Here is a 48,277-nt window from a genome sequence, read left to right on the forward strand (position 1 = left end):
TCGGCAGCTATGCCGGCGATCAGCTGTGGTACTTCCTGGGCCGCAAGCACGGGCGCAAGTTGCTGGCGCGCAAACCGCGCTGGCAAATGTTGGGTGACCGCGCACTGGAGCACATCCGCAAACACCCGGACATCTGGGTCCTGAGTTTCCGCTTCGTTTACGGCCTGCGCACGGTGATGCCGGTGGCCATCGGCCTGTCAGGCTATCCGCCCGGACGCTATCTGCTGCTGAACGGCATCGGTGCGGCGATCTGGGCCGCGGCCCTGGCCGCAGCCGCGTACCACTTCGGTGCGGTGCTCGAAGGCATGCTGGGCAGCATCAAGAAATATGAACTGTGGGTACTCGGTGCGCTGCTGGTGCTGGGGGGCGGCCTCTGGTTGCGCCGCCGGTTCAAGAATGCCCGGCTGGCGAAAAAGGTCTACGAAGCAGAACAGGCCGAGCAACTGGCCAGGGCCGAACGGCACAAAGCCGAACAGGCCAAGGCGGCCGAGCCTAAGACACCCACCGAGTAACCCGCCGGCGACAGCAATACAGCCCGATGCCGCTGAGCAGGCTGTAACCGAGCAGGCCGGCCCAGATTTCGGGGCTGGCCGGCCACAACCCGACCTGCGGCGCCAGCCACACCAGCGGCAGGTTCGCCGCCAGTCGCAACAGCTCCAGCTTCAGCGCCCACGGGCGATTCTCCAGGGCCACGCCCAGCACAAACAGACCCGACGCCATCGCGCCCCAGCCCAGCACCAGGGCACCGGTCGGCAGACTGCGCTCCAGACTCATCAGATAACTGCCCAGCGCCACATACACGCCGAATTGCAGCAGCACGTACCACTCCTGTCGGGCGCCCAACGGCACTTCGAATTTGCTGAACCGGCTCAGATCCGGCTTGCTCAGCGGATATTTCGCTGCCACGTCCGCCGGGCGCCATCCGGTGCGCATGAACCAGATTCGCAGTTTGTCCCATGTGCTCCCGGCGCGCCGCGCATCATTCCAGAGCTGCACGTAAAACTGCAGGTTCGCCCATAACGGATTCCAGCTCGCCAACGGTGTGGTCACGCCGAAAATCACCGGCTCGTTGTCGTCCTCTTCCTGGAACGAGCCAAACAGGCGATCCCAAATAATGAACACCCCGCCGTAGTTGCGATCCATGTAGAGAGCGTTCTGTGCATGGTGGGCCCGATGATTGGACGGCGTGACGAAAAACCATTCGAACCAGCCGAGCTTGGGAATGTGCTTTGTATGCACCCAGAACTGATACAGCAGATTCAGCGCGGCAACACTGACGAACACCGGCAACGGCACGCCCAGCACGGCCATCGGCAGGTAAAAGATCCAGCCCAGCAGAAACCCGGTGCTGGTCTGGCGCAAGGCCGTGGAAAGGTTGTAGTCCTCGCTCTGGTGATGCACCGAGTGAGCGGCCCAGAGGATGTTCCGTTCATGGCCCATCCGGTGCAGCCAGTAGTAACAGAAATCGTAGAGGACAAAGGCGAAGACCCACACCCCAACACTGTCCGCCGGCAACCTGAACAGCGCCAGATGCTCCAGGGCAAACCCGTAAGTCACCAGCCCCACGCCCTTGGTCAGCAGGCCGGTGGTGGTCGACAGCACCCCGGTGCTGATGCTGCTCACCGCATCGGCCAGGCGATAGTTGCTCACCCCGCGCCGACGGTCGGCGATCAGCTCGACCGCGATCAATACAAAGAACAACGGCACCGCATACAGAATGAAGTTCATGACGTGCCCTGATGAGATCCGTGTGCACTGATCCTAGGTGTAGCGACGGCTTGCCCCTATGGCAACGAGCGACAAATTAGTGGACATTTAGCGCCATGAATCTGGAGAGAACCCCATGAGCAAAAAAGTTGCAGTGATCCTGTCCGGTTGCGGCGTGTACGACGGCGCCGAGATCCACGAGAGCGTCATCACCCTGCTGCGCCTGGATCAGCGTGGCGCCCAGGTGCAGTGCTTCGCCCCGGACGTCGCGCAATTGCATGTGATCAACCACCTCACCGGCAAAGAGATGCCCGAGTCGCGCAACGTGCTGGTGGAGTCGGCGCGCATCGCCCGGGGCAACATCAAGGATGTCCGTGAAGCCGATGTCGATGACTTCGATGCGCTGATCGTGCCCGGCGGTTTCGGCGCAGCGAAGAACCTGTCGAACTTCGCCGCCGATGGCGCCGGCTGCTGCGTTCAGCCGGACGTACTGGCGCTGGCCGAGGCCTTTGCCGAAGCGGGCAAACCGGTGGGCCTGATGTGCATTTCGCCGGCACTGGCCGCCAAGATCTACGGCCCGGGCGTGACCTGCACCATCGGCAACGATGCCGACACCGCCACGGCCATCGGCAAGATGGGCGCCACCCACGAAGACTGCGCCGTGACCGACATCATCGAAGACAAGGCGCGCAAACTGGTGACCACCCCGGCCTACATGCTGGCGCAGTCGATCAGTGAGGCGGCTTCGGGGATCAACAAGCTGGTCGATCGCGTGCTTGAGCTGACCCACGAAAACGACGCCTGATCTCTTGGTCGAACACAAACCAATGTGGGAGCGGGCTTGCTCGCGAAGACGTCAGGTCAGACAACTATTCGTTGAATGACACACCGCCTTCGCAAGCAAGCCCGCTCCCACAAGGGATTTGTGTAATGTTCAGGGTTTGCGGGTGAGCCTGGTGAGGATCCGGTCCAGGGCATTGGCGAACGCCTGCTTCTCCCGGTCGCCTAACGGCGCCGGGCCGCCGCTGACCTGGCCCTGTTCACGCAGGTCGGTGAACAGGTTGCGCGTCGCCAGTCGTTCACCCATGTTCTGCGCGTCGAACTCCTTGCCTCGCGGGTCCAGCGCTGCAACGCCCTTCTTCACTAGCCGGTCGGCCAGCGGGATGTCGCTGCAGATCACCAGTTCGCCCGGCACCGCGTGCTCCACCAGATAATCATCCGCCGCATCGGGGCCGCTCGGCACCACGATCAGTTTGACGATCGCCAGCGCCGGTTTGCTCTGCGGCTGCCCCGCCACCAGCACCACCTCGAAGCGGCGCTTGAGGGCGAACTTCACCACCAGCTCTTTAGCCATCTTCGGGCAGGCGTCGGCATCGATCCATACGCGCATCATTTCAGGCCGCCACACGGCGCTTTTCCGCCACCCGGCTGCGACCGTAGAGCACGATGATCGCCGCAATCGCCACCGCCTGCGCCGCCAGCGAATAGGCATCGGCGTGAATCCCCAGCCATTCGAAATCGAAGAACGCCACCGGCCGGGTGCCGAAGATCCCGGCTTCCTGCAACGCTTTCACGCCGTGGCCGGCGAACACCACCGACAGTGCGCACAGCAGCGCCGCGTTGATGCTGAAAAACAGCGCCAGCGGCAACTTTGCCGAGCCGCGCAGAATGATCCAGGCCAGACCGAACAACAGCACCAGCGCCGTAGCGCCGCCCGCCAATACTGCGTTGTGCCCGGCAGGACCGGCCTGCAGCCACAGGGTTTCGTAGAACAGAATCACCTCGAACAGCTCGCGATACACCGAGAAGAACGCCAGCACCGCAAAACCGAACCGCCCACCGCCACCGACCAGGCTCTGTTTGATGTAATCCTGCCAGGCCGCCGCGTGCCGACGGTCGTGCATCCACACCCCGAGCCACAGCACCATGACGCTGGCGAACAGCGCCGTGGCGCCTTCCAGCAGTTCCCGCTGGGAGCCGCTGACATCGATCACATACGCCGCCAGCGCCCAGGTACCGAGACCGGCCAGCAACGCCAGGCCCCACCCGACGTTGACGCTGCGCACCGCCGATTGCTGGCCGGTATTACGCAGAAACGCGAGGATCGCCGCCAGCACCAGAATCGCCTCTAGGCCTTCGCGCAGCAGAATCAGCAGCCCGGAAATGTAGCTCAGCGACCAGCTCAGACCGTCGCTGCCCAGCAAATCGGCAGACGCCTTGAGTTTGCCCTTGGCCGCGTCAAGGCGCTGCTCGGCCTGCTCCACCGGCAAGCCGTCCTGCAGCGATTGCCGGTAGGCCATCAAGGATTTCTCAGTGTCCTTGCGCACGTTGGCGTCGACGTTGTCCAGCGAGCTTTCAACCAGCTCGAAGCCTTCCAGATAGGCAGCAACGGACAAGTCATACGCCTGATCACGATCGCCGGCACGGTACGCGGCCAGGCTCTTGTCCAGGGTCGCGGCGGTGTAGTCGAGCAACTGCGCCGGGCCGCGCTTGACCTGCGGCGGCTGCGCCCGTTGCGCGCGGAAGGTCGCGGCGGCTTCGGCGCCTTCGGCGGCCTGCACTTCGGCCGGTGTCTGACGGGCGAGGTCGGCGATGTTGTAGGTCTTGTCGGATTTGGTCGTGGCCGGGTCGGCACTGAACTGCGCGATGTAGGTCGCCAGATCCCAGCGCTGACGGTCGTCCAGTTGATCGGCGAAGGCCGGCATGTCGGTGCCTTCGACGCCTTGGCCGAGGGTGTTGAAGATTGCGTAGAGACTCAGATGATCCAGACGCGTGGCATCACGCAGGTTGGCCGGCGCGGGCTCCATGCCGACACTCGCAGGGCCATCCCCGGCCCCGTTGGCGCCATGACACACCGAACAGTGCTGGGCGTAGAGCGGCGCACCACGGGCCGGGTCCGGAGTGATGATCGGCGCCTGGCTGACTTCATAGGCCACCGCCAGTTTTGCCCCCAGTTGCCGGGCCTGACGGGCGACGTCCGCGCCGTCCTGCTTCGCGGTGATGGCGGCGAGCAGAGCATCGATGCCCTGCTCCAGACCGGCCTTCTCCGGTTTGGCCGGCATTGCGGCAATCAACCCTTGCAACGCCCGGGTGAATTCCAGTTGTTCGCGGTATTCGGCATCGTCGACAATCTTGCCCGCCTCTACCGTTGGCGGGTAGTCGGCGCTGATGTAATCGAGCAGGTGCAGCGCCCGGGGCGCGCCTTCCACGGTATCGGCCAACAGATTGAAACTGCTCAGGGCAAACAGCGGGAACACCAGCCAGGCCAGGAATCGGGACGAGGCAGTCATGAAAGGATCTCAATTGGAAATGCGAAGTAACACATTGTTCACGTCAAGCAGGCCTGACTCAAGCTTTCTCGCCAACCGGGACGGATAACGTGCATTGTCATGCAGCACATAGCCATCACTCGCCCCTATACTGCGTCGCCTCCCGCTTCTCTCGATTAAGGAAAATCTCGTGGTCATGCGCCATTGCCTGCTGTTTCCCTTGCTGTTGAGTGCGCTCGTGCAACTGAGCGGTTGCGGGGCCTACCGCAATTACGATCTGGAACTGCAACAAACCACCGATCAATTGAAAGCAGGCAACACCGACGGTGCGCTGGCTCTGATCGAGGCACATAACCCGGATGAAGAAAAAGACCTGCTGTATTACTTCGAGAAAGGTGCGGTGCTCAGCGCTGCCGGCGAGTTCTCACAAAGCCAGGTGGCCTGGCGCAGCGCCGAACAGAGGGTGATCCAGCGCCAGGACACCATTGAAACCACTGGCGACAAGCTGCTGTCCGCCCTGGGCAATGAATGGGGCAGCATCATCAACGACAAGCTTCGTCGTTACGATGGCTATGACTATGAAAAGGTCATGCTGACTACGCAAATGGCCCTGAACCAGTTGGCCGTGAATGACTTCGACGGCGCCCGTGCGGACATCAAGAAGACCCACGAGCGCGAAACACTGATCGCCCGGCAACGAGAGCTCGAATACGAGCGTGTCGAAAACGCCGCCAAGGACCAGGGCGCCCGTGTGCATTACAAGGACCTGCAGGGTTATCCGGTGATCATGCTCGAGTCGCCAGCGGTCATTGCCCTGAAAAACGGCTATCAAAGTGCGTTCAGCCACTATCTGGCCGGTTTCACGTATGAAGCGCTGGGTGAAAAGGACCTGGCTGCACCGGGTTATCGCCAGGCGATCGAACTGCGTCCTGACATACCATTCTTCCAACAGGCGCTGCGCGACCTCGACAGTCCCGGGCTCAAGGCGGGCGAAAGCGATGTGCTGATCATTGTGCAAAGCGGGCTGGCCCCTGCCCGCAGCTCGGTGCGCGTGCCTTACCCGGTGAAGCTCGACGACGGACAGGTGATCGTCGCCAATATCTCGTTTCCGGTGATGGTGCCCGATACCTCCACTCAATCTTTCAACCAGATAACGCTCGACGGTCGTCAAAGGAAGCTGATCACCGTCAACAACATCACCGACATGTCCTTGCGCACCCTGCGTGACGACATGCCCGGGATCATTCAGCGCACCACTTATCGAGCATTCCTGGCGGCGGACGTTCAAGGCACCGATAACCGCCGCAATCCCGCCAAGGCTTCTTACGTGACCCAGCATGACGGTTTCGAGCACGCCGATACCCGCACCTGGCGCACCCTGCCCGACCTCACCCAGGTACTGCGCCTGCGTCTGAAGAAAGGCGAGCACTCGATCAGCCTGCCTACGGCGCCAAGTGCTGCACCTCTGAAAATCCGCATTGATCAGGATCGCCAGGTCATCGGCTTGCGTGCACTTGGCGATCGGATCTACGCCAACGGGAGTGCCTTCCGGGACATCATCACAGGCGACACGCGAACGGTATCCAGCATGAAGCAAGTGATGGCATTCGACTAAGCAGTGCGATTAAAAAGCTATTACATAGCCAGCACCGCCCGCCTATAATGCCGCGCCCTCGTTATCGCAACGAGGCATTAAAGCTCCTCTGTTTATGAGGAATTGGCAGGAGGCCAACGCCACTGTCGATCGGTCCCAGCAGCCCGACCCGCACCCGAGGCTGTCGCTACTCATGGAAGAAGTACCCCATGGCATTTCGCGCTCCCACTCTGATCGCGCTTGGCGCCGTCACTCTGCTGTCCGGCTGTTCGGCGTTTCGCAATTACGATTCCGAACTGGCCCAGACCAACCAGCAACTGGCCACCGGCAACGTCGACGCCGCCCTGACCCTGCTGGAAAAGAACAACACCGGCCCGGACAAGGACCTGCTGTATTACTTCGAGAAAGGTGAACTGCTGCGCGCCAAGGGCGATCTGTCCGGCAGCCAGAACGCCTGGACCAGCGCCGACCAGGTGGTGGGCAAATGGGAAGACTCGGTCAAGCTCGACACCGACAAGTACCTGGCCCAGTTCGGCAGTTTCCTGGTCAATGACAAGGTCCGTCGCTACGAAGGCTATGACTACGAAAAAGTCATGCTGACCACGCAGATGGCCCTGAACCTGCTGGCGGTCAACGACTTCGACGGCGCCCGCACCGCGATCAAGAAGACTCACGAACGCGAAGCGGTAATCGCCGATCTGCGTGACAAGGAATACCTCAAGAGCGAAGAGGAAGCCGAGAAGCAAGGCATCAAGACCGAGTACAAGGACCTGCAAGGCTACCCGGTCGCCAGTCTCGACGCCCCGGAAGTGATCGGCCTGAAAAACAGCTATCAGAGCGCGTTCAGCCATTACCTGGCCGGTTTCGTCTACGAAGCCCTGGGTGAGAAGGACCTTGCTGCACCGGGCTATCGCAAGGCCGCCGAACTGCGTCCGAAAACGCCGCTGCTGGAGCAGGCGCTGATCAATCTCGACAAGCCGGCCAAGAGCGATGACAGCGACGTCCTGATCGTGGTGCAGAGCGGTCTGGCGCCGGCCCGCGATTCGATCCGCGTACCGCTGCCGCTGCCGATTTCCGACAACGTGGTCATTACCCCGCTGTCGTTCCCGATCATCAAGCCTGACACCTCGACCGCAACGTTCGCGCAGATCGGTGTCGACGGTCAGCAACTGGACCTGACCGCCCTGAACAGCACCACTGCCATGTCGCGCCGTGCCCTGCGCGATGACATGCCGGGGATCATCCTGCGCACCACCGTGCGCGCGATCACCAAAGGCGTGGCGCAGAAGAAAATCAACGAAACCAATCCGCTGGCGGGTCTGGCCGTGGGGATCTCTTCAGCGGTGCTCGAAGGTGCCGATACCCGTACGTGGCGCACCTTGCCGGACACCACCCAGGTGGTGCGCCTGCGCCTGAAAAAGGGCGAACACCAGGTCACCCTGCCGAGCGCCGTGGGCGGTTCGGTGGTCAAGGTCAACGTCGATCAGCGTTATCAGGTCGTCACCCTGCGCGCCGTCGGCAATCAGGTCTTCGCCGCCGGCCTCGCCGCTCACGTGACCCCAAGCACCGCCGGCACTGCCGTGGCCAGCCTCAAACAACCTTAAGAACGGAGTCTTTGCATGCGCTTCAAACTCTTCGCCGTCGCCGCCCTCGCCGTCCTGGCCAGCGGCTGCGCCACCCCGCCGCCCCCGGAGCCGGGCAGCGCCGCGAGCAAGGTCGTGGCCATGGGCCCGCAAAAACACATCGCCGTCGGCGCCATGCGCGTCGCCCGCGAGAACGGCTTCATGACCGTCAATGTGCAGTTGACCAACACCCTCAACAGCAACAAGACGTTCTATTACCGCTTCGCCTGGCTGGGGCCGGAAGGTTTCCCGATTGCCGAAGAAGAAGTCTGGAAGAGCCAGATGATGTACGGCGCCCAGACCAGCTTCATCCAGGGCATTGCCCCGACGCCCAAAGCCGTGGACTTCCGTCTGGAACTCAAGACCCCTTAAGCCCGCCCCTCTATTCCCGATTCAGAGAGCATTCCCATGTTTGCACGCTTTTCCTTCATCGCCGTCCTCGCCCTGCTGGCCGCCGGCTGCGCCAACACGTCGCCGACCCTGGGCAGCAAGAACATCAGCTACGGCGATACCAAGGCCGTTGAAACCGTGACCAACGAATTCGGTTCCACCGACCTGCAGATGATTGCCGAATCGATGACCCGCTCCCTGGCCCAGTCCGGCGTTCTGCAGGGCCGCCCGGTGGTGCAGGTCTATGACGTGAAGAACAAGACCAGCGAATACATCGACACCCGCGAGATCACCACCACCATCAAGACCCAGCTGATGAAGTCCGGCACCGCCCGCTTCGCCAGCGACAACACCGCGATGCAGAGCCAGGTCGACCAACTCAAGCTGCAAAACCAGAGCGGTCTGTACAAGAAGAGCACCGTGGCCAAGACCGGCAACATGATCGCCGCCAAATACCGCCTTGAAGGTTCGATCAGCTCGATCGTCAAGCGCAGCAGCGATTACAAGGACGTCTTCTACAAATTCAGCCTGCAACTGATCGACGTTGAAAGCGGTCTGGCCGAGTGGATGGACGAGAAAGAGATCCGCAAGACCACGGAGCGTTAATCGATGCGCACATGGATTGGCATGATGGCCCTGGCTTGCGCGCTCGGCGCGCAAGCGGCCCCGAAAGTCGCGGTGACGGACCTGGCGTATCAGGAACGCGTGGAGCAATACATCCACATCGTTTCGGCGCAGAACAACTACCGCGAGGGTTACTACAGCGCCAGCGGCTCTTCGAGCTACAACGAGCTCGAAGCGTCCACCAGCTACATCGAACAAGGCGAGCTGCGCAAATTCACCGGCGACATCAAGGGTGAAATCCTGCGCACAGGGATGTTCCAGCTGGTGCAGGGCACCCCGTACACGGCATCGTCCAAGGGCGACGTCTACGACGTGATCAAGCGGATCAAGGCCGGCAACTTCAAGGGCGCCGACTACGTGCTGTTCGGCACGGTGTCCGACATCGACTTCACCCAGGACATGAACGAGCTGGCCAATACCGACAGCTATTCAGCCGTACTGGGCCTGACACTGGTGGCGGACTTCAGCCTGATCAACACCAAAACCTACGAAATCACCTCGGCCTTCACGGCGATGGGCGAAGCGCAGGACACCAAACTGGTGAACCACCGCGACATCAAGATCTCGCTCAACCGCCCACGGGTGGTGCGCGAGGTCTCGAAGGCGCTGGGTGAAGACGTGGCCGGACAGCTGAGCCAGCAGCTCGGCGGTGGTGGCTACGAGCAACCGCGTGAACCGCAGCAGCGCAATAATCTGCCGCGTGATACAGCGCCAGTGATTCTGCGCTGACCGGCAACCGGAAACGAAAAAGGCGACCTGAAAAGGTCGCCTTTTTTATGCCTGCCCGCTCTACGCGGCGGCTTTGCGCAACGTTGCCATGAACGCCGCCGCACCGATGAACAGCCCGGCAAACGTGCGGTTCATGCGTTTCTGCTGGGTCGGTGTGCGCAACAGGCGCAGTACCTTCGACGCCAGCCCGGTATAGCCGGCCATGACGATCAGGTCGACGCAGATCATGGTCACGCCGATCACCACGTACTGGATCAGCAGCGGCGCGTGAGGATTGATGAACTGCGGCAGCACCGCCAGCATGAACACCAGCGCCTTCGGGTTGCTGATATTCACCAGAAAGCCACGGAACACCAGCGCCATCGGCCGACCGATCGGGCGTACCGCCGCCTCATCACTCATGTCCATCGGTAGTGCGCGCCACTGCCTGATCGCCAGGTAAACCAGGTAGGCGACACCGAACCATTTGATCGCATGGAACGCGGTGGCCGAAGCGGTGAGGATTGCGCCGACACCTGCGCCAACGATAGCGATCTGCAGCGCCAGGCCCAGTTGCAGGCCCAGGGCGTTCCAGTAACCGCGCCAGAAACCGTATTGCAGACCGCTGGACATCGACGCAATCGCACCGGCGCCCGGAGAAAGGCTGATTACCCAACACGCGGCAAAAAACGCCAGCCATGTTTGAAGCTCCATCGCACACCTCGACTCAGACTCGTGACAAATGTCCAAGCTAATGGGATTCAGGCTGGATGACTACCGATTTTTTTCAGGATGTTGCGGTTGCCGACCGGCGTGGCCGACGCCCGATCACTTTTCGAAACCGCTGGAAGGAAACACATCCGACCCGCGCCAGCGCCTTACCGAACGCTGGAAGAACAGGCTGTTGGGCACCTGCACCATCGCGCTGTCGGTACCCGTTTCTTCAGCCTCGATCAGCGTGGTGTAAAGCAGATTGATCGCCACCACCCGGCCTTTGACGCCGGGCTTGTCGATGGTGTCCACCAGCTCGACCACATCCCCGAGACGAAACGGGCCGACGGTAAAGATCAGAATCGCGCAGAGCAGGTTCGACAGCACGCTCCACATGGCGAAGAACGCCACCGCCGCGACGGCGACGAAACCGGACAACGCGGTCCATAGCACGGTGGCAGAAACACCGAGGCGCTCCAGCACGAAGATCAGCGCGCTGCCCATGATCAGCCAGCGCAGACCACCACGCAGCGGCATCAGCAACTGCGGCGGCAGCGGATACTTTTCTCCCAGACGGGTCAGGAAACGGGCGACAACGCGCTGAGCGAAGTAGCCTGCCAGCAGGATCAAGAGAATCTGCACGCCAAGCCAGACCGGTTCGATCCACTCTGCCGGCAACGGCAGCTTGAGCGCCTCCATCAGGACAGCGCCTCCAGCTCCGCCTGCATGCTTTCCAGGGTTTCCAGCGCCTGCATCCACGCCTCTTCAAGTTCGCCTTCACGGACTTTCAGTCTGGCCTGTTCGGCCAGCAGGTCGCGCAATTCGTTCTTGCGCGCCGGCTCGTAGAGATCGCTGTCGCCGAGGCTGGCGTCGACCTTGGCCAGTTTCTCGTGCAGCTTGCCCAGTTCGGCCTCGAGTTTGTCGGCTTCGCGCTTGTGCGGCGCCAATTGCTGACGCAACGCAGCGGCGGCCTGGCGCTGGGCTTTCTTGTCGGTCTTGTCCGGATTGACCGGCGTGTTGCTGACCGGGGCGTTGCGCTGACGATACTCGACCAGCCAACGTGCGTAGTCCTCGAGGTCGCCGTCGAACTCCTCGACCTTGCCGTCCGCGACCAGGAAGAAGTTGTCGGTGGTGCTCTTGAGCAGATGCCGATCGTGGGAAACCACCAGCACCGCGCCACTGAACTCCTGCAATGCCATGGTCAACGCCAGGCGCATTTCCAGATCGAGGTGGTTGGTCGGTTCGTCGAGCAGCAACAGGTTCGGCCGTTCCCAGGCGATCAACGCCAGGGCCAGACGGGCCTTTTCGCCACCGGAGAAATTCAGCACCGGTTCGTCGATCCGCCCGCCCCGGAAGTCGAAACCGCCGAGGAAGTCGCGCAGGGTCTGCTCGCGTTCGGTCGGCGCCAGGCGCTGCAAATGCAGCAACGGGCTGGCCTTGGCATCCAGCGAATCGAGCTGATGCTGGGCGAAATAGCCGACCACGGTGTTCTCGCCACGGGTCAGGCGCCCGGCCAGCGGTGACAGCTCGCCGGCAAGGTTCTTGATCAGGGTCGATTTACCGGCACCGTTGGGACCGAGCAAACCGATCCGCGCGCCGGGGGTCAGTTGCAGCCGGACCTTCTCCAGGATGGTTTTTTCGCCGTAACCCAGGCGCGCATCGGACAGATCGATCAGCGGGCTGGAGATCTTGGTCGACTCGCGGAACACGAAATCGAAAGGCGAATCGACATGGGCCGCCGACAGCTCTTCCATGCGCTCCAGCGCCTTGATCCGGCTCTGGGCCTGACGGGCCTTGGTAGCCTGGGCCTTGAACCGGGCGATGTAGCTTTCCATGTGCGCACGTTGCGCCTGCTGCTTCTCGTAGGCCTGTTGCTGCTGGGCCAGGCGCTCGGCACGGGCGCGCTCGAACGCGGTGTAGCCGCCACGGTAGAGCACCAGCTTGCGCTGATCGACGTGGGCCACGTGATCGACCACTTCATCGAGGAAGTCCCGGTCGTGGGAAATCAGCAGCAAGGTGCCGGGGTAACTTTTCAGCCACTCTTCGAGCCAGATGATGGCGTCGAGGTCCAGGTGGTTGGTCGGTTCGTCGAGCAGCAGCAGGTCTGACGGACACATCAATGCCTGCGCAAGGTTCAGACGCATCCGCCAGCCACCGGAGAAATCTCCTACCTGACGATCCATCTGCTCATTGGTGAATCCGAGACCGGCCAGCAGCTTGCGCGCACGGGCATCGGCGGTGTAGCCATCGGCGCTGTCGAGTTCGGCGTGCAGACGTGCCAGGGCAGCCCCGTCGTGAGCCTCTTCGGCGGCAGCCAGGTCACGCTGGACTTCGCGCAGGCGCAGGTCGCCGTCGAGCACGTAGTCGACCGCCAGACGTTCGAGGGTGTCGACCTCCTGGCGCATGTGGGCGATACGCCAGTCGGCCGGCAGCAGGCAGTCGCCCGAGTCCGGGTGCAACTCACCACGGAGCAAGGCGAACAGGCTGGATTTGCCGGCGCCGTTGGCACCGATGAGGCCGGCTTTATGGCCGGCGTGCAGGGTCAGCTCGGCGTCTTCTAGCAGACGTTGCGGGCCACGCTGTAAAGTCAGGTTCTGAAGTCGGATCATAATGGCGGCGGAGTCTACCAGCTTCGTCCGCAACTGGCGCGAGTAGCACGATGTCCTCTGACCTGTGGAGCTTTGCCCTTGCCGTCTACGCCCGTCCCGGCGTGGAAGAGGCCTGCCTGCACCTGCAATCGACGGGAGCCAATGTGTGCCTGATGCTGTGTGGTTTATGGCTGGAACAGCGCGATGCGACGAGCGACGAGGTGCGTGCCCGGCAGCTTCTGGAACTGACAGAGCCTTGGGACCGGGAAGTGGTGCAACCGTTACGCACATTACGCATGCAGTGGAAAACCCTGGCCGAGACCGATCCGGTGCTCAAGGGCATGCGCGAGCAGATCAAGGGATTGGAGCTGGAAGCGGAGCGTGCACTTCTGTCGCGACTTGAAGGCGCCGCGCAAGGCTGGAAGCGTAATTCGAAGGAATCGAGTGACTGGCTGGAGGTGCTCGCCGGCCCGGCGGCCAACCTGAACCGCGACGCGCTGCAAGTGCTGCGCGTCGCGGCGAGCGGCGCTTAGGAAGCGCTGCTCGGGTTGCTGGCGACGCTCGACGCCGGGGATGGCGTGGTGGCGGTGGTCGAGGCAGTGGCGGTGGATGCCGGTGCTGCGGTCGGAGCCGGGGTTACCGTTGCGGCAGGTTTGGCAGCAGGCGTCGTGGCTGGTTTTGCTGCAGCTGGATTTGCTGCTGGCTTGGCGGCAGCTGGCTTGGCGGCTGGCTTGGCAGCGGCAGGTTTTTTCACCGCAGGTTTTGCAGCAGGTTTTGCAGCAGGTTTCGCTGCTGGCTTGGCGGCCGGTTTGGCAGCGGCCGCTGGCTTGGCTGCGGTCGTTGCAGGCTTCGCGGCGGCAGCCGGTTTGGCCGCTGGTTTCGCTGCCGCTTTGGCAGCAACCGGTTTGGCAGCAGCTTTTGCCGCAGGCTTGGCTGCAGCAGTTTTGGCGGCTGGTTTGGCAGCGGCTTTAACGGTCGGTTTTGCTGCCGGTTTGGCAGCTACTTTGGTGGCTGGCTTGGCAGCGGCAGTTCTCGCCGGAGCCGCTTTTGCAGCAGCGGTTTTCGCCGCAGGTTTGGCAGCGGGTTTGGCCGCTGTGGTTTTAGCTGCAGGTTTGGCAGCGCTGGCTGCTGCGGGTTTACTCGCAGCTGGTTTTGCAGCGGCTTTCACTGGCGTTTTGGCCGGTGCTTTTGCAGCAGGTTTGGCAGCCGCTTTTTTCGCAGGTGCCGCTGCCGGCTTGGCCGAACGCAGAGACAGCGCCTTGCCGGCGGCTTCCTGTACACGACCGACACCCTGGGCCAGTTTCAGGCTTTCCTGGGCATCGCGCTTGAGCTGCAGAATGTAGCTGCGGGTCTCGGCCTGACGGACCTTCAGCGCATCGAGCAGATCTTCCAGCTCCTTCATGGCAGCCTTGGCCTTGGTCTGCGCCTTGGCTTTGCCGGCTGCTGCTGCGTCCTGCAATTTGGTGCGGGATTTGTGCAGTTTCTCTTGCGCCTTGCCGCGTTGCTTTTCCAGTTTGGCGAGCAGTTTTTCAGCATCAGCCAGAGCTTGGGAGCAAGCGTTTTCCAGATGCTCGAGCAGGCTGCCCGAGAGTTGTTGGAGTAAATGCAACGGAGTGTTTACAGGCTTCTTGGTGGCCGACATGGTTTACCTCCTGGCTGACGTGAGTGCGGCTCATACTAGACCTCTGCTGCTACCGCCGCTAGGGCATGTTGACCGTAATGGAAGCACTCGGTTGCAGGCTCGCGAAAAACTTCTGCGCATTGGCAAAAGCAGTTCACCGTTGCAGACGTTCGCGCTGGCATAATCCACCGCAATTCAGGACGGAGAGTGCCCATGTCGCGCTACCTTTTTTTATCCCTCTGCATGATGTTTTGCGTGGCTCAGGCTGACGAGAAAACCACGGCGAACGATGCCCACGATCTGGCTTACAGCCTCGGCGCCAGTCTCGGTGAGCGACTGCGCCAGGAAGTGCCGCAGCTACAACTCCAGGCATTGATCGAAGGCCTGCAGCAGGCTTATCAAGGCAAGCCTCTGGCACTGAGTGAAGCACGCATCGAGCAGATCCTGGCCGATCACGAATCGCAGACGGCCGAGCAGGCGACCATGCCTTCGACCGACGCCGCGATGGAGAACGAGCGACGCTTTCTCTCGGCGGAAAAAGCCAGGCCCGGTGTTAAAGAATTGGCTGATGGCATCCTGCTGACCGAACTGGCACCCGGCAATGGCGCGAAGGCGGGTCCCGACGGAAAGGTGCAGGTGTTGTATATCGGTCGTCTGCCGGACGGCACCGTGTTCGACCAGAATACTCAACCACAGTGGTTCAACCTCGACAGTGTGATCGCCGGATGGCGCACCGCCTTGCAAAACATGCCGGTGGGTGCGAAGTGGCGTCTGGTGATTCCATCGAATCAGGCTTACGGCGCCGACGGTGCCGGCGACCTGATCGCACCGTTCACACCGCTGGTGTTCGAAGTCGAGTTGCGCGGCGCGACCAGTTGAACACGCAATAAAAAACGGTGCGCTGTTGGCGCACCGTTCTGGTGTCTTGCAGGGTCGGCTCAGGCCTGAACCGGATCTTCTTCCTTGTGGGCCGTATGCAGCACTTCGATCAGGCAGTCTTCCAGTTCGAAACGTTCCCGCAACTGCCCTCCAAGTTTTTGCAGCGCTTCGGCAAAACGCTCAGGATCATTGCACTCGCCTTTGTGACAGTGGTCGTTGAATGACAACGCATAGTCCTTGATCTCGTCCAGGCGAGGCCCGACCTTGTCTGCCAGTTCCAGTCCGCGCACATCGTCGAACGCCCTGGCTTCGTTGACCAATTGCTCGCACACCTCGAAGTGCCAGGCGGACAGGTAATCAACCAGGATCTGACAGAATCGACCGTTCTTCGACTTGTCTGCAAACGCAGGCCGGGCTTCACGCAACTCGCGAAACGCCTTCACCAAGTCCTCACGCTCCTGGAGCCAGCGGTCGATCAGCAGATGAACTCCACCCCAACGTTCCTGAGCATTCTGACAACTTTCGAGCATGGCGATCTCTCTTCCCTTGTGGGTCATGCTGCCCTGCACCCGCGCCTCGTTTCCGGGTTTTTGCTTTGAGAGGCGGACAGGCAGGGCGTCATCGAGCAACACGAATCCAATGACACGTGCGGGCCAGATTATGCCCGCACGTCTATGGCTTCAAGTTACGCAGAAGAGAAAGTTCATACAAGTGTTTAATCCCTGACCAGCACCCGATGCGACGGTTCGTCGCTGAGCGGTCGTTGCAGAGCGTTCCAGGCCAGCCGCAGCAATTGATAAATCGCCAGGATCGACATGGCGACGAAAAACAGCAGGCTCCACTCCGGAATGCTCAGATCGAACAATGTCCAGGACAATTGCGCGCAGTCCTCATTGTCATTGAACATCCGTCGCAGAGCGCACAGCCAGGGCAGATGGCCGAACGACTCTTGCATGCCGGGCGAACACTGCGCCATGTGATGCAACGAATCACTCTGCAGCAGTACCTGACGCCACGCAGCCATCGTGCCGCCTAGGCTGGCCGACAGTGCACCGGACCAGTAGAGCGATAGACCAAAACGCCTGGGTCCGTGCACAGCGGCCACTGCGCAGCAGGCGATGAGGACACTCAGGAAAAGTCGCTGCACCAGACACAGGCTGCACGGCATGAGGCCGACTGTGTATTCAAGGTAGTAGGAAGCTCCCAGCGCCAGGATTCCCGCCGTGAAAACCATAAAAAACAGGGAGCGTGAGCAGGTCGCCGACATGGCTAATCCGTAACAATAAAGACAGGCAGTTACGGTAGAGTAAAGGGCCTCGGCCTTTCAAGGCGGACCACTGACGACACTTCACCAGAAGTGTAGGGAAATCCCGACAGGCATGAGAGGAATGGGTGTAGTCCTCTGTAGGACTTTGCCGAGGAAGGGGGAAAAGCGATCACTATACAGGCGAAAGTGCGAGCGAGGGAGCGTGCTCCCTCGCTGATTCAGGCATGCGCCTGGGCCGGCAACGGCGCGGCCAGCAAACGCTCATCCAGCAGACCGAGACCTTCCTGAAACAACTGATTGCTGCGTTCGGTATCGCCGAGTCGAGCCAACAATCGCGCCAGTTCGGCACAGGCTTCGGGATTGCGCTCGGTGCGCAGGCTGCTTTCCAGATAATCCCTCGCCTTGCCCCAAAGACTGGCTTGCAGACACAGTCGACCGAGGGTCAGCAACAGGCTCGGGTCCGCGGGGTGATCCTTGAGCCAGCCTTCGGCGGTCTGCAATTGACGCGCCGGATCGTTGCCACGCACCAGGCCATAAAGCCGCGCAAGATGACTGTCATACTTGCGCTTGAGGGCGCTGCGCAGCACTTCCTCGGCTTCGACCTGAGCACCCAGTTGACGCAGCTGCTCGGCGTAGGCCAGAACCAGCGGCGGCTCCTGACGCTGCGACGAGCTCAGTTGTTGCCAGGCGCGATTGAGCGACTGCAGACCAGCCACGCCATCTTCTTCGCGATGCGCTGCCAGCGACAGATTCTTGCCCCAGGCGCGACGCTCCAGCTCGGCCAGTTCGGCGGGGGGCAGGACCTTGTCCTTGCGCAGCTCGGGCAACAGCCTGATGACGGCCGACCAATCACCTCGCTGTTGATGCAGACGCTGCAATTGACGCAGGGTCTGGACATTGTGCGGGTGACGCTCGCGCATGGCCTGCAGGGTCACCAGCGCGCCTTCCGTATCGCCGCGATCGGTCTGCAGTTGCGCGTGACTCAAGGCAATGGCCAGCTCGGCCTGTGGCTGACGCTCAAGGGCGCGTTCCAGCAACCGATCGCTTTCTTCGTAGTTGCCTTGTTCATTGGCGGCACGGGCGGCACCCAGGTAATACAGCAACGGCTGGCGCTCGGCCTCGGCGGCCCGGTAGAGATGACGCTGGGCGCTGGCCCAGCGACCTTCGACTAGGTCCAGCTGGCCGTGCTCGATCGCCACTTGCACGCGGCGACTGCGGTTGCGGCGCGACCAGGGATTGACCACGCCACCGGAAGTCAGCACCAGTTCGACCAGTGCCTTGATACCCCAGATCAGCAGCCACAACACCGCGACCAGGGCCAGGGTCGCCCACAGGCTCGACTCATAGCGGAAGCTCTTGTAAGCCACCAGCACGTAACCGGAATGCTCGGCGATCGCCAGTCCGAGGGCTGCTGTCGCTGCGATGACCAGAAACACGATGACATACAGGCGTTTCATGGTGTGGCCTCCTGCGCGGTGGCAGCAGGTCTGGCGAAGGGTTTCACCGAGTCTTCAGCGTTGACGTTGCGACGCTCCAGATAGGCCTGCACCGCACTGAGGGTGCCCGCCAGATCCGGAGTGACAACCGTGACGGGTTGCTTGCTCAGCTCCGCCACCTGTTCGAGCATGATTTTGCTCTGCGGATTGTCCGGGTTGAAGTTGCCTTTGAGCACATCCCGCGCTTCAGTCAGGGCCTGGGTGTAGACCGCTGCCTGACCGTTGAGCGCCGCCCATTGCGCCTGCTCCAGCGACAGGCTGAGGGCCAGGCGCACCTGGCTCAGGCTTTGCCCGGCGAGCAGTGGCCGTACGTTCTTGTCGGCGTTGAAATCGATGCGGATGTAACGCGAGATCTGGTCCCACCACTGCGCCCAGCGACTGGCACCGTCACCATCGGCGGTCAGACCCAGCAGCGAATCGCCACGATCCTTGTATTCGGGCGCCAGCTCGGTGAGTCCGATGACCTGATCGCGCAGCGCGCCCAGTTTCAGGAACAGACCGGTACGATCGGGCTGCTCGGTACTGCGCAACGCCACCAGGGTTTTCGCCACTTGCTCACGCGCGGCAAACGAACCCGGATCGTTTTGCTCCTTCAGAATATCGTCGGCACCCTGCACCAGTGCCTGAGCGCTGCTGATGTCCTGCAAGGCAGAGAGGCGCAGGCTCGCCAGACGCAGCAAATGCTCGGCCTCGGCCAGACGCCAGTCCTTGCGGCTTGCCCCGAGGACGGTTTCCAAACGCTGATTGAGGCGCTGCTGATCGCCCTGGAGCTGCGTCACCAGACGCTGGCGATCGGCGAGTTCGTCGGCGCCGGGCAATTGTGCCAGACGCTCGGTCAGACGCTGCTCGTTGAGTTTCAGGCTCTGGGCCTGATCATTCAACGCCTGCACCTGACTCAATTGCTCCTGGGTATTGGCCTGCAGGTGCTTCACCTGCCAGACACCCCAGCCACCCACCGCAACACCGGCGGCGCCCAGCAGCAGTGCGACAATGGCCAATCCGTTGCCTCGGCGCGGCTCGGCGACCGGTGGCGGTGCATCAACCGGTGCATCGATCACAGGTTGAACGTCATCTTTAGGCAAGGCTGTTTCGCTCACGTATCCATCCTTTGCATTAGAGAACGGGCACGGGGTACCCCCGTAACGCCGTCAGCAAAGCCGCGGCACTGGCGCCGCGACAATCCACAACTGTTCGGGCCCCGGCGGCACGTGCCTGCTCGGCGACCCTTGGGCTTGGAACAAACAACGGCATCTGCGCAAGCGCCGGCCAGGTATCGCCGGCCAATTGGCGCAGGTGCTCAAAACCCTGTCCACTGCTGACCACCAGCCCGTTCAGGCGTTCCGCCGTAATCCGTCGGGGCAGTTCCTGCGGCGGATAGTCCGGCAGGTCACGGCGGTACAACTCCAGATACTCGACACTAGCACCAAGCGCGCGCAGGCGCTCGGCCAGCAGCTCGCGACCGCCCTCCCCGCGCAGGATCAATATCTGTGCGCCAGGCCGTGCAACGGCCTCGAGCAAACGGGGCAATTGCAGCAAGGCTTCGCTGTCATCGCCCTTGTCCGGGCAATGTGCATCGAGGTTCCGATCCCGGAGTATCTGCGCTGTCGCCGCGCCGACACTGAACCAGGGCAGCGTCGGCAGCGACGCCCCATCGACGTCAAGCAGTTGCACGGCGAGGCGCGCAGCCGGTTTGCTGACAACGATCACCGCGCTGTAACACGACAATCCGGAAAATGTCCGGCGCATTGTGTCAGAGACCGGCAGAGGGGCGATTTCCAAAAGCGGCAGGCAACTGCTGAAAATCCCCTGACCGGCCAGCACTTCGGCCAGCGCCTGGCAATCGTCGGCGGGGCGGGTCAGCAGCAGGCGCCAGCTGGTCACTCGTGGCCTGCCTCGCCATAGACTGCCTTGAGAATATCGTCGGCCCCCTGGCGAAGCAGAGCTTCGGCAACCTGCACACCCAGCGCTTCAGCCTCAGAGCGCGGCGCCCGGGCTTCCGCGCCCAGCAGCCTGCCGCCGCTCGGCTCTCCGACCAGGCCACGCAGCCATAGTTGCTCGCCTTCGAGCACGGCGTAGCAGGCGATCGGCACCTGGCAACCGCCATTCAAGTGCTTGTTGAGGGCACGCTCGGCGCTCACGCGGTCAGCCGTATCGGCGTGGTGCAACGGTGCGAGCAAGGCATGGATTTCAGTATCGGCACTGCGACATTCGATACCGACGGCGCCCTGGCCACCGGCCGGCAGGCTGTCGTCGACACTGATCGCCGAGGTGATGCGGTCTTCGAACCCCAGCCGGATCAGGCCGGCCGCTGCGAGGATGATCGCGTCGTACTCGCCGGCATCGAGCTTGGCCAGGCGGGTATTGACGTTGCCGCGCAGAAAGCGGATTTCCAGATCGGGACGGCGCGTCAGCAATTGCGCCTGACGACGCAGGCTCGAAGTGCCGACGATACTGCCGGCGGGCAATGCATCCAGGCTTGAAAAGGTATTGGAAACAAAGGCGTCACGCGGGTCTTCGCGCTCGCAGATGCAGAACAGGCCGAGGCCTTCGGGGAAGTCCATCGGCACGTCCTTCATCGAATGGACGGCGATGTCGGCTTCATTTTCCAGCAGCGCGGTTTCCAGCTCCTTGACGAACAGACCCTTGCCACCGATTTTCGACAGAGGGGAATCGAGCAGCTTGTCGCCGCGACTGACCATCGGCACCAGCGTCACCAGCAGTCCCGGATGGGCTGCTTCCAGACGGGCTTTGACGTATTCGGCCTGCCAGAGGGCCAGTGCACTTTTGCGGGTGGCGATGCGGATTTCGCGAGAGGACATGGATCAATCCGTACTGAATAGATACGGCGGATGATAACAGCTCAGCCAAATCCACTTTGACTTGAATCAGAAACGGCGTGGCCTCCCTGGCCGGCAATGCCTGGTGAAAAGCACGAAGAACCACCCGCAGCCTGCGGATTAAAGCCCTTGCATCATTTTGCGCACGCCCGCCACATGGCGGCGACTGACGATCAGCGCGTCACCGTTCAGGCCCTTGAGGAACAACTGGAAGTGGCCCAGGGGTGTGCGTTGCAGCCGTTCTATCCGATCGCGGGCGACCAGTGCATTGCGGTGAATCCGCACGAAGCGCTCGCCGAACTCGTCCTCCAGCGCCTTGAGCGGCTCGTCCAGCAGGACTTCACCGCTTTCATGGCGCAAGGTCACGTATTTGTGGTCGGCAATGAAATACACCACCTGATCCAGCGGGATCAGTTCGATGCCCTTGCGAGTGCGGGCGCTGATATGACTGCGTGGGCCATTGCCGCTTTCCGCAGCAGGGCGGGTCAGGGCAGACAGCTGAGCCCGATTCGGACGTTCGGCCTTTTTCAGGGCTTCCTGCAGATGTTCGGTTCGCACGGGTTTCACCACATGGCCCACGGCGCTGGCCTGCAGGGCCTCCAAGGGAAATTCATCGATACCGGAGCAGAACACCACGGCGGGTGGCGTTTCGCGTTCGCACAGGCGGGCAGCGACCTGCAGGCCATCGAGGCCCGGCATGCGGATATCGAGCAGCACGATATCCGGCTTGTGGCTGTCGATCAGTGCCAACGCCTCTTCGCCATTGGTGGCGCTGGGCTCCAGGACTGTGTAGCCCTCGAGCTCGCTCACCATTCGGGCGAGGCGCTCGCGGGCCAGTGGTTCGTCATCAACGATCAGGACATTCATATTGCGCTGGATTCCTGCGTGAGTCTCGCACAAGGATAGCGTAGACAAGTGGAGTGACGTCCGTCACCGCGATCCACGCTAAGACTAGCGCGAGCGCCAAAAAGTGCCGTACGTCGCCCGGCAATATTTGTCGATACCCGGGACGCGCCACTCAAGGCTCGCTGCTGTCTGCGTTTTACGCAGGGTATGCCGATGGTCAAAACACCCACCCCTCTCTTCTTGATAGTCGGCGGCTGAACCTTTGCACGTTCCACAGTCGCGCCGACCCTTAGTCCAACTGTAGACGCTCGCCGGGCGGATATTGCTCAATCGGAAAATATCCTTACGCAAATCCCCCCGGAACCGGCGGAGACTATGAACGCAGAGATGAGAAAAAAACGTATCGACCAGTGTCAGCGACAGGATTGGCAACCCTGTTATTATCCGCGCCAGCGTTTCACGCCTTCTTTCTTCAAGCCGATACGAGCGAATTCATGAGCACTGACAAGACCAATCAGTCCTGGGGCGGCCGCTTCAGTGAACCCGTCGACGCCTTCGTCGCCCGCTTCACCGCCTCCGTCACTTTCGACCAGCGCCTGTATCGCCACGACATCATGGGTTCGATCGCCCATGCCACCATGCTGGCCAAAGTCGGCGTGCTGACAGATGCCGAGCGCGACAGCATCATCGATGGCCTGAAGACCATCCAGGGCGAAATCGAAGCCGGCCAGTTCGACTGGCGCGTGGACCTCGAAGACGTGCACATGAACATCGAGGCACGCCTGACCGACCGCATCGGCATCACCGGCAAGAAGCTGCACACCGGCCGCAGCCGCAACGACCAGGTCGCCACCGACATCCGCCTGTGGCTGCGTGACGAGATCGACCTGATCCTGGCCGAGATCACCCGCCTGCAAAAAGGCCTGCTGGAACAGGCCGAGCGTGAAGCCGCGAGCATCATGCCGGGCTTCACTCACCTGCAGACCGCCCAGCCCGTGACCTTCGGGCATCACATGCTGGCCTGGTTCGAAATGCTCAGCCGCGACTACGAACGTCTGGTCGATTGCCGCAAGCGCACCAACCGCATGCCGCTGGGCAGCGCCGCACTGGCCGGCACCACCTACCCGATCGACCGGGAATACACCGCACAACTGCTGGGCTTCGACGCCGTCGGCGGCAACTCGCTGGACAACGTCTCCGATCGTGATTTCGCCATCGAATTCTGCTCGGCCGCCAGCATCGCGATGATGCACCTGTCGCGCTTTTCCGAAGAGCTGGTGCTGTGGACCAGCGCGCAGTTCCAGTTCATCGATCTGCCGGACCGTTTCTGCACCGGCAGCTCGATCATGCCGCAAAAGAAAAACCCCGACGTGCCGGAACTGGTACGCGGCAAGACCGGCCGGGTGTTCGGCGCACTGACGGGCCTGCTGACCCTGATGAAAGGCCAGCCACTGGCCTACAACAAGGACAACCAGGAAGACAAGGAGCCACTGTTCGACGCCGCCGATACCCTGCGCGACTCGCTGCGTGCCTTTGCCGACATGATCCCGGCGATCAAGCCGAAACACGCGATCATGCGTGAAGCGGCGCTGCGCGGTTTCTCCACTGCCACTGACCTTGCCGACTACCTGGTTCGCCGTGGCCTGCCGTTCCGTGACTGCCACGAGATCGTCGGCCACGCGGTGAAGTACGGCGTCGATACCGGCAAGGATCTGGCGGAAATGAGCCTGGAAGAACTGCGTCAGTTCAGCGACCAGATCGAACAGGACGTGTTTGCCGTACTGACCCTGGAAGGCTCGGTGAATGCCCGTGACCACATCGGCGGCACTGCGCCGGCGCAGGTCAAGGCGGCTGTTGCTCGCGGTCAGGCGTTGATCGCCAGCCGCTGAAAGCATCGCGGGCAAGTCGAATCATCGACTTGCCCGCGCACTGGCTCCAAAATAAAACGTCTACTTCCTGGCCGCGATCATCGCCAAAAACGCAGGCATCGCCGCTTCCTTGTCCGCTGCAATCTTCTGCACATGCGGATTCTGCTCAAGTCGCTCCAGCAACGCCTTGGCCTTCGGCATGTCCGCCAGCAGATCCAGACCGAACAGCTTGTGTCCCACCGCGACCGCCAGCGGCACGCTGTAGAGGAAGTACAGATCCGCGATGCTCAGGCTGTCGCCCGCCACATACGGGGCGAACTTGCCATGACGGCCCAACGCTGCGAACCCCAGCAACAATTCAGCCTTGGTTTTTTCCTTGATCGCCTCCGGCAGCACCGCGCCGAAGAACGCTTCGCCATAACAGGCACGGGCCGGCAATTCGATGTACAGCTCGATTTCCTTGGCTACCGCCAGCACCTGCGCCCGGGCGAACGGTTCGGTCGGCAGCAGCGGAACACCCTTCTGGGTGGTTTCGAGGTATTCGAGCATCACCATCGTTTCATTGATGTAGCCCCCTTCGGCTCCCAGCACCGGCACCTTGCCACGCGGGCTGATGGCCAGAGACTCCGGCGTGGGCGTCGGGTAGAAGGTGACTTCCTCGAACGGCAGCCCCTTTTCCATAAGCGCCAGTTTGACCATGTTGTAGTAATTGCTGACTGAGAATCCGTAAAGCTTGAACATCACATAGCCTCCAGGCCGTGCGGGGTGGGCAGTGCCTGTTTATAGATCGCTCCGGGGAATCCCGCCAGCAGCATCACGCCGCTGAATGCGGGTAAACTGACGCCTTTCCTTGAGGAGCCTGCCATGAGCGAGCCGACAGACATCGATAACGACGACGAAGCGTTCACCGAGAGCACTTTGATCGAAGCCATCGAAAACCAGATCGAAAGCGACAACCCGCCCGCGGCCAAGGCGACGTTCAACAAGCTGACCCTGGTCGGTTATGAGCGTGAAGACATCCTGAACATGATGGCCCACGTGTTGGCGTACGAAATCGACGCCATGCTTGACGAAGACCGCGCGTTCAATACCGAATGGTACGAAGCGGCCCTTCGCGCCCTGCCTGAATTGCCGCCGGAAAAGCCGTAACCGGATACCCCGCTGTGGGAGCCGTCCCCGCTCCCACACAATTTGTCACCCTTCCAACCGGCCTTCTCCCGGCCCCTGACTACACTGGAATCCACCCCCGAGACAAAAACCCTGGCGCACACTGGACAGGCCGCGCCGGCAGGTTCACCTTAGGGGCGCTGTCGTTCAATTCCTAGAAAGTCTGGAGTCCTTATGTCGCTTACCCCTGAGTTGGTTGCCGAACTGGAAGTCCTCGCACTCTTCAACCTGGACAGTTCCCAGGAAGGTCTGAAAATCCATCAGACCGCTGCCCCGAAACATATCGCTGCTGCCAAACGCCTCTACGAAAAAGAACTGACCGACCAGCCTGATGGCGGTTATCTGACCAGCCTCGGTCGCGATGCCGCACAGAACGTGCAAACCGTACTGACAATTCTCAAAGAGCAACAAACCGCCTGATTTTCCCCACTTTGCCCACGGAAACCTCTGCCAGGGGATTTCCGCGGGCCGGCTTGAGCTATCGTCGGCGTCGCGCGGTGGAAATCTGGCGTCAAAAAACAAAATCAGCTTAATGCTCGCGCTGCACAGGCGCTAAACTCCCTCGCATTCCGTGACCCCTGTCTCCGTGCCCTTCGAGCCGGTTTGAGCCGACATGACCCGCACCCATGAAATCCGCCCCGACCTGGACGAGGGAATCGACCGCAAGGTACTCAGCCAGCTGCGCGCACGCTTTCTGAAACTCAACGATGGCCGCCTGAACCGGGCGCGGGAAGGTCTGTCGACACGCCAGCAAAGCGTGCTGACCTTGCTGCCACTGTTCTTTCACGTCAATCATCCGCTGTTGCCCGGCTATGTCTCGGGCAGCACGCCCGCTGGACTGTCGAATTACGAGCCGGATGCCGATGCACTCGCCGAAGCCCAGCGGCTGACCCGCTCGTTCTCCTACAAACCGCGCCACGGCAGCAACCCGCCACGCCCGATTCACGGCCTGTTCCTGATGGGCAGCCTCGGCACCCTGGCCCAGGCCGACCAGAGCGACATGGACGTATGGGTCTGCCATGCGCCCGACCTGAGCGACAGCGAAATCGCCGAACTGCGCAAGAAATGCCAGCTGCTCGAAGCCTGGGCAGCGAGTCAGGGCGCGGAGGCGCATTTCTTCCTGATCGACCCGGTGCGTTTCGTCAAGGGCGAGCGCGATACCCAGCTCAGCTCCGAAGATTGCGGCACCACCCAGCATTACCTGCTGCTGGACGAGTTCTACCGCACTGCGATCTGGTTGGCCGGACGTACACCGATCTGGTGGCTGGTGCCGGTCTACGAAGAGCGGACGTACGACCAGTACACCCACACGCTGCTCTCGAAGCGTTTCATCCGTAACGATGAAACCCTCGATCTGGGGCCTCTGGCGCACATTCCGCCCGGCGAGTTCGTCGGTGCCGGACTCTGGCAGTTGTTCAAGGGCATCGAATCGCCTTACAAGTCGGTGCTCAAGCTGTTGCTGATCGAGGTCTATGCCAGCGAGCATCCACAGGTTCAGTGCTTGAGCCTGCGCTTCAAAGCGGCGGTATTTGCCAACAGACTCGACCTCGACGAACTGGATCCGTACATGGTGATTTACCGTCGGATCGAGGAATACCTTACCGCCCGCAACGAACCGGAACGGCTGGAACTGGTGCGACGGGCGCTGTATCTGAAGGTCAACCGCAAGCTCACCGGAAACAGTCGCACCCAGAGCTGGCAACGCTCGCTGCTGGAAAGACTGGCCGGCGAATGGCACTGGGACCAGCGGCAACTGGCTTTGCTCGACAGCCGCAGCCAATGGAAAGTGCGCCAGGTCGGCACCGAGCGCCGGGCTCTGGTCAACGAGCTTAACTACAGCTATCGCTTCCTGGCCCAGTTCGCCCGCTCCGAACAGACCGTCAGCCTGATCAACAAGCGCGATCTCAACGTTCTCGGCCGGCGCCTGTACGCCGCGTTCGAACGCAAGGCCGACAAGGTCGAGTTCATCAACCCCGGCATCGCCCCGGACCTGGCCGAGGACACACTGACCCTGGTGCAGTCACCGAACAAAAAGGAACCCGGGCAAACCCAGTGGGGCCTGTACAACGGCAGCCTGACGGCGCTGGAATGGGAACACTTCGCGCCGATCAAGCGCTGCCGCCATCTGCTGGAGCTGCTGACCTGGTGCCACCGCAACGGCGTGATCGACAGCAGCACCCGACTGGCCCTGCATCCGGGCACCAGTGATCTGAGCGAATTCGAGCTGTTCAATCTGCTCGGCAGCCTGCAACAGAGCATCGCCCTGCCCTTGCCGACCGTCGCCGAAGAACCGTTGCTGCGCGCCAGCGTGCCGAGCGAAGTGCTGATGCTGGTGAATGTCGGCATCGATCCGCTCAAGCACCATCGCGACCTGAACATTCTGATGACCACCGAGCGCACGGATTCGCTGAGCTATGCCGGCGTGCGCGAAAACCTCGTACTGACGCTGGATCAGGTCACGCTCAACAGCTGGAACGAAGTGCTGGTCAACCGCTTCGACGGCCCGCATGCGCTGCTCGACTGCCTGCGCGACTACCTCAACAACCTGCCGGGCGGACCGCAACAGCCGTCGCTTCGAGTGCGTTGTTTCTGCCACAACCGCGCGCAGTTCATCGCCCGACGGGTGGAAGAGATCGTCGATACCGCGCAGAACCTGCTGCTCAGCGACCTGAATCACCGCTACCTGATCCAGGTGCAGCAGCATTACCACGTGCTGGAACTGGTGCCGGGCCAGGTCAGCCATGTCGCTCTCGCCACCCTGCCGGCACTGCTCGATTACCTGGGCGAGGAGCAACCGCGCTACAGCCCCTTGCATCTGGACCCGATGGCGCTGGAAGACCACGACCTCGCGCTCATCCTGCCTATGGGCCAACCTGAATGCATTCAAGTGTTCTACCGGATCACCGAACAGACGGCCGAGCTGTATGTGCTCGACGAATTCAATGCGTTGTGGCAACAACACTTGCCGTACCACGACGAGCAAAGCCTGCTGGTGCCCTTGCAGCGGTTCCTGCAATCGATCCAGTTCCGGCGCGAAGCGCTGCTGCCGATGGATTCAGGCCATGCCGCCGGCCTTGAAATCCTGTATTACCAGTTATTGCCATCAGGCCCGGGACGTGCACGTCGGGTCGAAATGCGTCCGCCGCCACAGACGCCGGCCGACAAACCGTTCTACGACGTGCAGGCGATCGTCGGCAAGGCCGCGCCTGGCGAGGTGCAGGTCACGTTGTACTGCAATCAGCGAGAATTCTGCGAACTGGAACATGGCGACCAGCTGTTCAGCGTGGTCGCCCGGGAAATCGTCGGCCAGCGTCGGGAAACCCAGCGCTACCGCTGCTACATCACCGACCTGGACCTGTCGGGTGTGATCGGTGACGGGCAGAGTTCGAGCAATCTGTATCTGCGTTACAAGGCCGACCTGGAACGCGCTCTGAACGAGGCGCTCGAGCAGGTCTGAGGCAGGGTCACTCGGGAAAATCGCCACCGTTGGCCGGTTGCGATTCGACTTCCAGCAAAGTCAGTTTCAGGGTCTTGCCGCCCGGTGCCGGCCAGTCGATGTGCTGGCCGACCTTCAGGCCCAGCAGCGCACTGCCGACCGGGGCCAGGATCGAAATCTTGCCTTCGTCGGCGTTGGCGTGTTTCGGGTAGACCAGCGTCAGGTGGTAGTCCTTGCCACTGCCTTCTTCGCGACAGTGCACTCGGGAATTCATCGTTACCACATCGGCGGGCACTTCATCGTGGCCGACCAGGGTATCGGCGCGATCCAGTTCGGTTTGCAGCGCAATCACGCCCGGCAGCGTGTCATCCAGGCTGTCGATCAGGCGCTCCAGACGTTGCACGTCCAGACGGGTAAGGGTGATGGAAGGTGCGGTCATGATCCGGGCAGACTCCTTTCTTCTGCACACAAAAAAAGCAAAACCCCGCCAAAAAAGACGGGGTTTTTACCAGGCCTCGATGGGTTGAGGCATGTTCGGACACTATCACAGCTCAAAAAATATACAAGCTACGTCCCGCAGAGCTGCCTGCGCCGGGCCGCTTGTTCGCAGATCACCCGACGGCGCTCGTCATCGGCCGAACGCCATTCGCGGATGTCTTCGACGTGGCGCATGCAGCCGAGACAGACCTTCTGTTCATCCAGCCGACAGACGCCGGTACACGGCGATGACACTGCCGGACTGACATTGCTGTAGAGCGGTTTGGCAGGACGTGGCGTGGTGCTCATCTCAGATTTCGTCGAAATCGAGTTTCTCGCCGGCGCGCTCCCAGACGATGCGTTCCAGCATTTCACCCAGCAACTCTTCGGTCTTTTCGCAGACCCACTTGCCGACCTGCTCGTCATAGTCGAAATGGAAACCACCGGAACGGTCGGCCAGCCATAGCTGACGCAGAGGTTCCTGACGGCTGAATATCAACTGGCTGCCGTTGTCGAACTTGACAGTCAGCACACCGGCCGAGTTCTCCATGTCCAGATCCAGGCCACTTTCATCAAAGATGTCCTCCAACGCCTGCTGGGTGGCGTCGACCAGATCATGGAAACGGGCTTCGGACAAACTCATTGCGGCAACCTCAAAAAATGTCTGATCAGGCTCAAGCGCCGCAAGATACGGACGCGGCCGGCCGATTGCAAAGGATAACGACCAATCCCTCTGCCTGCACGCGCTTCGGGCAAGCCCCGCCGGACGGGGACCCCGTCGCATAGGCAAGCTGACGGGTGGCCGGTATACTCCGGCGCAATTAACGCATTTTCAAGGATTTCGCCATGAAGCGCCTGATCTCTTCCATCGCTGCGATCGTCGCGGTTGCCTGCCTCGTTTCGGCCTGCGGTCAGAAAGGCCCGCTGTACCTGCCCGATGAAGATCAGGATCCGGCCGCACAAGCCCAGTCTTCGCAAAAGCCTGTCTCCAAGGCTCACAAGCACGACGTCTACTAAGGGATCGCCATGGACGCTTTTAACTACCGTGGCGGGGAGCTGTTCGCGGAAGGTGTGGCGCTGTCCGCCATCGCCGATCGCTTCGGCACACCGACCTACGTCTACTCCCGCGCCCACATCGAGGCCCAGTACCGGGCCTACGCCGATGCGCTGGCCGGCATGCCGCACCTGGTGTGCTTCGCGGTCAAGGCCAACTCCAACCTCGGTGTGCTGAATGTCCTGGCCCGCATCGGCGCCGGTTTCGACATCGTTTCCCGTGGTGAGCTGGAGCGCGTGCTGGCGGCCGGGGGCAGCCCCGACAAGATCGTGTTCTCCGGTGTCGGCAAGACCCGTGACGACATGCGTCGCGCACTGGAAGTCGGTGTGCATTGCTTCAACGTCGAATCCACCGACGAGCTGGAGCGCCTGCAAGTGGTCGCCGCCGAGCTGGGCGTTCGTGCACCGATTTCCCTGCGCGTGAACCCGGACGTCGACGCCGGCACCCACCCGTACATTTCCACCGGTCTCAAAGAGAACAAGTTCGGCATCGCCATCGCCGACGCCGAAGACGTGTACGTGCGTGCCGCGCACCTGCCGAACCTGGAAGTGGTCGGCGTCGATTGCCATATCGGCTCGCAACTGACCACCCTGCCGCCGTTCCTCGACGCCCTCGATCGCCTGCTCGATCTGGTGGACCGCCTGGGCGATTGCGGCATCCACTTGCGCCACATCGATCTCGGTGGTGGCCTGGGTGTGCGTTACCGCGATGAAGAGCCGCCGCTGGCTGCCGACTACATCAAGGCCGTGCGCGAACGTCTCGACGGTCGCGATCTGGCGCTGGTGTTCGAACCGGGCCGCTTCATCGTCGCCAACGCCGGCGTGCTGCTGACACAGGTCGAGTATCTCAAGCACACCGAGCACAAGGATTTCGCCATCGTCGATGCGGCGATGAACGACCTGATCCGCCCGGCCCTGTACCAGGCCTGGATGGACGTCACGGCGGTCAAGCCGCGCGACACCGCTGCACGCAAGTACGACGTGGTCGGCCCGATCTGCGAGACCGGCGACTTCCTCGCCAAGGATCGTGAACTGGCGCTGGAGGAAGGTGACCTGCTGGCCGTGCATTCAGCCGGGGCCTACGGCTTTGTGATGAGTTCCAACTACAACACTCGCGGCCGTGCCGCCGAAGTGCTGGTAGATGGCGATCAGGTATTCGAAGTGCGTCGCCGCGAGACCGTGGCCGAGCTGTTTGCCGGCGAAAGCCTGCTGCCGGAGTAACCCCATGCTGCTGCGTTTTACCAAGATGCACGGCCTGGGCAATGACTTCATGGTCCTCGACCTGGTCAGCCAGCACGCGCACATTCAGCCCAAGCACGCAAAAATGTGGGGTGACCGGCACACCGGTATCGGCTTCGACCAGTTGCTGATCGTCGAGGCACCGAGCAATCCGGACGTGGACTTCCGTTACCGGATCTTCAACTCCGACGGCTCCGAAGTGGAGCAGTGCGGCAACGGTGCACGCTGCTTCGCCCGCTTCGTGCTCGACAAGCGTCTGACCGCCAAGCGGCGAATTCGCGTCGAGACCAAGGGCGGCATCATCGAACTGGACGTCCGTAACGACGGCCAGATCGGTGTGAACATGGGCGCCCCGCGCCTGCTGCCGGCGGAGATTCCGTTCCAGGCGGACGAACAGGCCCTGAGTTATCAGATCGACGTCGACGGTACGCCGGTCGAGCTGGCGGCGGTGTCGATGGGCAATCCCCACGCCGTCCTGCGTGTGCAGGACATCAACACCGCACCGGTGCATGAACTGGGGCCGAAAATCGAACACCACCCGCGCTTCCCGGCACGGGTCAACGTCGGTTTTCTCCAGGTCATCGACCGTCACCGCGCACAACTGCGCGTCTGGGAACGCGGTGCCGGGGAAACCCAGGCCTGCGGTACCGGCGCCTGCGCGGCGGCTGTAGCTGCGATCAGCCAGGGGTGGATGGATTCGCCACTATTGATCGACCTGCCGGGCGGGCGCCTGTCCATCGAATGGGCAGGCCCCGGCCAACCGGTGTTGATGACCGGTCCGGCAGTGCGTGTATACGAAGGACAAGTGCGTCTTTGAGTGAGCAGAAGCCATGACTGACAAGCCTCAGGTACCCGCCCGAAAGTCCACTGAAACAGCACCCGAAAGCCTGGAGGCGGCAGCGGTTGCCGCGTACCTGGAGGCTCATCCGGATTTCTTCGTCGAACATGAAGAACTGCTGCCGTCCCTGCGCATCCCCCATCGCCGCGGCGATACCGTGTCGCTGGTCGAGCGCCAGATGTCCATTCTGCGCGACCGCAACATCGAGATGCGCCACCGCCTCTCGCATTTGATGGACGTGGCCCGGGACAATGATCGTCTGTTCGACAAGACCCGCCGCCTGATCCTCGCGCTGATGGATGCAGCCACACTGGAAGACGTAGTGATCAGTGTCGAAGACAGCCTGCGCCAGGATTTCCAGGTGCCCTTCGTCAGCCTGATCCTGCTGGGTGACAATCCGGCTCCGGTCGGTCGCTGGGTCACTCACGCCGACGCGCAGACCGCCATCGGCGGCCTGCTTACCGAAGGCAAGAGCGTCAGCGGCAGCCTGCGTGAACACGAACTGGACTTCCTGTTCGGCGAAGAGCAGCGCAAACAGATCGGCTCCACCGCCGTGGTCGCGGTCAGCCACCAGGGCATCCACGGAATTCTGGCCATCGCCAGCCGTGACCCGCAGCATTACAAGAGCTCGGTCGGCACCCTGTTTCTCAGCTACATCGCTGAAGTGATGGGCCGCGTGCTGCCACGGGTCAACAGTTCCCTGCGCTCGGTACGCTGAGCATGGAACGACAACTGGACGCTTACTGCGAGCACCTGCGCAGTGAGCGGCAGGTGTCGCCGCACACGCTGTCGGCTTACCGCCGCGACCTCGATAAAGTCCTGGGCTGGTGCAACAAACAGAACATCGGAAGCTGGCAGGCCCTGGATATCCAGCATCTGCGCAGCCTGATCGCCCGCCTGCACGCGCAAGGCCAGTCCTCACGCAGTCTGGCGCGCCTGCTGTCAGCGGTGCGCGGGCTCTATCACTATCTGAATCGCGAAGGCCTCTGCGATCACGACCCGGCCACCGGCCTGACACCGCCCAAAGGCGAACGACGCCTGCCGAAAACCCTCGATACCGACCGAGCGCTGCAATTGCTCGAAGGCGCGGTCGAGGATGATTTTCTGGCCCGACGCGACCAGGCGATTCTGGAGCTGTTCTATTCATCCGGCCTGCGTCTGTCGGAGCTGACCGGGCTCAATCTCGATCAGCTCGATCTCGCCGACGGCATGGTTCAGGTGCTCGGCAAGGGCAGCAAGACACGTCTGTTGCCGGTCGGCCAAAAAGCCCGGGAGGCCCTGGAGCAATGGCTGCCGCTGAGGGCACTGAGCAACCCGGCGGACGATGCGGTGTTCGTCAGCCAGCAAGGCCGGCGCCTCGGACCGCGCGCGATTCAGGTGCGGGTCAAACTGGCCGGCGAGCGTGAACTGGGGCAGAACCTGCATCCGCACATGCTGCGGCACTCCTTTGCCAGCCATTTGCTGGAATCCTCTCAGGACCTGCGCGCGGTGCAGGAACTGCTCGGACACTCGGACATCAAGACCACCCAGATCTACACCCACCTGGACTTCCAGCACCTGGCGGCGGTCTACGACAGCGCCCACCCACGGGCCAAACGCATGAAAGGCGACGATTCATGAGTATCCAGTTGATCACCTTCGACCTCGACGACACCTTGTGGGACACCGCTCCGGTGATCGTCAGCGCCGAAGCGGTTTTGCGTGAATGGCTGGGCGAACATGCGCCGAATCTGGGCGCAGTGCCGGTGGAGCATCTGTGGTCGATCCGCGAGCGCGTACTGGTCAGCGAACCGGGACTCAAGCACCGCATCAGCGCGCTGCGGCGCCGTGTGTTGTTTCATGCGCTGGAAGAAGCCGGGTACGCCCACAGTGAGGCCTCGGAGCTGGCGGACAAGAGTTTTGAAGTGTTTCTGCATGCGCGGCACCAGATCGAGGTGTTCCCGGAGGTCGAGCCGATCCTGGAAACCCTCGCCAGGCACTACGCCCTCGGCGTGGTCACCAACGGCAATGCCGATGTGCGACGCCTCGGCCTGGCGGACTACTTCAAGTTCGCCCTGTGCGCCGAAGACATCGGCATTGCCAAGCCGGATGCGCGGCTGTTTCATGAAGCCCTGCAGCGCGGTGGCGTGAGCGCCGAGGCGGCGGTGCATATCGGCGATCATCCGGGAGATGACATTGCCGGGGCGCAGCAGGCGGGATTGCGGGCGATCTGGTTCAACCCGGCGGGCAAGCCGTGGGAAGCGGAGCGTCTGCCGGATGCCGAGATTCGCAGCCTGAACGATTTGCCTGTCGTGCTCGCCCGCTGGAACAGCCGCAGCTAGATTTCTTTCGCTCATGAAAAAGCCCGCAGCGACGGCGGGCTTTTTCAGCAAGCGAGCGACACGCCTCAGATCGGGCGGCTGCCGTACTTGTTGTCCGGCTTCTTGGGTGGATCGGCGACCACATTGGCCTCCACTTCCTGAACCTTGCCACCGCGCGCAAGGAACTCTTCCATGGCCTTGGCCAGGGCATCGCGCTCCTTGTTCTTGGCTTCGATGCTCGGCATCTCGTCGACCGACACTGCAGCCTTGGCCTTGCCTTTGGCTACCGGGGCCGGTGTGTCGTCACCGCCATCGTCTTCGGCAACGTCATCCGCTGCCGCTTCCAGACCCTCATCGGCCTCGTCTTCATCGCCTACTTCGAGGTCGTCGTTTTCCAGATCATCGTCGCTCATGTTCTACCTCATGACTTGCGAAAAGCAGATTAGTTATAGACCAGCTTTGGCGACTGTCGAAAGCCGCCGTAAAAAAATCGACAACCATTGGTGACCAACGGTTTACGCCTCTTCACCGTGCAAGGTGGCGAGGACTTTGCGGGCACCGCCATGATCGCGATGCTCGCCCAGATAAACGCCTTGCCAGGTGCCCAGTGCCAGACGACCCGCCGAAACCGGCAGGCTGATCTGGCAACCCAGCACGCTGGCCTTGAAGTGCGCCGGGAGGTCGTCCAGGCCTTCGTCGTTATGCTCATAGCCGTCTGCTCCTTGTGGGATCAGACGATTGAAAAATCGTTCGAAGTCGCGACGTACCGCCGGATCGGCGTTCTCGTTGATGGTCAACGACGCCGAGGTATGCTGCAGCCACAAATGCAACAGACCGACCCGGCATGCCTTGAGTTCAGGCAGCCCGGCAAGCAACTCTTCCGTTACCAGATGAAAGCCCCGGGGCCGTGCCCGCAGGGTTATCAGAGTCTGTTGCCACATACAGTTCTCCGCACGTTCGGGGCGCATTCTAGCGCGCTCTGAAAAAAAACAAAGGCCCTAATATTCCTTCAATGGTGTAAGCCATTGGCCGCAGAAAAACGCCCGTCGTAAACACGACCAAAGCCGTACGAGAATTCCATTCAGCCACATCAGGGATGAAAAATTCCGGACAAAAAAATGCCCGGCGAACCGGGCAAGTTTTTTGCGGCGCGTGCTTACAGGTTGTAGCCGCGCTCGTTGTGTTGTGCCAGATCCAGGCCTACCGATTCTTCTTCCTCGGTCACGCGCAGACCCATCACGGCATCCAGCACCTTGAGGATGATGAAGGTGACGATCGCGGTGTAGATCACGGTGAAGCCGACGCCTTTGCACTGAATCCAGACTTGTGCGGCGATGTCGGTGACGGTGCCGAAGCCACCCAGCGACGGTGCGGCGAACACACCGGTGAGGATCGCGCCGAGGATACCGCCGATACCGTGCACGCCGAAGGCATCCAGGGAGTCGTCATAACCGAGTTTGCGTTTCAGGGTGGTGGCGCAGAAGAAGCACACGACGCCTGCTGCCAGACCGATCACCAGTGCGCCCATCGGGCCCACGGTGCCAGCGGCCGGAGTGATCGCAACCAGGCCTGCAACCACACCGGACGCGATACCCAGTGCGCTTGGTTTGCCGTGGGTGATCCACTCGGCGAACATCCAGCCCAGTGCGGCTGCGGCGGTCGCGATCTGAGTCACCAGCATCGCCATGCCGGCGGTGCCGTTGGCGGCTGCGGCGGAACCGGCGTTGAAGCCGAACCAGCCAACCCACAGCATCGCCGCGCCCATCAGGGTGTAACCCAGATTGTGTGGCGCCATCGGGGTGGTCGGGAAGCCTTTGCGTTTACCCAGTACCAGGCAGGCAATCAGACCGGCCACACCGGCGTTGATGTGCACCACGGTGCCACCGGCGAAGTCGAGTACGCCCCAGTCCCACATCAGGCCGCCATTGCCGGACCAGACCATGTGCGCGATCGGTGCATAGACCAGGGTGAACCAGATGCCCATGAAGATCAGCATCGCGGAGAACTTCATCCGCTCGGCGAACGCACCGACGATCAGCGCCGGGGTGATGATCGCGAAGGTCATCTGGAAGGTGATGAAGACTGCCTCGGGGAACAGCGCCGCCGGGCCGGTCAGGCTCGCTGGCGTGACACCGGCCAGGAACGCCTTGCCGAATCCACCGACGAACGAGTTGAAGTTGACGACGCCCTGCTCCATGCCGGTGGTGTCGAACGCGATGCTGTAGCCATAAATGACCCACAGGACGCTGATCAGACCGGTAATGGCGAAGCACTGCATCATCACGGAAAGAATGTTTTTCGACCGAACCATGCCGCCGTAGAACAGCGCGAGGCCGGGAATGGTCATGAACAGCACGAGGGCTGTGGAGGTGAGCATCCAGGCGGTGTCGCCGGAGTTCAGGACTGGAGCTGCCACTTCGTCTGCCGCCATGGCCAGACCGGGCATTACGATAGACAACAGGGCGCCTAGCCCTGCGAATTTACGCAGAGTCATATTGTTTTCTCCTGGGGCGTTGGGTTTGTGGCGGCGCTTAGATCGCGTCGGTATCGGTTTCGCCGGTACGGATGCGAATCGCCTGTTCCAGATTGACCACGAAGATCTTGCCGTCACCGATCTTGCCGGTGTTGGCAGCCTTGGTTATCGCCTCGATAACCCGATCCAGATCCTTGTCGTCGATGGCCACGTCGATTTTCACCTTGGGCAGAAAATCGACCACATATTCCGCGCCGCGATACAGCTCGGTGTGACCCTTCTGCCGACCGAAGCCTTTGACTTCAGTTACGGTAATGCCCTGCACGCCGATTTCGGACAGCGACTCGCGCACGTCGTCCAGCTTGAACGGCTTGATGATGGCAGTGACTAGCTTCATGAAACTCTCTCCCGAATTGGTGGACTTGCCCCAGGAAAACAAACCCGACTCAAGTCTAAGCGCAGTGCCTGGCTTTGTAACGCATCGTCGGCCCTACCCGCCCGACTGACGCCAGCTAACCGCTCCCGACGAAACTCCCCGTCCCGTCCGGCGCACTGCATTCGTCACAGCGACTGCATCAGTGCATGGGTCACAACCGACTAAGCAGAAAGCTTGCCATCTCGCCAAAATCCCCTGATTTCAATCCCTTGGCCGCGGCCGTCGATGCCATCACCGAAATGGCACACGGGATACGCACAACAACGGTGCGCAGCCGTTCGTCCTTTTGCGCGAAAAGCGTGCATCCCGGCCCGCGCGAATGACTATAGACACTGCGTGATACACTGCCGGCCATTGTTTCCAGGACATATCCCATGCTCGCGCCCAAAGACTTCCTCGACGCCCTGAGCGGCACCGCCTCTCGCCTGTTCAGTGGCGACACGCCACTGCCAAAAACCGAAATCGAAAGCCAGTTCAAGATGCTGCTGCAAAGCGCCTTCAGCAAACTGGACCTGGTGAGCCGGGAAGAATTCGATAGTCAGATGGTGGTACTGGCGCGCACTCGCGCCCGGCTTGAGAGCCTTGAGGCGAAGGTGGCTGAGCTGGAAGCGAAGCTGACGCCGCCGGCCGAATAACACCTCGTTTCTTTGTGAATGCGGCCCCTTGTGGGAGCGGGCTTGCCCGCGAATGAAGGTCGGAACGACCTTCCCGCCAATCAGGATTCGCCGCCGACTCTCGGCAGAATCCTACAGCTTGCAAGCCCGTCGTCCGATTGCGTCGTGAAGCCCTGATTCCTAAGCTCACCCAATGCTGAATGTTCAGCACCGGGTTTGGCGGCTCGGAAAGCTTAAGGCGCACGACAACCATGATGGCGGTTATGTTTACCGCCACATCGAGTCATGGCGGTTGTGCGTGGGAGACCTTCGGGTCTGCCGGGTCCCTTTTGCTCCGGTTCGCCAACCCGCGTACGACTGCCACCAATTGTTTGGCGACAATTGAGGGCAGCCCTAAAGCAAAAGGAGCTGTTCAATGAATAACGAAGATACGTATCTCACTCCTCAGGTTTTCACCCGCTACAAACTCCCCCTCCACGCCCTCCTCATCCAGAACCAACCCTGGTTCTCTGCCCGTGATCTGGGCCGCCTGCTGCATATTTATCTCAACGAACGCATGCTGCGAAAACTCGACCCGGACCAATACCAAACCCGCAAAACCCTGATCCACAACCAGATCGAAAATACCCTCCTGATCAGCGAATCCGGCATCTACGCCCTCCTCGTCTATCACTACTGCCCCGAATACCGTGCCCTGCGCGAATGGCTCACCCATCAGGTCATCCCCACCCTGCGCGACGCCCAGCACCCCACCACAAGCGAACGCCCACAGCTAAGCCTGCTGAATTGGCCCGAGATGTCGTTGAGTTTGCTGCACTGGAATAACCAGCCGTGGATTCGGTTGCAGGATGTGCCGTTGATGGTGGTAGAACGGGAACAGTTAAAACACTCACTGATAAGTTCTTGGTGGAGAAAGGCCAGGCAGTTGATCTGAATGCCTTATCACCCATTCAGCATCCCGACTTATGGTCATTTCAGGTGTGTCACTGAGGTGACCTTTTCGTTTCAAAAATCTTCAACCCGCTACTCCAAAATCCTCCACTCACAGAAGTAGCGTCCTACAAAACACGTCCCCCGCGTCTGATTTCGCTGCACGCTCTCTGGTGGCTATCTTCTGCGACCAGATCCAGTCAGATGAAAACGATGAGAAGAAAAGGCAAAGCAACGGATCTTCGTAACCAGACGTTCAGATCAAATTCGCGAAAGATCGCCTACAAATTTTTTCTCAAGGAAATTGCTCCGAAGACTCCAAACATAGACGCGACGGCGGTGAAATTTGAGCCAATTACCACAGAGGCAATTGAGGAATGCCTCCTGTGGGAGGGGCCTGCGATCTACCCGTGGGATGACATTCCAGACTGGAAGCGTAACGACGCGAAAGGTCTCCAAATCAGAAATCCAATCGCACGAGGTGCGTATGAGCCCAAAAAAGCGAAAGGCAAAGTTACTTCAGGTTGTGGAACTACACTTCGAAGCACTCCGACTGGCTGGAAATATGTCAGCCAATCAACGAAGGTATATTGAAGTCGCCGTTACGTGCGGACCTGAGCTTGAGCCAAGTGGTCTGTTGGCAGGCAGAAGATACTGAATCAGAAAAAGAAAAAGGCGTCCGACAGGACGCCTTTTTTGTATTTGGAGGAGTAGTCGCAGCGATTCTTTAGCTCCTGGCTTTACGGCCTTGGGTTCAGAATCCGACGGGCTGGCCCGTCGTCACTACTTCAGAGAAACCAGCTTCTCTACTGCCAAAAATGCGGGGGAGCCTTGCTGGTGCCCAGTCCCGACAAATGCGCAATTGCAGTCCTCGAGCGCGAGAATCCTTTAATACTTCTCGAGAGTCAACGCTTCAGCGTGAGTGCATAGGCCCGCACAACCGCTTTCTGATACGTCTTGTAAACCTCTACTCAAACGCTAGAACCCCGCTCAACTACCCTTCAAAAACCCGCAGGAAGCGGCCCCTCGATTCAACTCAAGGAACGACCATGTCCCTCGCCATCGTCCACAGTCGCGCCCAGATTGGCGTGGATGCCCCCGCCGTCACCGTCGAAGTTCATCTGGCCAATGGTCTGCCCTCGCTAACCATGGTCGGCTTGCCTGAGGCGGCGGTAAAAGAGAGCAAGGATCGGGTGCGCAGCGCGATCATCAATTCCGGTCTGCAGTTTCCGGCGCGGCGGATCACGCTGAATCTGGCCCCGGCGGATTTGCCCAAGGATGGCGGACGGTTCGATCTGGCGATTGCGCTGGGGATCCTGTCGGCGAGTGTGCAAGTGCCGACATTGACGCTGGATGATGTGGAATGCCTTGGCGAACTGGCGTTATCCGGTGCAGTGCGGGCGGTGCGCGGGGTGTTGCCGGCGGCGCTGGCAGCACGCAAGGCTGGGCGGACGCTGGTGGTGCCGCGGGCGAATGCCGAGGAGGCTTGTCTGGCTTCGGGACTGAGAGTGATTGCGGTGGATCATCTGCTCGAAGCCGTGGCGCATTTCAATGGACATACACCGGTCGAACCCTATGTCTCGGATGGGTTGATCCATGCCGCCAAACCCTATCCAGACCTGAACGAAGTACAGGGTCAACTGGCTGCCAAACGGGCGCTGCTGATTGCCGCTGCCGGCGCGCACAACCTGCTGTTCAGCGGGCCGCCTGGGACGGGCAAGACGTTACTGGCCAGCCGATTGCCGGGGTTGCTGCCGCCGCTGGCCGAGAGTGAGGCACTGGAGGTGGCGGCGATTCAATCCGTGGCCAGCGGCGCTCCCCTGACTCACTGGCCACAGCGCCCGTTCCGCCAACCCCATCACTCGGCCTCCGGGCCGGCACTGGTCGGCGGCAGCTCAAAACCGCAACCCGGCGAAATCACCCTCGCCCATCACGGCGTGCTGTTTCTCGATGAGTTGCCGGAGTTTGATCGCAAGGTACTGGAGGTTCTGCGCGAACCCCTGGAGTCCGGATGCATCGTGATTGCCCGGGCCAGGGAGCGCGTGCGTTTCCCCGCAAGATTCCAGTTGGTGGCGGCGATGAATCCCTGCCCCTGTGGTTACCTCGGTGAGCCCAGCGGCAAATGCTCGTGTACGCCGGACATGGTGCAGCGCTACCGCAACAAGCTGTCGGGGCCGTTGCTCGATCGGATCGATCTGCACCTGACGGTGGCGCGCGAAGCGACAGCGTTGAACCCTGTGGCAAAACCGGGAGAAGACAGCGCCAGCGCAGCCGCACGGGTGGCCGAAGCCCGCGAGCGGCAGCAAAAGCGCCAGGCCTGTGCCAATGCGTTTCTCGATTTACCGGGTCTGAAAAGGTACTGCAAGTTATCCACAGCCGATGAAACCTGGCTGGAATCGGCGTGCGAGCGGCTGACCCTGTCGCTGCGCTCGGCGCATCGGTTGCTCAAGGTCGCGCGGACGCTGGCGGATCTGGAAACGTGCGCGGATATCAATCGCGAGCATCTGGCCGAAGCGTTGCAGTATCGGCCGGCGACTCAGTAGGTGCTGAAATATGGGCGTCCCGATCGCCGGCAAGCCCGCTCCCACAGGGGTTTGTGTCGAGACACCATTGTGTGTTCAGCGGGAAACCTGTGAGAGCGAGCTTGCTCGCGATAGCTGTTTCAGAGATGCATCAGCGGAAGCGATCAACCTCGGAACGCAAATCCGCCGCCAGCTTCTCCAGCTCTTTGGCGGTGACTGCCAGATTGGAAACCACCTCACGCTGTTCGCTGTTGGCCAGCGCAATGCTCTGCAGATTGCTGCTGAGCAACGTCGCGGTGCTGCTCTGCTCCTGAGTCGCCGTGGTGATTGCCGCAAACTGCTGCCCGGCCGAGCGGCTCTGCTCATCGATACGCGCCAGCGCCGAAGCGACATTGGCGTTGCGCGAAAGGCCTTCCTGCATCAGCACGTTGCCCTGCTCCATGGTGCTGATGGCGTTGCCGGTTTCCTGCTGGATGCTGTGGATCATTCCGGAAATTTCGTCGGTCGCCTGACGGGTGCGCGAAGCCAGATTGCGCACTTCGTCCGCCACCACGGCAAAACCGCGACCTTGCTCGCCGGCACGGGCCGCTTCGATGGCTGCGTTGAGCGCCAGCAGGTTGGTCTGTTCGGCAATCGAGGTGATCACGCTGACGATGCCGCCGATTTCCTGTGAGCGCTGACCGAGCGTGTTGATCACGGTCGCCGTGGTGTTCAGCGCGCCGGCAATCTGCTCCAGCGAGGACGATGCTTCTTCCATCGAGCTGCGACCGATCTGGGTCTGCCGGGCATTTTCCTGGGCCAGACGCTGGGTGTTGCCCATGTTGTCGGCAATGTTCAGCGAGGTGGCGGAAAACTCTTCAACCGCGCCCGCCATGCTGGTGATTTCACCGGACTGCTGCTCCATGCCTTCATACGCACCACCGGACAGACCGGACAGCGCCTGAGCACGGTTGTTGACCTCTTCCGAGGCGCGACGAATGTGCTCGACCATGGTCGACAGGGCCTGGCTCATCTGGTTGAAGGCGCGGGCCAACTGGCCGATTTCATCGTTGCTCGAGACATTCAGGCGCACACTCAGATCACCGTCGCCCAAGGCTTCGGCCTGACGTACCAGATCACCCAGCGGTTGCAGCTTGCTGCGCAGCAGCCACACCGCCGAACCCACCGCGATCAACATCGCCAGCAGGCTGCCGATGGCCAGTTGAATGCCGACGCTCCAGGTGACTTCGCGGATCTCGGATTTCGGCATGCTCGCCACCACCGACCAGGGTCCGCCTTCGAACGGTACGGCGATGCTGTAGAAGTCTTCGGACGTATCGCTCCAGAAGCGGCCCTTGCCTGGCGTTTTCGCCAGACCGCTGACCACCGGCACCGCCTGATCAGGCGCCTGCACACCGGCTGGCGCTACCAGCCATTTGTTCTGTTCGTCCAACAGCGCGAGGGAACCGCTCTGGCCAATGCGAAAACGCTTGAGGTTGTCGAACTGGGCGTTCTGCGCATCGGTGTAATCGAAGCCGACGAACAACACCGCGATCACCTTGCCGCTGCTGTCACGCACCGGGGTGTACTGGGTCATGTAGGAGCGATCGAACAGCAGCGCACGGCCGACATAGCCCTGCCCCGCCATCAACTTCGCGTAGGCCGGGTGCGCGTGATCGAGCAAGGTGCCGATGGCGCGGGAGCCGTCCTGTTTGGTCAGCGAGGTGCTGACCCGTACGAAGTCTTCGCCGCTGCGCACGAACAGCGTGGCGACACCCGCCGTCATCTGCTTGAACTCGTCGACTTCCTTGAAGTTGTTGTTCAGCACTTCACTGCCCAGGTGCAGACCCGGGGTCCGGGTGCCCGCCACGTTGACCGGTTCGTCGGCATGCAGGCTCAGGCCGGCGCTGAAGCGCTTCTCGAACAACCCGCTCAGGCGCTGGGTGCTTTCACGCAGCGTGCCATGGAAGGTGCTCAACTGATCGGCGAGCAGGCGTGCCTCGCTGGCCAGGTGTTCTTCACGGGTGGACAGGTTGGCGGCGTCCAGCGAACGCAGGGCGAACACGGTACTGCCGCTGATGACAATTGCCAGTATCACAGCGAGCGCAAGGCCCAGCTGCGAGGCGATCCGGGCGCGAGGTTGAGACATGGACAGCTCCTGGCCGAGTCTGCGTATCCTCCCTGATCGCGGCTCGGAACATTTCTAATAATGGGGGTGAGGCGTGAAACCGGCACGACGGTTCCACCTGGACGTATTCGGCGGTGAACGCGAATACTTGAGCGCTCAGCAGGGTTATGGCCGAGGGCCGGCATTGTGGCGGCTCGAACGTTTCAGCTCAAGCGCGCGACCTGCGGCAGTTCCATCGCCCGAACCTCACCCTGAAGAAAATCACTGAGCCGGCGCAAACGTTCACCTCCCGGACGGGTCTTCGGCCATACCAGGTAATAATTCAGGCCGCTGGCGACCGCCGTCGGCCACGGCAGACTCAAGCGCCCCTGGGCCACATCCTCGGCCACCATCAGCAGATCGCCCATGGAGACGCCATAACCCCGGGCCGCCGCGATCATCCCCAGTTCGAGGGTATCGAACACCTGCCCGCCCTTGAGCGACACTTGATCGGACAGGCCCATGTGCTCCAGCCAACTGCGCCAGTCGCGGCGATCCGGGGTCGGGTGCAGCAGTTCGGTGGCGGCCAGTCGCTCCACATCCCAGGGCTGGTCATTGAGCAGGTTGGGCGCGCCCACCGGGATCAGCTCTTCCGGGAACAACAGGCTGGCCTCCCAGTCCGGCGGAAAATGCCCGTCGCTCAACAGCACCGCGCAATCGAAGGGTTCGTTATTGAAGTCCACCGAATCCACGTCCATCCAGGCACTGGTCAGTTGCACTTCATTACCCGGCTGCAAATGGCGGAAACGACTGAGCCGCGCCAGCAACCAGCGCATGGTCAGGGTCGAAGGGGCTTTCATGCGCAGGATGTCATCTTCGGCGCGCAAGGTATTGCAGGCTCGCTCCAGGGCCGCGAAACCTTCACGGATGCCGGGCAGCAGCAGACGGGCCGACTCGGTCAGTTGCAGATTGCGGCCACTGCGGTGGAACAGCCGACAGGCGAAGTGTTCTTCAAGCGTGCGGATATGTCGGCTCACCGCACTCTGAGTGATCGACAACTCCTCGGCCGCGCGGGTGAACGAGCTGTGCCGCGCCGCGGCTTCGAATGCGCGCAGGGCATACAAGGGGGGCAGGCGACGGGACATACACAGGGCTCCGGTTGCGGGATGGCGTCAACTTAGCAGAATTGAATCAGGATGAGTTTTAATCATGCCACCCATCCTTTTTATCCCTTTGTGCATCCTGTGCCAAACCCCGAGAATCGGCGGTCTCTTGCTCCCTCTTTTATAAGGATGTGAAACCATGCAGCGTCCTGTGCGTACCGAACTCTGGGCCATCCTGCGGCTGGCGGGGCCGTTGATCGCCTCGCAGTTGGCGCACATGCTGATGGTGCTGACCGACACCCTGATGATGGCGCGTCTCAGCCCGGAAGCACTGGCCGGCGGTGGCCTGGGTGCGGCGAGCTATTCGTTCGTGTCGATCTTCTGCATCGGCGTTATTGCGGCGGTCGGCACCCTGGTGGCAATCCGTCAGGGCGCCGGCGACATACTCGGTGCCGCCCGGCTGACCCAGGCCGGATTGTGGCTGGCGTGGCTGATGGCGCTGGGTGCCGGGTTGTTGCTGTGGAACCTGAAACCGGTGTTGCTGCTGTTCGGTCAGACCGAGACCAACGTCAACGCCGCCGGGCAGTTTCTGATCGCCCTGCCGTTCGCCCTGCCCGGCTACCTGAGCTTCATGGCCTTGCGCGGCTTCACCAGTGCCATCGGCCGGGCGACGCCGGTGATGGTCATCAGCCTCGGGGGAACCGTGGCCAACTTCCTGCTCAACTACGCGCTGATCACCGGCATGTTCGGCTTGCCGAAACTGGGGCTGACCGGTATCGGTCTGGTCACGGCGATCGTCGCCAACTGCATGGCGCTGGCACTGGCGTGGCACATCCGTCGGCATCCGGCTTATGACGCCTATCCATTGCGCCACGGCCTGTCGCGGCCAAACCGGCAATACCTGAAAGAGTTGTGGCGCCTGGGTCTGCCGATCGGCGGCACCTACGCGGTGGAAGTCGGGCTGTTCGCCTTCGCGGCGCTGTGCATGGGCACCATGGGCAGCACCCAACTGGCGGCGCATCAGATTGCCCTGCAGATCGTTTCTGTGGCGTTCATGGTGCCGGCGGGCATGTCCTATGCCATCACCATGCGCGTCGGCCAGCATTTCGGCGCCGGGCAACTGGACGATGCGCGGATGTCCGGCCGGGTCGGCATCGCCTTCGGCGCGGTGGTGATGCTGGGGTTTGCCATGGTGTTCTGGCTGCTGCCAAATCAACTGGTCGGGCTCTTCCTCGATCACAATGATCCGGCATTTGCCGAAGTCATTCGCCTGGCGGTGAGCCTGCTGGCTGTCGCGGCATGGTTCGAGCTGTTTGACGGCACCCAGACAATTGCCATGGGCTGCATCCGTGGACTGAAAGATGCAAAAACCACGTTTCTGGTGGGGCTCGGTTGCTACTGGCTGATCGGCGCGCCGTCGGCCTGGCTGATGGCGTTCCATTTGCACTGGGGACCGACCGGCGTCTGGTGGGGACTGGCGCTCGGCCTGGCCTGCGCAGCGATCTGTCTGACGCTGGCGTTCGAATGGAAGATGAAACGTATGATTCGGCTGGAGTCGCCAGCTCAAGGGTTCAAGGTCGTTCGAGCCGAATGAGTTTCACCTTGCGGGAGCGAGCAGGCTCGCTGCCACAGGGATTCAAGGCTAAACCACGATACCCAGCGGAGGCTGACTGGCGTCGGCAATCAGGTAGTCAACCAGCTCTGCCAGCGGCAACGGCTTGCTGATCAGGTATCCCTGCACCTGATCGCAGCCGAACCCGCGCAGCAGATCCAGTTGCTCCGGGGTTTCCACCCCTTCGGCCACCACTTCCAGATGCAGGTTGTGCGCGAGGTTGATCATCGCGTGCACCAGTTTGCGGTTTTCCTCGCGCTGCTCCATGCCACCGACAAAACTCTTGTCGATCTTCAGCAAGGTGATCGGCAGGCTGTTGAGGTGCACGAACGACGAGAACCCGGTACCGAAGTCGTCCAGTGAGAAGCGCACGCCGAGGCGGCCGAGGGCGTCCATGGTCTGCTTGACCAGATCGCTGCGGCGCATGACGGCGGTTTCCGTCAGTTCGAATTCCAGCCATTGCGCCTCGACCCCGCGTTCAGCGATCAAGCGGCTGAGGGTCGGCAGCAACTGGCTGTCCTGGAACTGGCGGAACGACAGGTTGATCGCCATGTGCAGCGCCGGCACTCCACGCTCGCGCAACACCTGCATGTCGCGCAGGGCCCGGGAAATCACCCAGTAGCCCAGCGGCACGATCAGGCCGCTCTGTTCGGCCAGCGGCACGAATTCGCTCGGCGGCAGCAGGCCGCGTTCGCTGTGGCGCCAGCGCACCAGCGCTTCGAGGCCGACGATCTGGCCGTCCTGCAGGTTCAGGCGCGGCTGGTAATGCAGCTCCAGTTCATCGCGACGCAAGGCCCGGCGCAGCTCGCTTTCGAGGTCGGCGATGCTGCGTGCGTTGCGGTTGATCCGCTCGTTGAAAATATGAAAGGTGCAGCCTTGCGTGCTTTTGGCCTGCTGCATGGCGATGTGTGCGTGCCACATCAGCGGATCGGCGCCACCCTGGGCCCGGGCGTGAGCGATGCCCAGACTGGAACCGATCAACAGGCTTTCTCCGTCGATCCAGTAAGGTTCGGCCAAGGCTTCGGTGATGCGCTCGGCCATCCATTCGGCCCGTTGCGGAGCGCGGCGGGTGTCAATCAGCAGGGCGAACTCATCGCTGCCCAGGCGTGCCAGTTGATCGCCGGCCTCCAGCTGGCTTTTCAGCCGGGCAACCACCTGCAGGATCAAGCGATCCCCGGCCTGATGGCCGAGGGCATCGTTGGCGTAGCGAAAGTTATCGAGATCGAGATGCCCGAGGGCCAGACCGCGACCGTCGTTCTCGGCGAGGCGGGCTGTCAGCAAGGTCTGAAAACCCTGGCGGTTGGCGATGCCGGTCAGCGGATCCTGCTCGGCCAGGCGTTGCAGGGTGTTTTCCAGCACGCCGCGCTCACGGACATGGCGCAGGCAACGGCGCAACATGCCCGCATCGAGGGCATCGAACACCAGCCAGTCGCTGACCCCATCGGGGACGGCTGCCGGTTCGGACTCCAGCAGCAACACGGTCGGCAGACTGCAGCGCCCGGGCGCCGGCTGCAACGCGGGAACGGTCAACAACACCGCATGGTGGTTGTCTTCGAACAGACTGCTGACGGACTCCCAGCTCGGCGCGCTGACCAGCACCGCCGCGCTCCCCATTGGAGCCAGACACTCGCGCAATAACGCTGTCCACGCCGGCTCTTCGGCCAGGAGCAGCAAACGCAAGGGTTCGACAGGCGTAGACAAGCTGACTCCCTAGACTCTGCAATGATGTGGGCGGCGGGCATTATGCCGTTGCGAAGACCAATGACCAATGACAACGGTTATCAAAACGTTATTTTGTGTCACGAATGAGTACATTAGCCGCAAAATCACCGCGCATCCTCCGCGAAAGTAACAAAACCGGCAAATTTGAACCGCGTGCTGCGTCACAAGTCGGAGAGAGCGGCACAAATCGCTGAGCCTGTTAAAATGCCGGCCCATTTCGTCAACGACTCCCGAATTTTCGT

49 protein-coding genes and 1 pseudogene (1 of these 50 only partly in view) are annotated in these 48,277 nt (G+C 61.6%); 24 read left to right on the forward strand and 26 right to left on the reverse strand.

Annotated elements, in window-relative coordinates; all coding sequences use genetic code 11:
* Positions 1 to 512, forward strand: the 3' portion of a protein-coding gene (locus NWV16_RS27470) for a DedA family protein (protein WP_260521467.1). Its footprint begins 145 nt before the window's first position; only the last 512 of its 657 coding nucleotides appear in the window; its start codon lies beyond the left edge, outside the window; its stop codon occupies positions 510 to 512.
* On the opposite strand, the gene NWV16_RS27475 is transcribed toward NWV16_RS27470, so the two are convergent.
* Positions 493 to 1,728: a sterol desaturase family protein gene (locus NWV16_RS27475; protein ID WP_260521468.1), complete on the reverse strand. Its 1,236-nt coding sequence runs from the start codon at positions 1,726 to 1,728 to the stop codon at positions 493 to 495. The genes NWV16_RS27470 and NWV16_RS27475 overlap by 20 nt on opposite strands.
* Before the next feature lie 115 nt (positions 1,729 to 1,843).
* Between NWV16_RS27475 and elbB the strand changes: the two genes are divergently transcribed.
* Positions 1,844 to 2,512, forward strand: a complete 669-nt coding sequence (gene elbB / locus NWV16_RS27480) for an isoprenoid biosynthesis glyoxalase ElbB (protein WP_260521469.1) — start codon at positions 1,844 to 1,846, stop codon at positions 2,510 to 2,512.
* A gap of 129 nt (positions 2,513 to 2,641) precedes the next feature.
* Here elbB and NWV16_RS27485 read toward each other — a convergent pair whose 3' ends face one another.
* Both NWV16_RS27485 and NWV16_RS27490 read right to left on the reverse strand, forming a co-directional pair.
* Complete coding sequence (locus NWV16_RS27485) at positions 2,642 to 3,097, reverse strand: YaiI/YqxD family protein (protein WP_260523594.1); 456 nt, start codon at positions 3,095 to 3,097, stop codon at positions 2,642 to 2,644.
* Positions 3,098 to 3,101: 4 nt separating this feature from the next.
* Entirely contained in the window at positions 3,102 to 4,997 is a 1,896-nt protein-coding gene (locus NWV16_RS27490; protein ID WP_260521470.1) for an FTR1 family protein, read from the reverse strand.
* Between the two features lie 175 nt (positions 4,998 to 5,172).
* On the opposite strand from NWV16_RS27490, the gene NWV16_RS27495 reads away from it, so the two are divergent.
* From NWV16_RS27495 to NWV16_RS27515, 5 genes are all read left to right on the forward strand, one after another.
* Positions 5,173 to 6,591, forward strand: a complete 1,419-nt coding sequence (locus NWV16_RS27495; RefSeq protein ID WP_260523595.1) for a COG3014 family protein — start codon at positions 5,173 to 5,175, stop codon at positions 6,589 to 6,591.
* Positions 6,592 to 6,779: 188 nt separating this feature from the next.
* Entirely contained in the window at positions 6,780 to 8,174 is a 1,395-nt protein-coding gene (locus tag NWV16_RS27500; protein WP_260521471.1) for a COG3014 family protein, read from the forward strand.
* Positions 8,175 to 8,189: 15 nt separating this feature from the next.
* Complete coding sequence (locus NWV16_RS27505; RefSeq protein ID WP_065258120.1) at positions 8,190 to 8,564, forward strand: YcfL family protein; 375 nt, start codon at positions 8,190 to 8,192, stop codon at positions 8,562 to 8,564.
* Between the two features lie 36 nt (positions 8,565 to 8,600).
* Positions 8,601 to 9,188, forward strand: a complete 588-nt coding sequence (gene lpoB / locus NWV16_RS27510; protein ID WP_260521472.1) for a penicillin-binding protein activator LpoB — start codon at positions 8,601 to 8,603, stop codon at positions 9,186 to 9,188.
* Between the two features lie 3 nt (positions 9,189 to 9,191).
* Entirely contained in the window at positions 9,192 to 9,935 is a 744-nt protein-coding gene (locus NWV16_RS27515) for a penicillin-binding protein activator LpoB (protein WP_260521473.1), read from the forward strand.
* Between the two features lie 60 nt (positions 9,936 to 9,995).
* Here NWV16_RS27515 and NWV16_RS27520 read toward each other — a convergent pair whose 3' ends face one another.
* The 3 genes from NWV16_RS27520 to NWV16_RS27530 all read right to left on the reverse strand — a co-directional run bounded on the left by NWV16_RS27520 (position 9,996) and on the right by NWV16_RS27530 (position 13,234).
* Complete coding sequence (locus NWV16_RS27520) at positions 9,996 to 10,628, reverse strand: LysE family transporter (protein WP_260521474.1); 633 nt, start codon at positions 10,626 to 10,628, stop codon at positions 9,996 to 9,998.
* 114 nt (positions 10,629 to 10,742) lie between these two features.
* Positions 10,743 to 11,324: a mechanosensitive ion channel family protein gene (locus NWV16_RS27525; RefSeq protein ID WP_260521475.1), complete on the reverse strand. Its 582-nt coding sequence runs from the start codon at positions 11,322 to 11,324 to the stop codon at positions 10,743 to 10,745.
* Positions 11,324 to 13,234 (reverse strand): ATP-binding cassette domain-containing protein, encoded by a 1,911-nt coding sequence (locus NWV16_RS27530; RefSeq protein WP_260521476.1) that lies wholly within the window; start codon positions 13,232 to 13,234, stop codon positions 11,324 to 11,326. The genes NWV16_RS27525 and NWV16_RS27530 overlap by 1 nt, the downstream gene beginning before the upstream one ends.
* A gap of 50 nt (positions 13,235 to 13,284) precedes the next feature.
* Here NWV16_RS27530 and NWV16_RS27535 point away from each other — a divergent pair, with 50 nt between their 5' ends.
* Positions 13,285 to 13,746: a TIGR02444 family protein gene (locus NWV16_RS27535; RefSeq protein WP_260521477.1), complete on the forward strand. Its 462-nt coding sequence runs from the start codon at positions 13,285 to 13,287 to the stop codon at positions 13,744 to 13,746.
* Here NWV16_RS27535 and NWV16_RS27540 read toward each other — a convergent pair.
* Complete coding sequence (locus tag NWV16_RS27540; RefSeq protein ID WP_260521478.1) at positions 13,743 to 14,855, reverse strand: AlgP family protein; 1,113 nt, start codon at positions 14,853 to 14,855, stop codon at positions 13,743 to 13,745. The genes NWV16_RS27535 and NWV16_RS27540 overlap by 4 nt on opposite strands.
* Before the next feature lie 192 nt (positions 14,856 to 15,047).
* On the opposite strand from NWV16_RS27540, the gene NWV16_RS27545 reads away from it, so the two are divergent.
* The gene (locus NWV16_RS27545; protein WP_260521479.1) at positions 15,048 to 15,713 is read left to right on the forward strand and encodes an FKBP-type peptidyl-prolyl cis-trans isomerase; all 666 of its coding nucleotides are present in this window, start codon (positions 15,048 to 15,050) and stop codon (positions 15,711 to 15,713) included.
* A 59-nt stretch (positions 15,714 to 15,772) separates the two neighbouring features.
* On the opposite strand, the gene rsd is transcribed toward NWV16_RS27545, so the two are convergent.
* From rsd to NWV16_RS27585, 8 genes and pseudogenes are all read right to left on the reverse strand, one after another.
* Positions 15,773 to 16,243, reverse strand: a complete 471-nt coding sequence (gene rsd, locus NWV16_RS27550; protein WP_260521480.1) for a sigma D regulator — start codon at positions 16,241 to 16,243, stop codon at positions 15,773 to 15,775.
* Between the two features lie 185 nt (positions 16,244 to 16,428).
* Positions 16,429 to 16,980 (reverse strand): disulfide bond formation protein B, encoded by a 552-nt coding sequence (locus NWV16_RS27555; protein WP_260521481.1) that lies wholly within the window; start codon positions 16,978 to 16,980, stop codon positions 16,429 to 16,431.
* A gap of 218 nt (positions 16,981 to 17,198) precedes the next feature.
* Positions 17,199 to 18,437: a heme biosynthesis protein HemY gene (locus NWV16_RS27560; protein WP_260521482.1), complete on the reverse strand. Its 1,239-nt coding sequence runs from the start codon at positions 18,435 to 18,437 to the stop codon at positions 17,199 to 17,201.
* The gene (locus tag NWV16_RS27565; RefSeq protein WP_260521483.1) at positions 18,434 to 19,573 is read right to left on the reverse strand and encodes a uroporphyrinogen-III C-methyltransferase; all 1,140 of its coding nucleotides are present in this window, start codon (positions 19,571 to 19,573) and stop codon (positions 18,434 to 18,436) included. The genes NWV16_RS27560 and NWV16_RS27565 overlap by 4 nt, the downstream gene beginning before the upstream one ends.
* A 16-nt stretch (positions 19,574 to 19,589) precedes the next feature.
* Positions 19,590 to 20,357 (reverse strand): uroporphyrinogen-III synthase, encoded by a 768-nt coding sequence (locus tag NWV16_RS27570; protein WP_260521484.1) that lies wholly within the window; start codon positions 20,355 to 20,357, stop codon positions 19,590 to 19,592.
* Positions 20,354 to 21,295 (reverse strand): hydroxymethylbilane synthase, encoded by a 942-nt coding sequence (gene hemC / locus NWV16_RS27575; RefSeq protein WP_260521485.1) that lies wholly within the window; start codon positions 21,293 to 21,295, stop codon positions 20,354 to 20,356. Before hemC ends, NWV16_RS27570 begins: the two co-directional genes overlap by 4 nt.
* A 138-nt stretch (positions 21,296 to 21,433) precedes the next feature.
* Positions 21,434 to 22,180 (reverse strand): LytR/AlgR family response regulator transcription factor, encoded by a 747-nt coding sequence (locus NWV16_RS27580; protein WP_065258134.1) that lies wholly within the window; start codon positions 22,178 to 22,180, stop codon positions 21,434 to 21,436.
* Positions 22,177 to 22,308 (reverse strand): annotated as a pseudogene (locus tag NWV16_RS27585) (sensor histidine kinase); the annotation flags it as partial. The gene NWV16_RS27580 and the pseudogene NWV16_RS27585, both read right to left, overlap by 4 nt.
* Before the next feature lie 345 nt (positions 22,309 to 22,653).
* Here NWV16_RS27585 and argH point away from each other — a divergent pair.
* On the forward strand, positions 22,654 to 24,048 hold the full coding sequence (gene argH / locus NWV16_RS27590; protein WP_260521486.1) for an argininosuccinate lyase: 1,395 nt from the start codon (positions 22,654 to 22,656) through the stop codon (positions 24,046 to 24,048).
* 60 nt (positions 24,049 to 24,108) lie between these two features.
* Here argH and NWV16_RS27595 read toward each other — a convergent pair whose 3' ends face one another.
* On the reverse strand, positions 24,109 to 24,768 hold the full coding sequence (locus NWV16_RS27595) for a glutathione S-transferase family protein (protein ID WP_260521487.1): 660 nt from the start codon (positions 24,766 to 24,768) through the stop codon (positions 24,109 to 24,111).
* Between the two features lie 123 nt (positions 24,769 to 24,891).
* Between NWV16_RS27595 and NWV16_RS27600 the strand changes: the two genes are divergently transcribed.
* From NWV16_RS27600 to NWV16_RS27610, 3 genes are all read left to right on the forward strand, one after another.
* Positions 24,892 to 25,176: a hypothetical protein gene (locus NWV16_RS27600; RefSeq protein WP_065258137.1), complete on the forward strand. Its 285-nt coding sequence runs from the start codon at positions 24,892 to 24,894 to the stop codon at positions 25,174 to 25,176.
* Positions 25,177 to 25,368: 192 nt separating this feature from the next.
* On the forward strand, positions 25,369 to 25,614 hold the full coding sequence (locus NWV16_RS27605) for a TIGR02647 family protein (RefSeq protein ID WP_065258138.1): 246 nt from the start codon (positions 25,369 to 25,371) through the stop codon (positions 25,612 to 25,614).
* 193 nt (positions 25,615 to 25,807) lie between these two features.
* Complete coding sequence (locus NWV16_RS27610) at positions 25,808 to 28,651, forward strand: class I adenylate cyclase (protein WP_260521488.1); 2,844 nt, start codon at positions 25,808 to 25,810, stop codon at positions 28,649 to 28,651.
* Positions 28,652 to 28,658: 7 nt separating this feature from the next.
* On the opposite strand, the gene rnk is transcribed toward NWV16_RS27610, so the two are convergent.
* The 3 genes from rnk to cyaY all read right to left on the reverse strand — a co-directional run bounded on the left by rnk (position 28,659) and on the right by cyaY (position 29,750).
* On the reverse strand, positions 28,659 to 29,069 hold the full coding sequence (gene rnk, locus NWV16_RS27615) for a nucleoside diphosphate kinase regulator (protein WP_065258140.1): 411 nt from the start codon (positions 29,067 to 29,069) through the stop codon (positions 28,659 to 28,661).
* Positions 29,070 to 29,197: 128 nt separating this feature from the next.
* Positions 29,198 to 29,416, reverse strand: a complete 219-nt coding sequence (locus NWV16_RS27620) for a DUF1289 domain-containing protein (RefSeq protein WP_260521489.1) — start codon at positions 29,414 to 29,416, stop codon at positions 29,198 to 29,200.
* A gap of 1 nt (position 29,417) precedes the next feature.
* On the reverse strand, positions 29,418 to 29,750 hold the full coding sequence (cyaY, locus tag NWV16_RS27625) for an iron donor protein CyaY (protein WP_260521490.1): 333 nt from the start codon (positions 29,748 to 29,750) through the stop codon (positions 29,418 to 29,420).
* A gap of 203 nt (positions 29,751 to 29,953) precedes the next feature.
* Between cyaY and lptM the strand changes: the two genes are divergently transcribed.
* From lptM to NWV16_RS27655, 6 genes are read left to right on the forward strand one after another with little or no spacing between them, the layout of a single operon-like run.
* Positions 29,954 to 30,124 carry an LPS translocon maturation chaperone LptM gene (gene lptM / locus NWV16_RS27630; protein WP_082302373.1) on the forward strand — a complete coding sequence of 57 codons (171 nt, stop codon included), beginning with the start codon at positions 29,954 to 29,956 and terminating at the stop codon, positions 30,122 to 30,124.
* 9 nt (positions 30,125 to 30,133) lie between these two features.
* Positions 30,134 to 31,381 carry a diaminopimelate decarboxylase gene (lysA, locus tag NWV16_RS27635; protein WP_260521491.1) on the forward strand — a complete coding sequence of 416 codons (1,248 nt, stop codon included), beginning with the start codon at positions 30,134 to 30,136 and terminating at the stop codon, positions 31,379 to 31,381.
* A gap of 4 nt (positions 31,382 to 31,385) precedes the next feature.
* Complete coding sequence (gene dapF / locus NWV16_RS27640) at positions 31,386 to 32,216, forward strand: diaminopimelate epimerase (RefSeq protein WP_260521492.1); 831 nt, start codon at positions 31,386 to 31,388, stop codon at positions 32,214 to 32,216.
* 13 nt (positions 32,217 to 32,229) lie between these two features.
* Positions 32,230 to 32,955 (forward strand): DUF484 family protein, encoded by a 726-nt coding sequence (locus tag NWV16_RS27645; protein WP_260521493.1) that lies wholly within the window; start codon positions 32,230 to 32,232, stop codon positions 32,953 to 32,955.
* A 2-nt stretch (positions 32,956 to 32,957) separates the two neighbouring features.
* The gene (gene xerC / locus NWV16_RS27650; protein ID WP_260521494.1) at positions 32,958 to 33,857 is read left to right on the forward strand and encodes a tyrosine recombinase XerC; all 900 of its coding nucleotides are present in this window, start codon (positions 32,958 to 32,960) and stop codon (positions 33,855 to 33,857) included.
* On the forward strand, positions 33,854 to 34,558 hold the full coding sequence (locus NWV16_RS27655) for an HAD family hydrolase (protein ID WP_260521495.1): 705 nt from the start codon (positions 33,854 to 33,856) through the stop codon (positions 34,556 to 34,558). Before xerC ends, NWV16_RS27655 begins: the two co-directional genes overlap by 4 nt.
* Before the next feature lie 65 nt (positions 34,559 to 34,623).
* On the opposite strand, the gene sutA is transcribed toward NWV16_RS27655, so the two are convergent.
* The 4 genes from sutA to glnK all read right to left on the reverse strand — a co-directional run bounded on the left by sutA (position 34,624) and on the right by glnK (position 37,407).
* Positions 34,624 to 34,950, reverse strand: coding sequence for a transcriptional regulator SutA (sutA, locus tag NWV16_RS27660; protein ID WP_065258148.1), 327 nt, complete (start codon positions 34,948 to 34,950; stop codon positions 34,624 to 34,626).
* Positions 34,951 to 35,052: 102 nt separating this feature from the next.
* Complete coding sequence (locus tag NWV16_RS27665) at positions 35,053 to 35,478, reverse strand: secondary thiamine-phosphate synthase enzyme YjbQ (protein ID WP_260521496.1); 426 nt, start codon at positions 35,476 to 35,478, stop codon at positions 35,053 to 35,055.
* A 215-nt stretch (positions 35,479 to 35,693) separates the two neighbouring features.
* Positions 35,694 to 37,031 carry an ammonium transporter gene (locus tag NWV16_RS27670; protein WP_007951904.1) on the reverse strand — a complete coding sequence of 446 codons (1,338 nt, stop codon included), beginning with the start codon at positions 37,029 to 37,031 and terminating at the stop codon, positions 35,694 to 35,696.
* 37 nt (positions 37,032 to 37,068) lie between these two features.
* Positions 37,069 to 37,407 (reverse strand): P-II family nitrogen regulator, encoded by a 339-nt coding sequence (gene glnK / locus NWV16_RS27675; protein ID WP_002555808.1) that lies wholly within the window; start codon positions 37,405 to 37,407, stop codon positions 37,069 to 37,071.
* Between the two features lie 413 nt (positions 37,408 to 37,820).
* Between glnK and NWV16_RS27680 the strand changes: the two genes are divergently transcribed.
* From NWV16_RS27680 to NWV16_RS27695, 4 genes are all read left to right on the forward strand, one after another.
* Complete coding sequence (locus tag NWV16_RS27680) at positions 37,821 to 38,081, forward strand: accessory factor UbiK family protein (RefSeq protein ID WP_163976792.1); 261 nt, start codon at positions 37,821 to 37,823, stop codon at positions 38,079 to 38,081.
* Between the two features lie 394 nt (positions 38,082 to 38,475).
* Positions 38,476 to 38,994 carry a Bro-N domain-containing protein gene (locus NWV16_RS27685; RefSeq protein ID WP_260521497.1) on the forward strand — a complete coding sequence of 173 codons (519 nt, stop codon included), beginning with the start codon at positions 38,476 to 38,478 and terminating at the stop codon, positions 38,992 to 38,994.
* 200 nt (positions 38,995 to 39,194) lie between these two features.
* Positions 39,195 to 39,584, forward strand: coding sequence for a hypothetical protein (locus tag NWV16_RS27690; RefSeq protein WP_260521498.1), 390 nt, complete (start codon positions 39,195 to 39,197; stop codon positions 39,582 to 39,584).
* A 455-nt stretch (positions 39,585 to 40,039) separates the two neighbouring features.
* Positions 40,040 to 41,533, forward strand: a complete 1,494-nt coding sequence (locus NWV16_RS27695) for a YifB family Mg chelatase-like AAA ATPase (protein ID WP_260521499.1) — start codon at positions 40,040 to 40,042, stop codon at positions 41,531 to 41,533.
* A gap of 130 nt (positions 41,534 to 41,663) precedes the next feature.
* On the opposite strand, the gene NWV16_RS27700 is transcribed toward NWV16_RS27695, so the two are convergent.
* Both NWV16_RS27700 and NWV16_RS27705 read right to left on the reverse strand, forming a co-directional pair.
* Positions 41,664 to 43,640, reverse strand: a complete 1,977-nt coding sequence (locus tag NWV16_RS27700) for a methyl-accepting chemotaxis protein (RefSeq protein WP_260521500.1) — start codon at positions 43,638 to 43,640, stop codon at positions 41,664 to 41,666.
* Between the two features lie 182 nt (positions 43,641 to 43,822).
* A complete protein-coding gene (locus NWV16_RS27705) occupies positions 43,823 to 44,743 on the reverse strand; it encodes a LysR substrate-binding domain-containing protein (protein ID WP_065258153.1) in 921 nt (306 codons plus the stop codon).
* Positions 44,744 to 44,900: 157 nt separating this feature from the next.
* Here NWV16_RS27705 and NWV16_RS27710 point away from each other — a divergent pair, with 157 nt between their 5' ends.
* Complete coding sequence (locus tag NWV16_RS27710; protein WP_260521501.1) at positions 44,901 to 46,295, forward strand: NorM family multidrug efflux MATE transporter; 1,395 nt, start codon at positions 44,901 to 44,903, stop codon at positions 46,293 to 46,295.
* A 48-nt stretch (positions 46,296 to 46,343) separates the two neighbouring features.
* On the opposite strand, the gene NWV16_RS27715 is transcribed toward NWV16_RS27710, so the two are convergent.
* Positions 46,344 to 48,014: a bifunctional diguanylate cyclase/phosphodiesterase gene (locus NWV16_RS27715; protein WP_260521502.1), complete on the reverse strand. Its 1,671-nt coding sequence runs from the start codon at positions 48,012 to 48,014 to the stop codon at positions 46,344 to 46,346.
* Positions 48,015 to 48,277 lie beyond the last annotated feature (263 nt).

This window comes from Pseudomonas sp. BW7P1 (genome assembly GCF_024981055.1).
GTDB lineage: Bacteria > Pseudomonadota > Gammaproteobacteria > Pseudomonadales > Pseudomonadaceae > Aquipseudomonas > Aquipseudomonas bananamidigenes.

Bases quoted from the DNA above. Each gene is read 5' to 3' on its own strand.
- NWV16_RS27475 (WP_260521468.1), bottom strand. From the start codon at position 1,728: ATGAACTTCATTCTGTATGCGGTGCCGTTGTTCTTTGTATTGATCGCG.
- elbB (WP_260521469.1), top strand. From the start codon at position 1,844: ATGAGCAAAAAAGTTGCAGTGATCCTGTCCGGTTGCGGCGTGTACGAC.
- NWV16_RS27485 (WP_260523594.1), bottom strand. From the start codon at position 3,097: ATGCGCGTATGGATCGATGCCGACGCCTGCCCGAAGATGGCTAAAGAG.
- NWV16_RS27490 (WP_260521470.1), bottom strand. From the start codon at position 4,997: ATGACTGCCTCGTCCCGATTCCTGGCCTGGCTGGTGTTCCCGCTGTTT.
- NWV16_RS27495 (WP_260523595.1), top strand. From the start codon at position 5,173: ATGCGCCATTGCCTGCTGTTTCCCTTGCTGTTGAGTGCGCTCGTGCAA.
- NWV16_RS27500 (WP_260521471.1), top strand. From the start codon at position 6,780: ATGGCATTTCGCGCTCCCACTCTGATCGCGCTTGGCGCCGTCACTCTG.
- NWV16_RS27505 (WP_065258120.1), top strand. From the start codon at position 8,190: ATGCGCTTCAAACTCTTCGCCGTCGCCGCCCTCGCCGTCCTGGCCAGC.
- lpoB (WP_260521472.1), top strand. From the start codon at position 8,601: ATGTTTGCACGCTTTTCCTTCATCGCCGTCCTCGCCCTGCTGGCCGCC.
- NWV16_RS27515 (WP_260521473.1), top strand. From the start codon at position 9,192: ATGCGCACATGGATTGGCATGATGGCCCTGGCTTGCGCGCTCGGCGCG.
- NWV16_RS27520 (WP_260521474.1), bottom strand. From the start codon at position 10,628: ATGGAGCTTCAAACATGGCTGGCGTTTTTTGCCGCGTGTTGGGTAATC.
- NWV16_RS27525 (WP_260521475.1), bottom strand. From the start codon at position 11,324: ATGGAGGCGCTCAAGCTGCCGTTGCCGGCAGAGTGGATCGAACCGGTC.
- NWV16_RS27530 (WP_260521476.1), bottom strand. From the start codon at position 13,234: ATGATCCGACTTCAGAACCTGACTTTACAGCGTGGCCCGCAACGTCTG.
- NWV16_RS27535 (WP_260521477.1), top strand. From the start codon at position 13,285: ATGTCCTCTGACCTGTGGAGCTTTGCCCTTGCCGTCTACGCCCGTCCC.
- NWV16_RS27540 (WP_260521478.1), bottom strand. From the start codon at position 14,855: ATGTCGGCCACCAAGAAGCCTGTAAACACTCCGTTGCATTTACTCCAA.
- NWV16_RS27545 (WP_260521479.1), top strand. From the start codon at position 15,048: ATGTCGCGCTACCTTTTTTTATCCCTCTGCATGATGTTTTGCGTGGCT.
- rsd (WP_260521480.1), bottom strand. From the start codon at position 16,243: ATGCTCGAAAGTTGTCAGAATGCTCAGGAACGTTGGGGTGGAGTTCAT.
- NWV16_RS27555 (WP_260521481.1), bottom strand. From the start codon at position 16,980: ATGTCGGCGACCTGCTCACGCTCCCTGTTTTTTATGGTTTTCACGGCG.
- NWV16_RS27560 (WP_260521482.1), bottom strand. From the start codon at position 18,437: ATGAAACGCCTGTATGTCATCGTGTTTCTGGTCATCGCAGCGACAGCA.
- hemC (WP_260521485.1), bottom strand. From the start codon at position 21,295: ATGTCCTCTCGCGAAATCCGCATCGCCACCCGCAAAAGTGCACTGGCC.
- NWV16_RS27580 (WP_065258134.1), bottom strand. From the start codon at position 22,180: ATGAATGTCCTGATCGTTGATGACGAACCACTGGCCCGCGAGCGCCTC.
- argH (WP_260521486.1), top strand. From the start codon at position 22,654: ATGAGCACTGACAAGACCAATCAGTCCTGGGGCGGCCGCTTCAGTGAA.
- NWV16_RS27595 (WP_260521487.1), bottom strand. From the start codon at position 24,768: ATGTTCAAGCTTTACGGATTCTCAGTCAGCAATTACTACAACATGGTC.
- NWV16_RS27600 (WP_065258137.1), top strand. From the start codon at position 24,892: ATGAGCGAGCCGACAGACATCGATAACGACGACGAAGCGTTCACCGAG.
- NWV16_RS27605 (WP_065258138.1), top strand. From the start codon at position 25,369: ATGTCGCTTACCCCTGAGTTGGTTGCCGAACTGGAAGTCCTCGCACTC.
- NWV16_RS27610 (WP_260521488.1), top strand. From the start codon at position 25,808: ATGACCCGCACCCATGAAATCCGCCCCGACCTGGACGAGGGAATCGAC.
- rnk (WP_065258140.1), bottom strand. From the start codon at position 29,069: ATGACCGCACCTTCCATCACCCTTACCCGTCTGGACGTGCAACGTCTG.
- NWV16_RS27620 (WP_260521489.1), bottom strand. From the start codon at position 29,416: ATGAGCACCACGCCACGTCCTGCCAAACCGCTCTACAGCAATGTCAGT.
- cyaY (WP_260521490.1), bottom strand. From the start codon at position 29,750: ATGAGTTTGTCCGAAGCCCGTTTCCATGATCTGGTCGACGCCACCCAG.
- lptM (WP_082302373.1), top strand. From the start codon at position 29,954: ATGAAGCGCCTGATCTCTTCCATCGCTGCGATCGTCGCGGTTGCCTGC.
- lysA (WP_260521491.1), top strand. From the start codon at position 30,134: ATGGACGCTTTTAACTACCGTGGCGGGGAGCTGTTCGCGGAAGGTGTG.
- dapF (WP_260521492.1), top strand. From the start codon at position 31,386: ATGCTGCTGCGTTTTACCAAGATGCACGGCCTGGGCAATGACTTCATG.
- NWV16_RS27645 (WP_260521493.1), top strand. From the start codon at position 32,230: ATGACTGACAAGCCTCAGGTACCCGCCCGAAAGTCCACTGAAACAGCA.
- xerC (WP_260521494.1), top strand. From the start codon at position 32,958: ATGGAACGACAACTGGACGCTTACTGCGAGCACCTGCGCAGTGAGCGG.
- NWV16_RS27655 (WP_260521495.1), top strand. From the start codon at position 33,854: ATGAGTATCCAGTTGATCACCTTCGACCTCGACGACACCTTGTGGGAC.
- sutA (WP_065258148.1), bottom strand. From the start codon at position 34,950: ATGAGCGACGATGATCTGGAAAACGACGACCTCGAAGTAGGCGATGAA.
- NWV16_RS27665 (WP_260521496.1), bottom strand. From the start codon at position 35,478: ATGTGGCAACAGACTCTGATAACCCTGCGGGCACGGCCCCGGGGCTTT.
- NWV16_RS27670 (WP_007951904.1), bottom strand. From the start codon at position 37,031: ATGACTCTGCGTAAATTCGCAGGGCTAGGCGCCCTGTTGTCTATCGTA.
- glnK (WP_002555808.1), bottom strand. From the start codon at position 37,407: ATGAAGCTAGTCACTGCCATCATCAAGCCGTTCAAGCTGGACGACGTG.
- NWV16_RS27680 (WP_163976792.1), top strand. From the start codon at position 37,821: ATGCTCGCGCCCAAAGACTTCCTCGACGCCCTGAGCGGCACCGCCTCT.
- NWV16_RS27685 (WP_260521497.1), top strand. From the start codon at position 38,476: ATGAATAACGAAGATACGTATCTCACTCCTCAGGTTTTCACCCGCTAC.
- NWV16_RS27690 (WP_260521498.1), top strand. From the start codon at position 39,195: ATGAAAACGATGAGAAGAAAAGGCAAAGCAACGGATCTTCGTAACCAG.
- NWV16_RS27695 (WP_260521499.1), top strand. From the start codon at position 40,040: ATGTCCCTCGCCATCGTCCACAGTCGCGCCCAGATTGGCGTGGATGCC.
- NWV16_RS27700 (WP_260521500.1), bottom strand. From the start codon at position 43,640: ATGTCTCAACCTCGCGCCCGGATCGCCTCGCAGCTGGGCCTTGCGCTC.
- NWV16_RS27705 (WP_065258153.1), bottom strand. From the start codon at position 44,743: ATGTCCCGTCGCCTGCCCCCCTTGTATGCCCTGCGCGCATTCGAAGCC.
- NWV16_RS27710 (WP_260521501.1), top strand. From the start codon at position 44,901: ATGCAGCGTCCTGTGCGTACCGAACTCTGGGCCATCCTGCGGCTGGCG.